The organism is Flavobacterium sp. LC2016-13 (assembly GCF_009707955.1).
In the GTDB taxonomy this organism is placed as follows: domain Bacteria; phylum Bacteroidota; class Bacteroidia; order Flavobacteriales; family Flavobacteriaceae; genus Flavobacterium.
Window position 1 is genome coordinate 115,344 of record NZ_WMDQ01000013.1, and the last position, 49,207, is coordinate 164,550.

Annotated in this window: 50 protein-coding genes (1 of these 50 running past the window's edge); 33 read left to right on the forward strand and 17 right to left on the reverse strand. The window is 33.1% G+C overall.

Going from position 1 to position 49,207, the window contains the following annotated elements:
• The 3 genes from GKZ86_RS21445 to GKZ86_RS21455 form a co-directional block, all read right to left on the reverse strand.
• Nucleotides 1–318, reverse strand: partial view of a PhzF family phenazine biosynthesis protein gene (locus GKZ86_RS21445; RefSeq protein WP_154785103.1) — the 5' end (the start) only. 585 nt of this gene lie to the left of the window's left edge; the window shows 318 of its 903 coding nt (coding positions 1–318); the start codon lies at nucleotides 316–318; its stop codon lies beyond the left edge, outside the window.
• Between the two features lie 327 nt (nucleotides 319–645).
• Nucleotides 646–1,158, reverse strand: a complete 513-nt coding sequence (locus GKZ86_RS21450; RefSeq protein WP_154785104.1) for a hypothetical protein — start codon at nucleotides 1,156–1,158, stop codon at nucleotides 646–648.
• 296 nt (nucleotides 1,159–1,454) lie between these two features.
• A complete protein-coding gene (locus GKZ86_RS21455; RefSeq protein WP_154785105.1) occupies nucleotides 1,455–1,961 on the reverse strand; it encodes a hypothetical protein in 507 nt (168 codons plus the stop codon).
• A 203-nt stretch (nucleotides 1,962–2,164) separates the two neighbouring features.
• Here GKZ86_RS21455 and GKZ86_RS25275 point away from each other — a divergent pair, with 203 nt between their 5' ends.
• The 3 genes from GKZ86_RS25275 to GKZ86_RS21465 all read left to right on the forward strand — a co-directional run bounded on the left by GKZ86_RS25275 (nucleotide 2,165) and on the right by GKZ86_RS21465 (nucleotide 4,779).
• Nucleotides 2,165–2,335 (forward strand): hypothetical protein, encoded by a 171-nt coding sequence (locus tag GKZ86_RS25275; protein WP_194632511.1) that lies wholly within the window; start codon nucleotides 2,165–2,167, stop codon nucleotides 2,333–2,335.
• A gap of 68 nt (nucleotides 2,336–2,403) precedes the next feature.
• Nucleotides 2,404–2,946, forward strand: a complete 543-nt coding sequence (locus GKZ86_RS21460) for a DUF4375 domain-containing protein (RefSeq protein ID WP_154785106.1) — start codon at nucleotides 2,404–2,406, stop codon at nucleotides 2,944–2,946.
• Between the two features lie 288 nt (nucleotides 2,947–3,234).
• Entirely contained in the window at nucleotides 3,235–4,779 is a 1,545-nt protein-coding gene (locus tag GKZ86_RS21465; protein WP_154785107.1) for a patatin-like phospholipase family protein, read from the forward strand.
• A gap of 1 nt (nucleotide 4,780) precedes the next feature.
• On the opposite strand, the gene GKZ86_RS21470 is transcribed toward GKZ86_RS21465, so the two are convergent.
• Together GKZ86_RS21470 and GKZ86_RS21475 are read right to left on the reverse strand one after the other, a co-directional pair.
• Nucleotides 4,781–5,335, reverse strand: a complete 555-nt coding sequence (locus GKZ86_RS21470; protein ID WP_154785108.1) for a cysteine hydrolase family protein — start codon at nucleotides 5,333–5,335, stop codon at nucleotides 4,781–4,783.
• Between the two features lie 50 nt (nucleotides 5,336–5,385).
• The gene (locus GKZ86_RS21475) at nucleotides 5,386–5,991 is read right to left on the reverse strand and encodes a DapH/DapD/GlmU-related protein (RefSeq protein ID WP_154785109.1); all 606 of its coding nucleotides are present in this window, start codon (nucleotides 5,989–5,991) and stop codon (nucleotides 5,386–5,388) included.
• 323 nt (nucleotides 5,992–6,314) lie between these two features.
• Between GKZ86_RS21475 and serS the strand changes: the two genes are divergently transcribed.
• From serS to proC, 7 genes are all read left to right on the forward strand, one after another.
• The gene (gene serS / locus GKZ86_RS21480; RefSeq protein WP_154785110.1) at nucleotides 6,315–7,586 is read left to right on the forward strand and encodes a serine--tRNA ligase; all 1,272 of its coding nucleotides are present in this window, start codon (nucleotides 6,315–6,317) and stop codon (nucleotides 7,584–7,586) included.
• A gap of 82 nt (nucleotides 7,587–7,668) precedes the next feature.
• Nucleotides 7,669–9,450, forward strand: coding sequence for a tetratricopeptide repeat protein (locus GKZ86_RS21485; protein WP_154785111.1), 1,782 nt, complete (start codon nucleotides 7,669–7,671; stop codon nucleotides 9,448–9,450).
• A 144-nt stretch (nucleotides 9,451–9,594) separates the two neighbouring features.
• A complete protein-coding gene (locus GKZ86_RS21490; RefSeq protein WP_154785112.1) occupies nucleotides 9,595–9,906 on the forward strand; it encodes a DUF4286 family protein in 312 nt (103 codons plus the stop codon).
• 53 nt (nucleotides 9,907–9,959) lie between these two features.
• Complete coding sequence (locus tag GKZ86_RS21495) at nucleotides 9,960–10,280, forward strand: hypothetical protein (RefSeq protein WP_154785113.1); 321 nt, start codon at nucleotides 9,960–9,962, stop codon at nucleotides 10,278–10,280.
• Between the two features lie 53 nt (nucleotides 10,281–10,333).
• Nucleotides 10,334–11,119 carry a 16S rRNA (adenine(1518)-N(6)/adenine(1519)-N(6))-dimethyltransferase RsmA gene (rsmA, locus tag GKZ86_RS21500; RefSeq protein ID WP_154785114.1) on the forward strand — a complete coding sequence of 262 codons (786 nt, stop codon included), beginning with the start codon at nucleotides 10,334–10,336 and terminating at the stop codon, nucleotides 11,117–11,119.
• Nucleotides 11,103–12,452, forward strand: coding sequence for a magnesium transporter (mgtE, locus tag GKZ86_RS21505; protein ID WP_154785115.1), 1,350 nt, complete (start codon nucleotides 11,103–11,105; stop codon nucleotides 12,450–12,452). Before rsmA ends, mgtE begins: the two co-directional genes overlap by 17 nt.
• A 99-nt stretch (nucleotides 12,453–12,551) precedes the next feature.
• On the forward strand, nucleotides 12,552–13,328 hold the full coding sequence (proC, locus tag GKZ86_RS21510) for a pyrroline-5-carboxylate reductase (protein WP_154785116.1): 777 nt from the start codon (nucleotides 12,552–12,554) through the stop codon (nucleotides 13,326–13,328).
• A gap of 240 nt (nucleotides 13,329–13,568) precedes the next feature.
• Here the strand turns inward: proC and GKZ86_RS21515 are convergent, their stop codons facing one another.
• Genes GKZ86_RS21515 through GKZ86_RS21535 form a run of 5 tightly spaced genes read right to left on the reverse strand, consistent with a single transcriptional unit; the run spans nucleotide 13,569 to nucleotide 16,714 of the window.
• Nucleotides 13,569–13,868 (reverse strand): antibiotic biosynthesis monooxygenase, encoded by a 300-nt coding sequence (locus GKZ86_RS21515; protein WP_154785117.1) that lies wholly within the window; start codon nucleotides 13,866–13,868, stop codon nucleotides 13,569–13,571.
• Nucleotides 13,869–13,886: 18 nt separating this feature from the next.
• Complete coding sequence (locus tag GKZ86_RS21520) at nucleotides 13,887–14,294, reverse strand: cytochrome c (RefSeq protein ID WP_194632512.1); 408 nt, start codon at nucleotides 14,292–14,294, stop codon at nucleotides 13,887–13,889.
• Nucleotides 14,295–14,320: 26 nt separating this feature from the next.
• Nucleotides 14,321–14,860 (reverse strand): hypothetical protein, encoded by a 540-nt coding sequence (locus GKZ86_RS21525; RefSeq protein WP_154785119.1) that lies wholly within the window; start codon nucleotides 14,858–14,860, stop codon nucleotides 14,321–14,323.
• Between the two features lie 4 nt (nucleotides 14,861–14,864).
• The gene (gene nhaA / locus GKZ86_RS21530; RefSeq protein ID WP_154785120.1) at nucleotides 14,865–16,007 is read right to left on the reverse strand and encodes a Na+/H+ antiporter NhaA; all 1,143 of its coding nucleotides are present in this window, start codon (nucleotides 16,005–16,007) and stop codon (nucleotides 14,865–14,867) included.
• 14 nt (nucleotides 16,008–16,021) lie between these two features.
• On the reverse strand, nucleotides 16,022–16,714 hold the full coding sequence (locus GKZ86_RS21535) for an aspartate/glutamate racemase family protein (RefSeq protein WP_154785121.1): 693 nt from the start codon (nucleotides 16,712–16,714) through the stop codon (nucleotides 16,022–16,024).
• Nucleotides 16,715–16,822: 108 nt separating this feature from the next.
• Here GKZ86_RS21535 and GKZ86_RS21540 point away from each other — a divergent pair, with 108 nt between their 5' ends.
• From GKZ86_RS21540 to GKZ86_RS21555, 4 genes are all read left to right on the forward strand, one after another.
• Nucleotides 16,823–17,785 carry a 2-hydroxyacid dehydrogenase gene (locus GKZ86_RS21540; RefSeq protein ID WP_154785122.1) on the forward strand — a complete coding sequence of 321 codons (963 nt, stop codon included), beginning with the start codon at nucleotides 16,823–16,825 and terminating at the stop codon, nucleotides 17,783–17,785.
• A gap of 197 nt (nucleotides 17,786–17,982) precedes the next feature.
• A complete protein-coding gene (locus tag GKZ86_RS21545) occupies nucleotides 17,983–18,366 on the forward strand; it encodes a DUF4234 domain-containing protein (protein WP_154785123.1) in 384 nt (127 codons plus the stop codon).
• A 127-nt stretch (nucleotides 18,367–18,493) separates the two neighbouring features.
• Nucleotides 18,494–18,805 (forward strand): DUF2752 domain-containing protein, encoded by a 312-nt coding sequence (locus GKZ86_RS21550; RefSeq protein WP_228526586.1) that lies wholly within the window; start codon nucleotides 18,494–18,496, stop codon nucleotides 18,803–18,805.
• 84 nt (nucleotides 18,806–18,889) lie between these two features.
• Nucleotides 18,890–19,150, forward strand: a complete 261-nt coding sequence (locus GKZ86_RS21555) for a TM2 domain-containing protein (protein ID WP_154785124.1) — start codon at nucleotides 18,890–18,892, stop codon at nucleotides 19,148–19,150.
• A 146-nt stretch (nucleotides 19,151–19,296) separates the two neighbouring features.
• On the opposite strand, the gene GKZ86_RS21560 is transcribed toward GKZ86_RS21555, so the two are convergent.
• Nucleotides 19,297–21,099 (reverse strand): lysophospholipid acyltransferase family protein, encoded by a 1,803-nt coding sequence (locus GKZ86_RS21560; RefSeq protein ID WP_154785125.1) that lies wholly within the window; start codon nucleotides 21,097–21,099, stop codon nucleotides 19,297–19,299.
• Nucleotides 21,100–21,217: 118 nt separating this feature from the next.
• Here GKZ86_RS21560 and GKZ86_RS21565 point away from each other — a divergent pair, with 118 nt between their 5' ends.
• The 5 genes from GKZ86_RS21565 (at nucleotide 21,218) to GKZ86_RS21585 (ending at nucleotide 25,067) form a co-directional block, all read left to right on the forward strand.
• Nucleotides 21,218–21,979, forward strand: a complete 762-nt coding sequence (locus GKZ86_RS21565; RefSeq protein ID WP_154785126.1) for an exodeoxyribonuclease III — start codon at nucleotides 21,218–21,220, stop codon at nucleotides 21,977–21,979.
• Nucleotides 21,980–22,123: 144 nt separating this feature from the next.
• The gene (locus GKZ86_RS21570) at nucleotides 22,124–23,068 is read left to right on the forward strand and encodes an OmpA family protein (protein ID WP_154785127.1); all 945 of its coding nucleotides are present in this window, start codon (nucleotides 22,124–22,126) and stop codon (nucleotides 23,066–23,068) included.
• 206 nt (nucleotides 23,069–23,274) lie between these two features.
• Complete coding sequence (locus GKZ86_RS21575; RefSeq protein WP_154785128.1) at nucleotides 23,275–23,526, forward strand: hypothetical protein; 252 nt, start codon at nucleotides 23,275–23,277, stop codon at nucleotides 23,524–23,526.
• Nucleotides 23,519–23,818: a type II toxin-antitoxin system RelE/ParE family toxin gene (locus GKZ86_RS21580; protein WP_154785129.1), complete on the forward strand. Its 300-nt coding sequence runs from the start codon at nucleotides 23,519–23,521 to the stop codon at nucleotides 23,816–23,818. The genes GKZ86_RS21575 and GKZ86_RS21580 overlap by 8 nt, the downstream gene beginning before the upstream one ends.
• 211 nt (nucleotides 23,819–24,029) lie before the next feature.
• Entirely contained in the window at nucleotides 24,030–25,067 is a 1,038-nt protein-coding gene (locus tag GKZ86_RS21585; protein ID WP_154785130.1) for an NADP(H)-dependent aldo-keto reductase, read from the forward strand.
• A 109-nt stretch (nucleotides 25,068–25,176) separates the two neighbouring features.
• On the opposite strand, the gene GKZ86_RS21590 is transcribed toward GKZ86_RS21585, so the two are convergent.
• On the reverse strand, nucleotides 25,177–27,141 hold the full coding sequence (locus GKZ86_RS21590) for a transglycosylase domain-containing protein (protein WP_154785131.1): 1,965 nt from the start codon (nucleotides 27,139–27,141) through the stop codon (nucleotides 25,177–25,179).
• Between the two features lie 272 nt (nucleotides 27,142–27,413).
• Between GKZ86_RS21590 and GKZ86_RS21595 the strand changes: the two genes are divergently transcribed.
• Nucleotides 27,414–27,905 (forward strand): hypothetical protein, encoded by a 492-nt coding sequence (locus tag GKZ86_RS21595; protein ID WP_154785132.1) that lies wholly within the window; start codon nucleotides 27,414–27,416, stop codon nucleotides 27,903–27,905.
• Between the two features lie 77 nt (nucleotides 27,906–27,982).
• Here GKZ86_RS21595 and radA read toward each other — a convergent pair whose 3' ends face one another.
• The 4 genes from radA to panC all read right to left on the reverse strand — a co-directional run bounded on the left by radA (nucleotide 27,983) and on the right by panC (nucleotide 31,942).
• Complete coding sequence (gene radA / locus GKZ86_RS21600) at nucleotides 27,983–29,344, reverse strand: DNA repair protein RadA (RefSeq protein WP_154785133.1); 1,362 nt, start codon at nucleotides 29,342–29,344, stop codon at nucleotides 27,983–27,985.
• Nucleotides 29,344–30,498 carry an alpha/beta hydrolase gene (locus GKZ86_RS21605; protein WP_154785134.1) on the reverse strand — a complete coding sequence of 385 codons (1,155 nt, stop codon included), beginning with the start codon at nucleotides 30,496–30,498 and terminating at the stop codon, nucleotides 29,344–29,346. The genes radA and GKZ86_RS21605 overlap by 1 nt, the downstream gene beginning before the upstream one ends.
• Before the next feature lie 200 nt (nucleotides 30,499–30,698).
• Nucleotides 30,699–31,049 carry an aspartate 1-decarboxylase gene (panD, locus tag GKZ86_RS21610; RefSeq protein ID WP_017495920.1) on the reverse strand — a complete coding sequence of 117 codons (351 nt, stop codon included), beginning with the start codon at nucleotides 31,047–31,049 and terminating at the stop codon, nucleotides 30,699–30,701.
• 14 nt (nucleotides 31,050–31,063) lie between these two features.
• A complete protein-coding gene (gene panC / locus GKZ86_RS21615) occupies nucleotides 31,064–31,942 on the reverse strand; it encodes a pantoate--beta-alanine ligase (protein ID WP_154785135.1) in 879 nt (292 codons plus the stop codon).
• Nucleotides 31,943–32,020: 78 nt separating this feature from the next.
• Between panC and GKZ86_RS21620 the strand changes: the two genes are divergently transcribed.
• The 13 genes from GKZ86_RS21620 to GKZ86_RS21680 all read left to right on the forward strand — a co-directional run bounded on the left by GKZ86_RS21620 (nucleotide 32,021) and on the right by GKZ86_RS21680 (nucleotide 48,777).
• Nucleotides 32,021–32,827, forward strand: coding sequence for a glycogen/starch synthase (locus GKZ86_RS21620; protein WP_042563509.1), 807 nt, complete (start codon nucleotides 32,021–32,023; stop codon nucleotides 32,825–32,827).
• A gap of 22 nt (nucleotides 32,828–32,849) precedes the next feature.
• Nucleotides 32,850–34,478: a DUF4270 domain-containing protein gene (locus GKZ86_RS21625; RefSeq protein WP_154785136.1), complete on the forward strand. Its 1,629-nt coding sequence runs from the start codon at nucleotides 32,850–32,852 to the stop codon at nucleotides 34,476–34,478.
• Nucleotides 34,479–34,488: 10 nt separating this feature from the next.
• The gene (gene glmS / locus GKZ86_RS21630; protein ID WP_154785137.1) at nucleotides 34,489–36,339 is read left to right on the forward strand and encodes a glutamine--fructose-6-phosphate transaminase (isomerizing); all 1,851 of its coding nucleotides are present in this window, start codon (nucleotides 34,489–34,491) and stop codon (nucleotides 36,337–36,339) included.
• Between the two features lie 302 nt (nucleotides 36,340–36,641).
• A complete protein-coding gene (locus GKZ86_RS21635; RefSeq protein ID WP_154785138.1) occupies nucleotides 36,642–39,452 on the forward strand; it encodes a carboxypeptidase-like regulatory domain-containing protein in 2,811 nt (936 codons plus the stop codon).
• 76 nt (nucleotides 39,453–39,528) lie between these two features.
• Nucleotides 39,529–41,073 carry a G-D-S-L family lipolytic protein gene (locus tag GKZ86_RS21640; protein ID WP_154785139.1) on the forward strand — a complete coding sequence of 515 codons (1,545 nt, stop codon included), beginning with the start codon at nucleotides 39,529–39,531 and terminating at the stop codon, nucleotides 41,071–41,073.
• Nucleotides 41,074–41,305: 232 nt separating this feature from the next.
• Nucleotides 41,306–42,817 (forward strand): F0F1 ATP synthase subunit beta, encoded by a 1,512-nt coding sequence (gene atpD, locus GKZ86_RS21645; protein ID WP_154785140.1) that lies wholly within the window; start codon nucleotides 41,306–41,308, stop codon nucleotides 42,815–42,817.
• A 50-nt stretch (nucleotides 42,818–42,867) separates the two neighbouring features.
• The gene (locus GKZ86_RS21650; RefSeq protein WP_154785141.1) at nucleotides 42,868–43,149 is read left to right on the forward strand and encodes a F0F1 ATP synthase subunit epsilon; all 282 of its coding nucleotides are present in this window, start codon (nucleotides 42,868–42,870) and stop codon (nucleotides 43,147–43,149) included.
• Between the two features lie 200 nt (nucleotides 43,150–43,349).
• The gene (locus GKZ86_RS21655; RefSeq protein ID WP_154785142.1) at nucleotides 43,350–43,988 is read left to right on the forward strand and encodes an NAD(P)-dependent oxidoreductase; all 639 of its coding nucleotides are present in this window, start codon (nucleotides 43,350–43,352) and stop codon (nucleotides 43,986–43,988) included.
• A gap of 77 nt (nucleotides 43,989–44,065) precedes the next feature.
• Nucleotides 44,066–45,202 carry a pyridoxal phosphate-dependent aminotransferase family protein gene (locus GKZ86_RS21660; protein ID WP_154785143.1) on the forward strand — a complete coding sequence of 379 codons (1,137 nt, stop codon included), beginning with the start codon at nucleotides 44,066–44,068 and terminating at the stop codon, nucleotides 45,200–45,202.
• 1 nt (nucleotide 45,203) lies between these two features.
• Nucleotides 45,204–45,611, forward strand: coding sequence for a putative signal transducing protein (locus GKZ86_RS21665; RefSeq protein ID WP_154785144.1), 408 nt, complete (start codon nucleotides 45,204–45,206; stop codon nucleotides 45,609–45,611).
• Nucleotides 45,612–46,244: a dethiobiotin synthase gene (gene bioD, locus GKZ86_RS21670; protein WP_154785145.1), complete on the forward strand. Its 633-nt coding sequence runs from the start codon at nucleotides 45,612–45,614 to the stop codon at nucleotides 46,242–46,244.
• A gap of 26 nt (nucleotides 46,245–46,270) precedes the next feature.
• Nucleotides 46,271–47,542: an adenosylmethionine--8-amino-7-oxononanoate transaminase gene (gene bioA, locus GKZ86_RS21675; protein WP_154785146.1), complete on the forward strand. Its 1,272-nt coding sequence runs from the start codon at nucleotides 46,271–46,273 to the stop codon at nucleotides 47,540–47,542.
• A gap of 65 nt (nucleotides 47,543–47,607) precedes the next feature.
• The gene (locus GKZ86_RS21680; protein ID WP_154785147.1) at nucleotides 47,608–48,777 is read left to right on the forward strand and encodes a beta-ketoacyl synthase N-terminal-like domain-containing protein; all 1,170 of its coding nucleotides are present in this window, start codon (nucleotides 47,608–47,610) and stop codon (nucleotides 48,775–48,777) included.
• A gap of 82 nt (nucleotides 48,778–48,859) precedes the next feature.
• Here the strand turns inward: GKZ86_RS21680 and GKZ86_RS21685 are convergent.
• The coding region (locus tag GKZ86_RS21685; protein ID WP_154785148.1) for a T9SS sorting signal type C domain-containing protein at nucleotides 48,860–49,207 on the reverse strand (348 nt) is incomplete at its 5' end.

Genomic DNA, 49,207 nt, shown 5'->3' on the forward strand with positions numbered 1-49,207 from the left:
AAAAGGCTCACTTTCATTTTGCTCGTCAAAAATTGGAATTCCTTTTAGCAACGCGCCGCAGACCGCTCCTAATAGATTATGTCCTGCTCCGTCGATTTCGATTCCGGTTGGGGTAAACGAACGAACCATTAGTGCTTTTTCTCTTGTGGAATAATAAACAAAAGAGGTTTCAGAATAGCCAAATTCTTTAGAAATGTCCTGATAGATTTCTAGTTTTAGATTTCCATCGGTGAAAACCACAGAAAGCGGATTTCCTTTGTAGCTTTTAGTTGAAAACACATCTAAAACGTAATACTCTAATGCTGTTCTTCCTTCCATTGTTGATCTTTTTTTAAATGATTATTTCTAAAAATAAGTCTATTACTTTTGGTTAAAGTTACAGATACAATCTTTAAGTGATTGCTTTGTGTTGATTAACAATATTTTAAATTTGATATAATTTCAGAATCAATTTATTGCTGACTTTATAAAGCATAAAAGTACTACAAAAATAACGAAGAAAAAATGAACTTTATTTTACTTTTTGGTTAGTAAATTTGTGAAGTAGTAAACGATTAATTAATATTATAAAAATTGAATTAAACCAAACAAAATATAAATAGACGTTAAGTGTTCTTGCTATGAAGTTATTGTTATAATGGAGAGTCATTCTTTTCTTAAAGATGGAGGAGGAGGAGGTGGAAGAATATAAGTTAAATCACCAAAGTTAATAATTTGTTTTGTTGGAGAAAACTTTAAATTCTTTTTAAAAGTACCTAATGAGTCAACAAAGTTGTAAAGTTCTTCAGGGGCGATATGCCCGTATATGAAAATTAATTTGTTTTTTCCGTTATTTGAAACATTTATCAAGTAGCTTTCTCCATCACATAAATTTTCTTGTGCATACACAGACTTAAACTTTTTAAGGTTCAAACTTTGAAGATATTTATTTAGTTTAATTTTTTCATCATTTTGAATTATAGCATAGAAATTTTCGGTAGGTTCGGGAAATCTTCTTTGAAGAAATACAGTGTCACTGTTGGTGAATTTAACTGAATTGTCGTGATGTAAACCAGCATAAGAAAAAATTAAGCTATTAAATGGGAACTCATTCACTTCGTCTTTTTTGCATCCAAAAAGAGCAAATACGAGTATAAATAATAAAATTGTTTTCTTCATGATTTAAATTTACAAATTTGTAATCGCTCTAATAATCCATAAAAGAATAATAAATAAGACAATAGAGAATTCAACTTTATTGACTTTTATATTTCCAAATTTTTTAACGAAATATATGTCAATAAATACAACTACTACAACAGGAATTAATCCCATTAAAATATAAATTCCGACTAGTCGGTCTTGAACAGAATTGCTTGCAAAGAGAGTTAAGGAAAAAATGAGACCGGAAAGAATTGATAGAATTCCTAAAAAGGAAAATAGAGTTAGGTTTTTTAGGAGATTCATTTAGCTTTTTAATTATTAATTATCATATTATTTATCATAAAATGAAGAAGATTTGTGTCTTCCGTTGAAATTGGTGTTTCTTTGTTGATCGATATTATTACCTGTTGTTTTTTACTTACAATTCCCCACCAAACCCAATTTGCATTTTCGTCTGAGATTTTTGATTCTACTAAAACGTCGAATTTAGTTTTATAACTGTTCCAGTTTTCTCTTTTAATTTCTTTTTTGAACTGATCTTTAAGAAATCCGCTGAGTTGATTAATTAATTCCTCATCGTTTAATTCTTGATTTTGTGTGTATGAACTAATTGTGATGTTTAATTCAGAAGTTGGATCTGTTATGTTTACAATACCTTCATCGTCTTCTTTTAAAGAAAAACTTTTAGGGTAATAAATGTCATAAGCTTTAGACTTAGGTACAAATGAAGTCATTACCTTATTGTTTTCATTTTGTCCAAAGGCACTCATGCTTAACATTGTAATTAGTATTGTTACATAGATAGAAAATACTTTCATGGATAAAAAGTGGTTTGGGTTAAATTAAACTTGATTTGCATCAAATGTATTTATTTTTAGTTACACATTATCATCTTGGTTTTTTAGTTTTTATGAAATTTCATTCTTTTTTAAAAGCATTAGAATCAATAATCGATTGGCTGGTGATATGTCTTTGATATTGGTTTCTTATATTTGCAATGTAATTTAATGAAGAGCAAACCATGGCAAAAGGACCCGAAAAAAACACCAAAAACAAGGCTTTGCATACCAAATTGCTAAATCGGAAAAAGGCCAAACTTCAGGAAGAAAAAAAAGAACGTGCATTACGTTTGAAAGCCTTAGTTGCAAAAATGAATGAAAAGAAGAGTAGTGACGAATCTGATGTTATTTAAATCAGATTGTATTTCTTTTCTGTTTTAATTTAACTGAAATTTGCAAAACAATCTCAAAACAAAACAAAATGGAGGAATTCGGTAGAATATTAGTTTCTGAAACAGCAATGAATAGTGAAAATCTTCAGGATGTTATTCACTCAAATATTTCGGTAATCAATTTAATGCGCGAAGAAGGTGTCGATGATGAATTTATTCATGAAGATGCTTTGTTGAGTTATTATCTTGATTATTACTGGTCGCAATATACCGAAGGAAATTTTGCGCAATTTGTTCATAAATCTGGTTGGAATAAAGAACTAAACGAATTAATCGAAGAAGGTTTGGCTCTAATTGGTGCCGAAAAACATGTAGAGTTATTTCAACAACAAAGCAAAAAAGTGAGATTAATGAGCAGCGTAAAGCTCAATAAATTCTTAACAGGAAAATTAGAAGGCGTAAACCCAACTAGGGATTTGCTGAACAACGATACTTTCTACGAATTAGAAGAAAACCTAATTACGCTAAATGCTAATTTCCTAAAAAATCATCCTGATTTCGAAGTACTTTCTGTAGATGATATGTTTGCGACTTTAGAGGAATTTGTTGGTCATGAAATTAAGAGAGCTTAGTTTTTTAAGGCTCTGAGTGGCTAAGTTGCTGAGGTTCTAAGTTATATTTGGAACGTATGTCAGGCTGAGGCGGAATCGAAGCCTGCAAAAGCTTTTTATCGCTGAGGTTCGCAAAGTTTTTCACAGAGATTCACAAAGGTTTATTTTTCTTTGTGACTCCGAGTCTTTGGGCGATTAATTTAAATTTCTTTAAAAAACTTAGGGAATCTTTATGAGGCCTTCGTATCCGTTTGTGAAATAACTTTATTATTTTCGTTATTAATGATTTAGCGATTAAAAAAGCGACAAATGAGATATAAATACTGCCATATATTGCTTTTTCTTATTCTCCAAACAGGATTTTCCCAAAATAAAATCAACCTGTTTTCAGAAATCAATTATAATTCCATTCCGTCTGTATCCTTAAGTGATTACAAGTCTGTTCAGGAACGCGATTCGAGATATCAAAATCCTAATATTGCATTGGGAATAGGCATTTCGGGCGGCGGTTCAAGAGCACAGTTTTTTAGCATGGGCGTTCTTTTAGGATTAGAAGAAATTCAGGAAAACAATTCGCAGCGTAATTTTCTCAATGAAATCGATTATTTCTCAACGGTTTCCGGAGGCTGTTATTCTGCCGGATATTATTTAACGATCCTGAAAAACAAACTCCATTATGATAACTGCACCTTCAACGAGTTTTATTTTTCTAAAGCCGACGCTTATAAAGATTACGTAGATAAATCGGCCAACATTTTGTCGCTTCTTAATAATAGCCGAAACGAAAAAGGAGATAAAATATCGATGACACAACGACTCGATTCTGAGGTTTTGCAATATGATATTCTGAATCCTGAAAATCCTGATAAATTTAAAACCCAAATGCTTTTATCTGATTTTTTTATTCCCAAAGAAAGTAAAAGCGAACCATATCTTCCCATAATGGTTGCCAACGGAACCGCATACAACAACGGGGAGCGAATTCCGTTTATGCCGCATATTATAAAAAGCCTGAATTTAAATTCATCCTTGGCGCCCAATAAAGCTCCTATTTCATTAAATGAAAATCAAATAAACGATGGTTATAATTTTCCGCTTACTTATGCCATTACCGCAAGTTCTGCTTTTCCGGGAGTGCTTCCTAAAGTGAAATTCGGAGTTAAAAACCAGAGTAAAATATTGTGTATTATCGACGGAGGCGCTTCAGACAATACTGGCTATAAAACTTTAATAGAATTACTGTCTAATGATTCGAAAGTTGAGAATAAAAACAAAAAAGCACTTTTTATCGATTGTTTGGGACAGGGAAAAAAGGAACCTTACATCAACGATGAAAAAATTAGATTGATCACATTGTTGGAAACCGCGTCTTTGTACACCGTTCAAACCCGATATATGACTTTTGAAAGAGATGTAGAAAATTTACTGGATCGGTACAAAATACCGACCTCAAATTATAAGGTTATTGGTTTTACTACTTTACGTGATTATTTGCTTAAAATGAAAAAAGACGAAACCTATGAAAATGCAGTAACCGAACTAAAAAACTCAGATGATGATTATGATGGCTGGTTGAAAATCTTCAATAAATTTAAGCTTGAATTAATAGATAAATTTGGAGAACCGAGTTTTAAAAAAGATAAAGATGGCGAGATCATTTTAGCCACATTATCAAGAGATAAATTCAATGCATTAACAGCTTCGCAAATCTTAATTCTATATGAATTTACCTCTCACGTTGAAACCAGACTTCGAATAAACCCTGATGAAAGAGAAATGTTGTTGCTGTCCGGGCGCGTCGCTTCATTTTTAAAAACCAATGAATTGAAGGAATTATTGTTAGAATATAAATGATTTAAGAATTCTCCCATTCATCAATAGTCAATACATCGGCAGAACGAAGAAAAACTTTTGTGGTTAATACACGATGCACTTCTTCATCACGATCTGCACAGCCATCAGACAAAATAGTGATTTTATAATCTTTATCAGCGGCTTCGGTTGTAGTTGATAAAACAATTCCGCTTGTGGCATAACCCGTAAGAACAAGATGTTTAATATCTTTCGATCTTAAAACGACTTCTAACTCACTTCCTGTAAAAGCACTTATGCGACGTTTAATAACATGCACGTCATTTTCTTGTGGCTTTAATGCCGGATGAACTTTGGTAAATTCCTCAAAATTAATATTGTCAATATGTTCTCTAGTTGCTGCAAAAGTTTTGTTGTTTGTGCTAATCTCTGATGCTCCGTTTTTGAAACCAAGAGTTGCATAAATAATTGGGATGTTTTTACTTCTGGCAACGGTTATTGCTTTCGCTACATTTTCTACAAGAGCCGCCGAATCCGGAAGGTTGGCCAATATTGCCGGTTGCATGTCCATTACTAATAAAGCTGTATTTTGATTCATTTTGATGAATTTTAAATGATATAGTTTTTTGGGAATGTTTTAGAAAAGGTTTAAACGACTTGTTCGATCAATTCTAATCTTTTTACAATAGAATTTTTGGCTAATATTGTTCCTGGCGATAATACGGCATTTGCCCCAATTCGGGAGTTATCTCCAATTAATGACCCAAACTTATCTGAATTTGTTTCTATAATTTCCGAATTATAAAGTACAGAGATTTTCTTGATAGCTCTTTCATTATAATGATTTGCGGCTATTGAACCTGCTTCAAAATTGATGTTTCTGCCAATAATACTGTTTCCAATATAATTAAAATGAGCAACTGCAGTGTTAGAACAAATAATACTGCTTTTGATTTCGCAACCCGGACCAATTTTTACAGATTCGTCTAAATAAACGCCTTCTCTAAAATAAGCATTTGCGCCGATATAGCAATTTTTGCCAATTATGGCGGGTTGTTTTATAGTAACGTTATTTTCAATAATAGCCGATTTATGAATCGCAACCTGATCTTTAATGACAAAATCATCACCAAGCGTTAGAATTATTTTTTCGATTATATGCTTGAGATCATTCGTAATAAGCCAAGGTTCTGATTGTGGAAGACCTTTGAAAGTTGCTGAAAAATCTTCAATAAAATGGTCAATAGGAATCATATTTCAATTTTAATTGCAATTTAGTTATTTCTTTTTGTTTTGAAGATGTTAAATATTTCACAGAGATACACAAAGTTTTTCACAAAGCTTCGCGAAGTATTATTTTTAAATAAAAACTTTGTGTATCTCTGTGCAATCTTTGCGAAATAACGCCAACGTCGATAGAAATACGAAAAAACTTTGTGGATCTCTATGTAATCTTTGCACATCTCTGTAGAATAACAGAGAATTAACTTTTCCTGCCAAACTTTGTCGTATTCTTAGCAAACATTTCCTTAAATTTGCTTCCTTTATATAAAAATACTAGTTATAAAAACCAAGCTATGTTACAAATCGCATTTATTAGAGAGAATCAGGAGAAAGTAATCAAGGCTTTAGCAAAACGAAATATCGATGCTAAAAGCGTTGTTGAAGAAGTGGTGCAATTAGATGAAAACCGTCGCGCTGCGCAAGTAGAATTAGACAATACTTTATCTGAATCTAATAAATTGTCCAAAGATATAGGGGAACTGATGAAAGCCGGAGAGAAATCAAAAGCTGCAATCTTAAAAGAAAAAACAGTTTCACTAAAAGAAAAAAGCAAAGAATTAGCTGAAAAAGCAGAAGCTCTTGCAACCGAATTGACAAACAAATTATACACGTTACCAAATCTTCCGGCTGATATTGTTCCTGAAGGAAAAACTCCGGATGATAATTTGAATGTTTTTCAGGAAGGTGATATTCCGGTTTTGCATGAAGGTGCACAACCTCACTGGGAATTGGTAAAGAAATACGACATCATCGATTTTGAATTAGGTGTGAAAATCACAGGTGCAGGATTTCCTGTTTATAAAGGAAAAGGAGCTCGTTTGCAACGCGCTTTAATCAACTATTTTTTAGATAAAAATACTGCTGCAGGATATAATGAAGTTCAGGTGCCGCATTTGGTAAACGAAGCTTCAGGTTACGGAACAGGACAATTGCCGGATAAAGAAGGACAAATGTACCATTCTACAATTGATGATTTATATTTGATTCCAACCGCTGAGGTTCCTGTTACGAATTTATTCCGTGATGTACTTTTAAGCGAAAGCGAATTACCGGTTTTACATACCGCATATACACCATGTTTCCGTCGTGAAGCAGGTTCTTACGGAGCGCACGTTCGTGGATTAAATCGTTTGCACCAATTCGATAAAGTAGAAATCGTACGTATCGAACATCCTGATAAGTCTTATGAAGCACTTGACGGAATGGTAGAACACGTAAAAGATATTTTAAAAGAATTGAAATTGCCATACAGAGTTTTACGCTTATGCGGAGGTGATATGGGTTTCACATCGGCTTTGACTTATGATTTTGAAGTATTTTCTACAGCGCAGGATCGTTGGTTAGAAATTAGTTCAGTTTCTAACTTCGAAACTTTTCAGGCAAATCGTTTGAAATTACGTTTTAAAGATAAAGACGGAAAAAACCAATTGGCACATACTTTGAACGGAAGTTCATTGGCTTTGCCAAGAGTTTTGGCAGGAATATTAGAAAATTACCAAACGCCGGAAGGAATCGTAATTCCAGAAGTTTTACGCCCGTACTGCGGATTTGATATTATAAACTAAATTTTAGTAATTTAGAGTTAAACCTAACAGGTTTTAAAACCTGTTAGGTTTGTTAATTAAGTACCACACTAAAAACTGAAATATGAAAAACATCTTTATCTATATCGTTTTGTTGTGGTCTACTTTTGCGCTGGCACAAAATGAGCAACTTGCTCAATATTACTACGATAAAGGCGATTTTGAAAAAGCAAAAATCAGTTACGAACAGCTTTTAAACAGTTCACCGTCTAACACCCAATTTTTTTTAAGAACAGTCGATTGTTATCAGCAATTGCAACAATTTGAAGTTGCCCAAAAAGCAATTCAGGAACGCTATAACCGATACAAACAAGGTGTTTTTTTAGTAGAACTTGGGTATAATTTTCAATTGCAGAAAAACGATTCCAAAGCTAAAAGCTATTATGAGCAGGCTCTCGAAAAAATCAAAACAAACCCGAACGATGTTTACGGAATTGCAAGTTCATTCGAGAAAAAGGTTTTGCTGGAGTATGCTTTAAAAGCCTATCAAACCGCAATGCAGATTCAGCCGAATTTCAATTTCAATTTTCAAATAGGAATGTTATACGGTCAGTTAGGAAAGACAGATTTGATGATCGATCTTTTATTGACAGAATCATTTCAGAATCCACAAAATTCAAATTTAATTCAGACCCAATTAGCGCGTTTCATGAACGGTGAAACCGATAATACCGCTTTTAAAGATGCAATGCGAAAAGCATTAATCCTGAAAACGCAAAAAGATCAGGATGTGTTTTGGAACCATTATTTGAGTTGGTTTTATGTACAGCAAAAAGAATTCGGTAAAGCTTTTATTCAGGAAAAAGCAATTTACAAACGCGAACCTGAATCGTTAATGAGCATAGTTAATCTAAGTCAGTTTGCGATGAATGAAGATGACACCGAAACTGCATCGGAGATTTTGAATTTTATTCTTCTAAATACCAAAGATTTAGATCTGTTAATTCAGACGAATGCCAATTTAATGGAAATTAAAATTGATAAAGCACAGGAAAAAGATTATCCCGCAATTAGTACAGAATTACAACAATTGCTGACAACCTATGAAATAAGTCCTAATACCTTATCTTTGCAAATAATTCAGGCGCATTTCCTGGCTTTTAATTTAAAAAAGACAGAAGAAGCCAAAACAATTTTAAAGAAAGCCTTAACGCTTAATTTAAATGATTATCAGCAAGCAGATGCTAAAATGGAATTGGCGGATATTTTGCTTTTAGAAGAAAAGTTCAATCAGGCACTAATTTATTATTCGCAAATTCAATTGGATTTAAAGAATGATGTCATGTCGCATGAAGCAAGTTTAAAAGCCGCAAAAACTAGTTATTTTAAAACTGATTTTGAATGGGCTTTAAAACAATTTAAAGAATTAAAATCGGCCAGCACACAATTGATAGCCAACGATGCTCTTGAATATTTTTTATTGATAAATGATAACACCGTTGCTGATTCGACACAAACAGCTTTAAAGCAATTTGCAAAAGGTGATTTTTTAATTTATCAAAATAAAAAACCAGAAGCAATTGCACAGTTTCAAAACATATTGAAAAGCTTTAAAGGGCAGGAAATAGAAGCTGTAACAATGTTGCGTTTAGGTAAAATTTATGAAAGTCAAAAAGATTTCACTTCGGCGTTAAGCCAGTACCAGCAAATCATTGACCATCATAGCGACGGGATTTATGTAGATGAAGCGCTGTTTTTTTCGGCAGAAATTTACAACGACGAATTGAAAGATACAGAAAAGGCAAAACCCTTGTATGAAAAGGTAATTTTTAATCATCAGGATAGTATTTACTTTGTTGATGCAAGAAAAAAATACAGGGAATTGAGAGGAGACAAGAATTTATAGTTTGGTTTAATTGGTTATTTGTTTAACCGGTTAACCGAAAAACGATTAAAGAAGAAGAATTAGTAATATGATGATTTGCATAAGATTTTAAGATTCAAAAACCTCAGAATCTTAGAACCTCAGAATCTCAGAAACTTTAAAAAAATGATTATTTACAACGTTACTACCAATATACACGAAAGCGTTCACGACCGATGGTTAAAATGGATGCAGGAAAAACACATACCGGAAATTCTGGCAACACAAAAATTTTCTTCAGCAAGAATTGTTAGGGTTTTAATCGAAGAAGAAATGGGCGGAATTACCTATTCTGTTCAATATGTTACCGATAGTAAAGAAACCTTGGAACAATATTACATAGAAGACGAACCGAAATTTCACAAAGAAGCTTTAGGATTATTTGCAGATAAAATGCTTTCCTTCAGAACGGAGTTGGAAGTTATTTCGGAACATTAAATTTAGTTTTCAGTGTCAGTTTTAAGTTTTTTTAAAATAGAATTTCAAATTATATGAAATATAAAAAATTATCTGATTACGATATTTTTTTAAGAGGACAGCTGATAGTTAATTTGCCGGTTATATTTATTATACTAATAATTGGCTTTGGGCTAAGTATGTATGTTGATCTGCGTTTTAAAACAGCTATGATTATTGGGGTTGTTTTAGGATGGATTTATTGGAGTTTTTCTGTGAAGAAATGGATTCAATGGGCAGTTGCAAATGATGTAGATGAGGAGAGATTAGTGAGAATTGGAAAAAGAGGATTGTTAGTTTGGAGCAAAAGTACTGTCGAAACTGTTACCAAACATAATAGAACACCTTTCATATAAATAAAGACTTTGCGTCTTAGTGCCTTTATGGCAAGGCAAAACATAAATAAAAAATGGAAAAAGTAAAAGCCAAAAAACATTTAGGACAACATTTCCTGAAAGACGAAAGTATCGCTAAAGCAATTGCCGATACTTTGAGCTTAAAAGGATACGATGAGGTTTTAGAAATAGGACCGGGGATGGGTGTGTTGACTAAGTATTTGCTTGAAAAACCTGTAAATACACACGTAATTGAGATTGACACAGAATCTGTGGTGTATTTAGGTGAAAATTATCCAAAATTAAAAGATCAGATTATCTCTCAGGATTTTCTGAAATACAATATTAATGAAGTTTACAAAGACAAACAGTTTGCTATAATTGGAAACTTTCCATACAATATTTCGACTCAGATCGTTTTCAGGACTTTAGAGTTCAGAGATCAGATCCCTGAGTTTTCAGGAATGTTTCAGAAAGAAGTAGCAGAACGAATTTGCGAGAAAAAAGGCTCTAAAGCGTACGGAATCTTATCTGTATTAGCACAGGCTTTCTATATTACAGAGTACTTGTTTACTGTTGACGAAAATGTTTTTATTCCTCCGCCCAAGGTCAAGTCGGGTGTGATGAAAATGACCCGAAAGGAAGATTACAGTCTTCCGTGTGGTGAAAAGTTGTTCTTTACTGTGGTGAAAACTGCTTTTCAGCAAAGACGAAAAACATTACGTAACAGTTTGAAAACATTAAATTTAACTGATGATTTGCGATTAGACACTATCTTTGATAAACGTCCCGAGCAACTTAGTGTAGAAGAATTTATTGAACTGACTCAAAAAATAGAAGCCGATGGAGTTCAAAGTTAGCAAAGAATTAATACAACAACTAGAAGAGCACATTGTTAAGAAAAACGACAAAGAACTTGAAGTTTTACTTAACGATTTGCACCACGCTGATATTGCCGAAATCCTGGATGAACTGGATTTCGACGAAGCAACCTATATTTTTAAGGTTTTAGATAGTGATAAAACCGCCGAGATTCTTCTTGAACTAGAAGATGATTTGCGTGAGAACATCTTAAGCCGACTTTCGCCTAAGGAAATTGCAGAAGAGCTTGATGAGCTTGAAACGAATGATGCGGCAGATATTATCGCTGAACTTTCTCAGGAAATCAAAGCCGAAGTAATCTCTGAAATGATTGACGTTGAGCACGCAAAAGACATTGTCGATTTGTTGCGTTACGACGAAAATTCTGCTGGAGGTTTGATGGGGAAAGAGTTGGTAAAAGTCAACGAAAATTGGAATGTACTTACTTGTGTGAAAGAAATGCGTATTCAGGCAGAAAACGTTTCGCGCGTACATTCGATTTATGTTGTTGATGATGAAAACCGCCTAAAAGGAAGGTTATCACTTAAAGATTTATTGACAACTTCAACAAAAACACAAATCGGAGATATTTATATTCGAAAATTAAATTTCGTAAATGTAGATACTGAAGATGTTGAGGTTGCGCGTATCATGCAGAAATACGACTTAGAAGCAATTCCTGTAGTTGATGAACTCGGTCGTTTAGTGGGAAGAATTACCATTGATGATATCGTAGATGTAATCAAGGACGAAGCCGATAAAGATTACCAGTTAGCGGCGGGTATTACACAAGACGTTGAATCTAATGACAGCGTTCTCGAATTGACCAAAGCGCGTTTGCCGTGGCTTTTAATTGGTATGGTGATTGAGATTGTAGCTTCGTTTGTATTGAAAGGAAATGAAGAAGTTTTTAAACTCCATTCCACTTTAATTATTTTTGTGCCTTTGCTTTCGGCAACTGCAGGAAATATTGGAGTTCAGGCATCAGCAATTGTGGTGCAGGGATTAGCAAACGGAACATTAAAAGAATTTAGCCGCGGATATTTTAGCAAAGAAATTACCGTTTCTATGATTTCGGGAACCATTATCTCATTGCTTTTACTGGGATATCATTCGATTATGTATCAACAATATTTAGTGGGATTTGCGATTTCAATTTCGATGATTGTAGTTATTTTATTTGCTGCAACATTAGGAACTTTAGTACCGCTTTTTTTACATAAAAACAAAATAGATCCCGCAATTGCAACAGGTCCGTTTATTACAACAACCAATGACGTTTTTGGAATTATGCTCTACTTTGGAGTAGCCAAACTGATTCTTGGGGTTTAAGTTTTGCAACAAATTAATAGATTAGAGTGATTTAAAATCTATAAAATCTGCGTAATTTGTGGCTGAAAAATAAGCTATTAACCAGCCAACAAACAAGTAATGAAAGTACACATCATAGGAGGAGGAAATCTTGGGGTTTCTATTGCCTTGGGAATTGCTAAATTCTCAAAAAGCAATCAGGTTACAGTAACAAGAAGAAACATTGCTGCTATTCAGTATTTAACAGAATATGGCATTACGGTTTCATCAGATAACAAACATAATATTCAGGAAGCAGATGTCGTTGTTTTAACTATAAAACCTTATCAGGTTGATACTGTTTTGGCTGAGATTTTACCCGTTATAAAAGGCAAAACCATTGCTTCGGCAGTAAGTGGATTATCTTTAGACGTACTTCAGTCAAAAACCAATAACGAATATCCTGTAATTCGAATTATGCCAAATATCGCGGCACAGTTTGGAGAATCGGCAACTTGTATTTCTTTCCCTGAAAAAGATAGAGAAAAAGCTTTGCCAATTGTTGATTTATTTCAGGATTTAGGAACAGCTCCGGTTATCGATGAAAAATTGATGGATGCTGCAACGGTTTTAGGCGCGTGCGGAACAGCTTATGCGTTAAGATATATTCGTGCTTCTATGCAAGCCGGAATCGAAATTGGTTTCGATTCGCAAACGGCGTTGGCAATTGCAGCGCAAACCGTAAAAGGAGCCGCAAAAATGTTGTTAGAGGAGAAAGTGCATCCGGAACAACTAATCGATCGTGTAACGACGCCTCAGGGCTGTACAATCGTTGGTTTAAACGAAATGGAACATAATGGCTTTAGTTCATCTTTAATTAAAGGAATTAAAACTTCGTTGAAACAGATTAAAGGATAGATTTTTACTAAAATTCCAATATTAAAAATTCCAAATTCCAAAAACTATAAAGTTGGAGTTTGGAATTTTGTTTTTAAACGAATTGGTGTTTTTGTGTCATTTCGACGGAGTAGAAATCACATAAAGAAACTCGACAAGATTGAAGATTTTCTTTGCGAAATAACTAGTGTCATTCAGAGAAACGAGGAATGACAAATATTCTGGATTATTGAGATTTGAAATTTCTAAATTAGAATTTAATCATGCAAAAACCTCAAAATGTTCTACTTTCTCTTCAAACTCTAAAAGAAAATTACGGTCTTCCGGATAATATTTTGCTTTTTCAAAGTCTTCGCCTGCAAAGTTTTTAATGACTTCCAGGTTTTCCCAATAGGTAATAAGCGTATAATGAGCTTCATTATTTTTGATGTTTCTTAGAAAAGATAATTTTATAAAGCCAGGTGTTTTTGAATAATCGGGAATAGCCGTTTTTATTGTAAAAGCAGTATAAGTCTCGTAATCTTCAATTCGTGTTTTTCCGTGCCAGATTCTTGCAATCATGATAATTAAGTTTTAAAGTTAATTGTTGCAGTACTCAATTAAGCCAGCAATTTCATTTTCGTTTAAAGTTTTTGAGAATGTCATTTTATGATAATCAATTCCATATAATTCAATTTTGCTGCTGTCAATTTTATTTTCTCTGTTAGTTAACCATTTTACGAAAACCAAAGAATCTATCTCTCTAAGTGCAGGTCCGGTATATCTTGCATATTTTTTATGACAAGCAGCGCAATTGGCATTAAATATATTTTTGCCTTGCAACCCGTTTTCTGTGAATTTATGTGTTCCGCAAAAATCAAATGGAACAGGCATTTTGCAAACAAAAGCTGTAGAAGGCTTATATGTTTTTATTTGATATAAAATAACTCCAACAAGTATAATAATAAGTATTATTGAAGGAAGGAGTATTTGTTTGATTCTATTCATTTTATAATATTTGAATTTAAAAAACATCACTTCCTAATCAACTGAATATACTTTCTTCCACATTCTGAGATCTTAGTGTAAGAATTCATTGAGTTTCCATAATTCTGAATTGTCAGCGTATCTTTCACATAACTTGCATCAATTCCAACGGGAATTTCTAATTCTTTTGGAGCTGTTTTAGAATCAGAGATTGAATCAGTTTCTTCTTCATCGCTTATTTCACCTTTGTATTCATCCCATTTTATTCCTTCTAAAACCAAATATTTTTCTCCGGATTCATTTGTAGAAAAACGCACTTTACCACTTATGTTTCTTGATTTTGTTTGTAAAATATAAAAATAGCCGGTTTTAAGTTCCATTATTGAAATAGAAACAGAACAATCATTATTATTATCAGTTATTGTTTCGTAATATCCTCCAATAAATTCTTCATTTTTCTTATATTTAGAAATACCATAATCTTTAGAATTATGTTTTTTAATAATTTGATCCGATTTTTTATTGTTGCAGGATGAAATGATTAAAAATGAAAAGATTACAAGCCAAATTTTATTAATTGAATTCATATTGCTATACTGTTTTTTTAGACAAGATATATTTCAAATAAACAAAACCAAAGACTCCGGAAAGTAAGGAAGCAATTAGAATGGCAATTTTAGAAAAAACAATAACTTCAGGATCTTTAAAAGCTAAAATAGTAATGAAAATAGACATCGTAAAACCAATTCCACCCAACATTCCGGCGCCTAAAATATGAGTCCATTTCAGTTTTTTCGGTAATGCACAATAGCCTGCACTAACTCCCATAAAAGAGAAAAGCAAGATTCCTAAAGGTTTTCCAATTACTAATCCCAAAATAATTCCCAGAGCATTTGGGTGATTTAATCCCTGATGCCAATTTGTTTCAATGGCGATACACGTATTTGCTACAGCAAATAAGGGCAATATAAAAAACGCAACGGGTTTGTGTAAAAAATGCTGCAATTTATACGAAGCAGATTTTTCTCCACCATCTCCAAACGGAATTACAAAAGCTAATATAACGCCCGTAATTGTAGCATGAACCCCGGAATTCAGCATAAAATACCACATCGCAACACCACCAATTAAATACGGAATAAGATTATAGACTTTCAATCGGTTTAAACCGAACAAAAATGCCCAGATTCCTAAAGCAACAGCAAGATTTGCAAAAGATATTGAAGTAGTATAAAAAACAGCAATTACTATAATGGCGCCCAAATCATCAATAACCGCCAATGCGGTTAAAAACACTTTTAACGATGCAGGAACTTTATTTCCTAAAAGAGATAAAATTCCAATTGCGAAAGCAATATCCGTCGCCATCGGAATTCCCGCTCCATTTTGAGTAGTTGTTCCGTAATTTAAGGCTAAAAATATAGCAGCCGGAACCAACATTCCGCCAAAAGCAGCCATGATTGGTAAAGATGCGTTTTTGATGCTAGATAATTCTCCATGATAAATTTCACGTTCCAGTTCAAGACCAATTAACAAAAAGAAAATAGTCATTAAACCATCATTAATCCAATGCGTGATCGAATGTCCGCCCAAATCTTTTTCCCAAAGCGAAATATATTCGATCTGAAATGGAGAGTTGGCGAGATAAAGCGAAAGAATAGTCACAAAAAGCAACAACAGTCCGCCTGATTTTTCGTTTTCAAAAAAAGATTTAAAAGTTTTGGTTAATTTCATTTTGACTTTGATATTTATTTCAGCGCAAATTCAACTGCTTTTTTCGCATGAATTTCTGCTGTCTTAAACAATTTAGCGTTTGTAAATTCATTTGTAACCAGTAATTCAATTTCGGTACAGCCCAGAATAATTCCTTCGGCTCCTTGATCAACTAAATCAGTTATTATTTCTAAAAAGATGTTTCTTGAATCATTGCTTATTATTCCTTTTACCAATTCGCCATATATAATTTGATGAATATTGGCTCTTTGTTTTTCATTCGGAATTATGGTTTCTATTTTATGATTGTGAAGTAAACGATCTTTAAAAAAAGCCTGTTCCATTGTAAATGACGTACCTAATAAACCTATTTTTTTAATACCGTCTTTTACAATTTCTTCAGCTGCCGTATCAACAATATGAAGCAATGGTATCGAAACATTTTTTTCTATTTCATCAGATAATTTATGCATCGTATTGGTACATAAAACAATAAAATCAGCTCCGGCTTTTTCGAGTTTTTGAGCAGCTTCAACCATTAATTCTCCTAGTTTATCCCATTTCTCTTCTTTTTGCAAAATTGCAATTTCATCGAAATCGACAGAATACAATAAAGATTTAGCAGAATGAACCCCTCCAAGTTTTTCCTGAATGCCGCGGTTTATTATTTGATAGTACAAAGCAGAACTTTCCCAAGACATTCCGCCAATTAAACCAATTGTTTTCATAAAATACCCTTTTATGCGAATTTACGCATTTCTTGCCGAATTGATTTTGATAAAATAATAAACAGCTATTTTTTTGTTACTTTGTTTCTTCAATTAAAGTTTCAATTTATGAGCATCAAAATTCTACATATCGACAGCAATCATCCTATTCTTTGGGCACAATTAGAAGAAGCGGGTTTTGAAAATCACGCTGATTTTAAATCATCAAAAGAAGAAATCGAGGCTAAAATTCAGGATTATAACGGAATCGTAATTCGAAGCCGTTTTAAAATTGATAAAACCTTTTTAGACAAAGCCACCAATCTTCAGTTTATTGCCAGAGTGGGCGCGGGTTTAGAAAGTATTGATTGTGAGTATGCTGAAGCAAAAGGAATTCATTTGATTGCGGCTCCTGAAGGTAATCGCAACGCTGTTGCAGAACATTCATTGGGTGTAATTTTGTCATTATTCAATAATTTAAATCAGGCTGATGCCGAGATAAAATCAGGCCAATGGAATCGCGAAAGTAATCGCGGTCACGAACTTGACGGAAAAACGGTTGGAATTATCGGTTATGGAAACATGGGAAAAGCCTTTGCTAAAAAACTGCGCGGTTTTGATGTTGATGTTTTGTTTCATGATATTTTAGAAAATGTGGGAGATGAAAATGCCAAACAGGTTTCGTTAAAAGAATTGCAGCAAAAAGCAGATGTTTTGAGTTTACATCTTCCGTGGACTCCGGAAACAGATAAAATGGTCGATACTAATTTTATAAATGCGTTTTCTAAGCCATTTTGGATTATAAATACTTCGCGCGGTAAAAACATCGTTACGGCAGATTTAGTTAGCGCCATGAAGTCAAAAAAGGTTCTGGGAGCAGGTTTGGATGTTTTGGAGTATGAGAAATTATCTTTTGAAACACTTTTTCAGGATAAAAACACTCCGGAAGCATTTCAGTATTTATTAGAAGCTAAAAATGTTTTGTTGACGCCTCATATTGCGGGTTGGACTTTTGAAAGTCACGAACGTCTGGCACAGGTTATTGTAAATAAAATTAAAACGCTTTATGGCGATGAAGCCAATGAGCGCTAAGAATTAATAAGTTATGTTTTTCATCATTTATCCTTTGGTTTTTAATAACAAGTTTTTTCTCTACAAAGTAGCATTGATAATTAGTTTTTAAGATTATTTTTTTTTAATATTGTTTTCGAATTTTAACAAAATTTTTAAAAAGGAGAAGCCGAAAATCCAAAATAGAGTAGGATAAATAATTATTTTAACGAACAAAAATGGAAAACAATTTACAAGAAACATCTAATAATTTTAATGAGCCAATTCCAGTATTCAAAGTAGATCCTATTATGGTATTAGTGCTTGGTTTTTTGACTTGCGGTTTATATTTAATTTATTGGAATATTAAAGTATCTGAAGTTTTTAATGCTGTAGCAGAGAGAGAAGTAATTTCTCAGCCAATAGCAATATTTGCTGGATGCTGTATGCCGGTAAATATTTATTTTTACTATTTAGCAGGAAAAGAAGCTTTGCCAAAAGTATATGAAAGAACAGGTGAACTTCAAAAAGACCAATCTACTTTATTAATTGTATTAGGTTTCTTTTTTCCTATTGCAGCAGCAATGATCGTACAAGGTGATATCAACAGATTATACAAATAATAGCAGAGTAAAGCGTAAAATTTATGCAATTATTGGTGCATCAATAACGTTGATAGTTCCATTTTTTTTAATGCTTCACAATCACAATAACCATTTAGAATCTGATCAGTCTTTTTGTCCTTTTAAAATGTTAACTGGTTTTCCTTGTCCGGGTTGTGGTATCACTAAATCATTAGTGTATTTCTATCAGGGCGATATTTATAAATCTCTTAGTTATCATATTTTGGGGCCTTTTGTTATCTTATTTTGTTGGCTTACGATCATCGTATTGACAACAGAGATTATAACTAAAAAAGAATATTTTACAGGGCTTCTGTATAATAGAAAACTAGCCTATAATATGGCTTATTTTTTAGCTTTTTATCATTTAATAAGACTTGTTCTTTTTATTAAAAATAATTCTTTTGATGATATATTACATCAGTCAATCTGGTTCTGAAAACATAATTAAATCCCATTTGCAGCAGCGAATGGGTTTTTTTGAATTGAAATGATTTACACTTAAAATTTAAAAAATTAGAATATGGGAAATTCACAATCAGAGTTTGGAAACGCCGGACAAGAGAATAAAAAAGTTGTTGCCGGAATTTTGGCAATCTTAATAGGATCATTAGGGATTCATAAATTTTATTTAGGATATACTAAAGAAGGACTTATTCAGCTAATTTTAGGACTTATTGGTATTGGAGGTCTTATTGGTTTAATTGAAGGGATTATTTACCTGACAAAAACTGATGAAGATTTTTACCAGACCTATCAGGTAGGTCAAAAGGGTTGGTTCTAAAAATATAATAAACCATCTCAAAAATTATGAGATGCGTTTTTCTTTTATATTTTGAAGATTTCACGCTAGTTTATAAATAAAAATTGTAACAAAAAATCCCATTTGCCTAGGCAAATGGGATTTTTGAATTTTATAATGATTTACAATTAATCTTCTTTCTCAGATAATTTACGTTCCAATTCTATTTGAAACTCTTCAATAACCGGTTTCATAGTGCTTTCAGGAATATCTGCGATTCTAATATACATTAAACCGTCAATAGCGTTGTTAAATAAAGGATCGACGTTAAACGCAACAACACGTGCATTTTGTTTGATGTATTTTTTAATCAGAACAGGCAAACGTAAATTTCCTGGTTCTAATTCGTCAATAATTTTATCAAATTTATTTAAGTCTGATTCTGCTTCATCGAAGATAAAGTCTTTATCGGCATCCTTTAATTTTACTTTATAAGCTTTTTTCGGATGAATATATTGTGCGATATAAGGATCGTAATAATTCGATTTCATAAACTCAATCATCAACGATTTAGAAAAGTCTGAAAATTGATTACTGATACTTACTCCGCCTAATAAATATTTGTGTTCAGGATAACGTAATGTTGTGTGAATAATACCTTTCCATAACAAGAATAAAGGCATTGGTTTTTGCTGATATTCTTTTACGATAAAAGCACGTCCCATTTCGATAGATTTATGCATCATATCGTGCAATTCAGGTTCAAATCTAAAAAGATCATTTAAGTAGAAACCTTCAATTCCGAATTTCGGGTAAATTTCAGAACCTAATCCCATTCGGTAAGCACCTGCAATTCTTTTAGTTTCATCATCCCACAAAAACATGTGGTGATAATATTGGTCAAATTTATCTAAATCGATAGATTCATTGGTTCCTTCTCCAACTTCACGGAAAGTAATTTCACGTAAACGGCCAATTTCATGTAAAATATTCGGAATAGATTTCGCCGTTGCAAAAAATACTTCATAGTTTTTACTTTGCAATAAACGACAATCGCTGCCTCTTAAAGCATTTACTTCGTCAAGCATTTTAGATTCACTTGCCGGCGTAACAATTTTTTTAGGCGCTTTTGGTATTTTAAGACTTGTTGTATCAATTAATTTGGTATCCTTTTCAAAAGGATTTGCCAACATGTAGGTTTTCTTTCTTAAGAATTCACAATATTCTTCAAACGATTCGATTTCGTTTTGTTCGTTTACCGAAATTGGCTTACCAATACGAACTTTAATGACACGATCTTTTTGAGTTAACAATTCCGATGGCAATTTTGCAGTACGCAAAGTATCATCTATTTTAGAAAGCCAGTAAAATAATTTGCTGTTTTTAGCATGGAAGTAAATAGGAACTACAGGAACTTTTGCTTTTCTGATTAATTTTAAAGCACCTTCTTCCCAAGGTTTATCAACCATTAATTTTCCGTCTTTGTAAGTCGAAACTTCTCCGGCAGGAAAAATACCCAAAGGTTTTCCATCGCTTAAGTGGCGTAAAGTTTCTTTGATTCCAACAACGCTCGATTTAGCATCCTTATGATTTTCAAAAGGATTAACCGGCATGATGTATTTCTTTAATGGTACAATACGATGTAATAAAAAGTTGGCAATAATTTTGAAATTTGGTTCTCTTTCAAGCATTAATTTCAAAAGTAAAATACCATCAATTCCTCCAAGTGGATGATTTGAAATAGTAATATAAGCGCCATCTTTAGGTAAACGTTTTAAATCTTCTTCCGGAATCTCAAATTTAATTTGCAATTCATCCAATATTCCGTTTAAAAAAGCAACGTCTTCTAAATGTTTATTATGATCGTATATTTTATTCAGGGTCGATATCTTAAGAACCTTCATAAGAATCCAGCCAGAAAAAGTACCAAAAACTCCGTACTTCTCAACATTTATTGCTTTTGCAACTTCTTTCGCGGTAACTAAACCCATGTACTATTTTTAATTTATTAGAGCAGCGAACAAAGATAACAAAAAACTCTACTTTTCGTTGATTCAAACACAAACTTTCCACTTTTTTATTACATTTGGATTCCTAAAAAAAACTTGAATGAAAATTATTTCTTATAACGTAAACGGAATCAGAGCCGCAATTTCAAAAGGATTTATCGAATGGTTACGACAAGCAAATCCAGATGTTATTTGTCTTCAGGAAATCAAAGCAACACAAGAGCAAATTCCCGTAGATGCTATTACTGATGCCGGTTATCCATATCAATATTATTATCCTGCAACAAAAAAAGGATATAGTGGAGTAGCAATTTTATCTAAAATAAAACCTAATAATGTGGTTTTCGGAACCGGAATTCATCACATGGATTTTGAAGGTCGTAATCTTCGTGCTGATTTTGACGATTGTTCTGTAATGAGTTTATATCTTCCGTCAGGAACAAATATTGAAAGATTAGACCATAAATTTATGTTTATGGATGATTTTCAGAATTATGTTAACGAGCTTAAACTAACAATTCCAAATTTGATTATTTGTGGCGATTACAACATTTGCCATGAAGCGATAGATATTCATGATCCGGTTCGTAATAAAACGGTTTCAGGATTTTTACCTGCAGAACGTGCCTGGCTTGATGGTTTTATGAAATCTGGTTTTGTTGATAGTTTCCGTCATTTCAATAAAGATCCGCATCATTATTCATGGTGGAGTTACCGTGCAGGAGCGAGAGGAAATAATAAAGGATGGCGTATTGATTATAATCTGGTAAGTGATTCTTTGCAGCATAAATTAAAACGTGCAGTAATTTTGCCAGATGCAGTACATTCAGATCATTGTCCGGTTTTGGTAGAAATTGAATAAGTTTGGTATTGTTCTTGTTAGGTGAATAGTGATTTATGAGGGATCGCAGTTTAAGAGTTGTTTTTTGAAATTTTAAAAAAACACTCTCGCTAAAACAAGATATTTTGAATTATTAATATACCCCAAATAAAAACCAAAATTAAAATGATTAAAAAAACTTCCATCGGATTACTGGTTTTAGCTTTGTCTATGACTTCGTGCGTGTCCAAGAAAATTTACAATGATCTTGAATCAAAATATTCAGATCTGAAAAAAGAAAATCGTTCTATTGCTGATCAGAATGCTGATTTGCAAAAATCCAAAAATGAATTAGAACTAGATCGTGATAAACTAACCAAGGATTTGGCTAGTACGAAAGATGATCTTGCAAAACAAAAAGCAGATCTTGCTGCTGAGCAAAGAAAATACAAAGTATTGCAGGATTCATACAATGCATTAGAGAAAAACAGCAACGATGCATTAGAAAGCAATATGGCTAAAAACCGTGAATTGTTAGCACAATTAGAAGCAAAATCTAAAAAATTAGCTGAAGAACAAGCACGTTTAGATAAAACAGCAAGTCGTTTGAACGAACTTGAAGCGATGATTGCTGCGAAAGAAGCTGCAATGAAAAAACTAAAAGAAACTTTATCTAAAGCGTTAAACGGTTTTGAAGGAAAAGGTTTGACAGTTGAACAGAAAAATGGAAAAGTTTATGTTTCTATGGAAAATAAATTACTTTTCAATTCAGGAAGCTGGGCAGTTGGTACCGAAGGTAGAAGAGCAGTTGTAGAATTAGGAAAAGTTTTAGGAGATAATCCGGATCTTTCGGTTCTTATTGAAGGACATACAGATGATGATCCGTATGCGGGTTCAGGTCCAATTGCAAACAACTGGGATTTATCAACTAAAAGAGCTACTGCAATTGTGGGAATCTTAAGTGAAAACACTAAAATCAATAAACAAAAATTAACAGCTGCAGGTCGTAGCGAATTTTCTCCGTTGGCAAGTAATGCTACTCCGGAAGGAAAAGCTAAAAACCGTAGAATCGAAATCATCTTAACACCAAGATTAGATGAAATCGCTGAAATGTTAAATAGTATAAATTAAGGTGCTAAGGTTCTGAGGAACTAAGGTGCTAAGATATAAGGCTCAGAGTTTTTAACTTTGAGCCTTTTTTGTTCTTGCAAAGTTTTCAAAAACTCGCACTAGTAAAAGAATAAAGCCAATCTGTATGGTTTTAGAATTTGGATTTTTTTAAATTGAAATTTTCTATCTTATTATTTTTGTAACTTTGAATTATAAAAAGGCTAATTATGGGACTTCCGGAATTAAAAGATAAAATACGAAATCAATTAGATTTAGCAGACGAAAGAGTATTAAGAATTGTTTCTTCAGTTTTTGATAATTATTTAAATGAAGTAGTATCTTACGATGTTGGTGGGAATCCTTTAACATTATCTGAATATCAAAATAAAGTAGAAGAAGGATTGAATGATGTAAAATATAATCGGATAATTTCGAAAGAAGATTTAGCTAAAGAAATGCAAGATTGGGATAATGAGTAATAATAAATTTGAAATTTTTTGGACACTTAATGCAAAAGAAGATTTAAAAGAAATTTATGTTTCATTAAAGAAAAGTACTTCTAAAGAAACGGCGCTTAAAATTCGAGATGAATTATTTAATAGTACAGAAGATATTGTTTTTGTAGAGCAATTTCAATTTGATGAATACAGATTTGATTGCCGAAGAATGATAATAAGAAATTATAAGATTCTGTATCAATTTAAAGAAAATTCGATTTTTGTGATTAGGATTTTTAATTCATTTCAAAACCCTATGAAAAGTTTAAAATAAGAAAAGGTTCAAGGTAAAACTTTGAACCTTTTCTAGTTATAGCTTAGCTTCTTAGAACCTTAGGGACTCAGAAAGTTAAAAAAATCTTGTAATTTTTTTAACTTTTGTCGAATTTTCATTTGAAAAATACAGTTGTACCTTTGAAGCTTTATTATTCAAAAGAGAAACTTAGAACCTTAGTAACTCAGCATCTTAGCACCTTAGAAAAAAAATGAAATACACTACAATTCCAAACACCGATATAAAAGTTAGTAAAATATGTCTCGGGACAATGACATTCGGACGACAAAACACAGAATCTGATGGTCATGCTCAAATGGATTACGCGCTTGAAAGAGGTGTGAACTTTTTTGATACTGCCGAAATGTATTCAGTTCCGGCAAGCGAAGCCACTTACGGAAACACAGAAAAAATCATTGGGACCTGGTTTAAAAAATCAGGAAATCGCGATAAAGTTGTTTTAGCATCTAAAATTGCCGGACCAAACGCAAGTTTTGGCTATATGCGTGAAAAAATCGATTTCTCGCCTGCAAGTATTAAATATGCTTTAGAAAATAGCTTAAAACGTCTTCAAACAGATTATATTGATATTTATCAGATGCATTGGCCGGAACGAAAAACCAATTATTTCGGACAACGTGCTTTTAAAGTTCAGGATGATGCCTGGGAAGATAATTTTAGAGAGGTTCTTGAAACTTTTGACGGATTAATTAAAGAAGGGAAAATTAAACATATTGGTGTTTCAAATGAAAATGCCTGGGGAATGATGCGTTTTCTTGAGGAAAGTAAATATCAAAACCTTCCGAGAATCAAAACAGTTCAAAATCCTTATAATTTACTGAATCGCCTTTTTGAAGTTGGTTCTGCCGAAGTTTCGATGCATGAAAATGTTGGTTTATTGGCGTATTCTCCATTAGGTTTCGGAACTTTAACCGGTAAATTTTTAACTGGAGAAGAACATCCAAACGCCAGAGTTAAACTTTTTCCGCAATATACACGATACGCCAGCGAGCAATGTACGCAGGCAACACGTCTATATCAGGAAATCGCTCACAAACACGGATTAACGTTGACACAACTTGCGCTAGGTTTTGTATTACAACAGCCTTTTGTAACAAGTGCTATTATTGGAGCAACAACATTAGAACAATTAAAAGAAAATATCGATACAATTGATGTTGTTCTTTCTAAAGAAATTTTAGCAGAAATTGATAAAGTTCAGGCTATTATTCCTGATCCCGCACCATAATTAGAGATTTTTAAATAAACACAAATTCCACAAATTATCACGGACTGATCTGTGTTAATTTGTGGAATTTTTTTATGAATGAATTAAATTTAATTCGTGAAATCTGTGTTTATAAATCAAATTCCTCTTCCATAGATAAAGAATCATTTTTAACTGCGGTTGAATCCGGCGCTTTGATTCGTATTAAAGAACGCGCGTTTCCTGAGATATAAACAGGCAATTGGCCAAGTGTATCTTCAGGAACTAATAATCCACGGCGGAACATTAAATTCTTTAAGAATTTTTGATTTTTTATAGCATAATCTTTCAGATTTCCTTCGTCATTAAATTGATACATGAATTTTCGAGGTTTCGGAATAATAGTAGCCAAATACAAACATTCATCAACATTTAAAGCTGAAGGGCTTTTTTGAAAGTAAAAATGACTCGCTTCACCAATTCCGTATACATTTGGTCCCCATTCAATAATATTGAAATAAACTTCAAGCATTCTTTCTTTGCTTACAACGCGATTGTTTTCAAGAATATAAACCAACAGAATTTCTTCCAGTTTACGTGAAAGTGTTTTTTCCCGGGTTAAAAAAACGTTTTTAATCAATTGCATACTGATTGTACTGGCGCCGCGAGAGAATTTTTTCGTTCTGATATTCTTTAAAATCGATTGTTTAAAAGCTTCATTAATAAATCCGCGATGCGAAAAGAAAGACGGATCTTCTGTCGTCAAAACAGATTTACGTAAATAAGGCGACATTTGATCTAAAGGAGTATAATTTGGATTTGCACTTCCAACCAAAACCGGTCGCTGCAAAACGTTCTGGATTATCGCGCGATACACGAATTCTCCGTTTAACTTATTTAAATCGGCTTCTCCGTATTTAGTGATTTTCAGATCTTCTTTATTCAGTTTACTGTCAAAAACTAAAGTATTTGGTTTGTTTTTATTGAATTTGAAATCGAGTTTATAATCGAAATTTCCAGTCGCTTCCATTCCCTGAAAGTGCGTAAATAATCCGTCAGGCAACGAAACAATAAAATCCTGCGCCTTCATTTTCGGAATATCCACTTTCAAAGTATAAACCGTATCTTTTTCTGTGTTATAAGATATATATGGCTTTACTTTTATTTTGTTTAATTGCATTGTTGAAGTACTGTCTATCGAAATAAAATCATCGCCAAGTAAAAAACGATAATCAAAACGCGCATTTTTAATGACAACATCTTTGCTGGCAATTTTAGGATGATTGATTTTTAAATTTGTGATAGAAGTGTAGCCATCGATATGCAATTCGCTTCCGTCTTTATCAATATTTTCAACATTCAATCGAATAGAATCAAAACTTGCTTTCAAATTATAACGTTCGTCAAGATACGGAACGCGAATCGCTCCGGTATCAAGATTAAAAAAGCGAATATCAGCTTTTTTATTTCTCGGGTCAGCAAAGCCTTTGATATTCCATTTTTGATCAAAATCTTTACTTTGAACATGAAGATTGGTTTCGAGTTGTTTGTTGTTTAAAACAAGTTTATTAATCGCAATAGACGCTTTTTTGCCATTATCATCAATTTTAAAATTCAGGTTTTCCAATTTCATGTCTGTTGGAACCAAATTCAATAACTTTGAAATAATTCGATAGGCGAAAGTGGCATATTTTCGTTTTTCATTTTTATCAGAATCTGATTTATCTCTTTTTAAAAAGGCATCAAAATTCCTGATTTTTCCTTTTTTGACTAATTGAATATAACCGTTATCGATTTTTAAAGTTCCAACCTGAACATCGCCTATTAATAAATTAGACAAACTAATGCTTGTTTCTATTTTTTGAATATGACAAAGAGTGTCAGCATTATTAGGAACCAAAATGACATCGGTTAATTTAATCCCGGATAAACCATCAAAAGAAGCTGATTTTACAGAAAATTTACTGTTATATTCTGTATTCATTTTAAGGGTTACTTTTGCAATAGCCTGTTTTAAAAGGGAATCACGAAAAAAGTAAAAACCTAAAAAAAGCACTCCCAATACCAGTGCAAGTATTAGAAGTGCTTTAATTATTTTTTGTTTTGGAAATCTCATAAATATAATTTGAGGTGGAATTTATTCAGTTGTCAAATCTAGGGTAAATTTAAATTTAAAATTATCAGCGTATAAAGATTTTCTTCTAAATTTTAATATCAGTTTTAAAAAATGGATTTAATAACTTTAAAGTAAAGTAAATTTTTTCTTTATAATTAACATTTGCATTGAATTTTATGTTTCTTTATAGGGGTAATTACTGAAATTATAATAGCTTATAAATGGTTAACGTTTATATTTGCTTGATTAATCATATTTAAAAACCCAATTTAATGAAAAACCTACAAAAATTTATGTTTTTAGCTGTTGCTTTTTTTGCATTAGCTTTATCATCTTCATGCAGTAGTGACGATGCACCAGATACACCTAAGGAGGAAGAGACAGTAATTACAGGAGACTTTATCAAGTTTAAGTATAAAGGAACAGAATATAAATTCGATCCTGTTATTTCTGTGTCAGGCGCTTTAAATATTTATGGAAGCACAGGAATTGATGATACTTATAAAAAAGTTTCTTTATGGATGCCTACCGCTTTTACTGTTGGAAGTCATCCGGTAGTGTATGATTTGTCAAGCCTTGGGACTACTTATCAGGCAAGTTTTACTTTTGCGCCGGGTATAAATAATGCCAGCGCAACATCAGGAACGATAAACATTACTGCTAAAACTGATACTAAAATTGAAGGAACATTTACACTTAACGGAACTTCAGGACAAGAAACATTTGCAGTAACAGAAGGAAGCTTCAGAATTACAACAGACTAAACCTTTATATAAAATTAAAAAAGGCTCATGAACACGTTAGTGCGCATGAGCCTTTTTTTTGCAAAATTTATATTGTTTTAACCAAATAAAATACTGGCTACATCTTCAATTTTAGCCACGAGTTCAATTTTGATTCCTGTATTTTTTACGGCAATTTTATTGTATTTTGATACAAAAATAGTGTTGAAACCCAGTTTTTCGGCTTCCTGAATACGTTGGTCTACACGATTTACAGGTCTGATTTCGCCCGAAAGTCCAACTTCACCAGCAAAACAAAATCCTTTCGTTACCGGAATATCTTCGTTTGATGATAAAATGGCTGCAACAACAGCTAAATCAATTGCAGGATCGTCTACCGAAATTCCTCCGGTTATATTCAGGAATACATCTTTTGCTCCTAAACGAAATCCGGCTCTTTTTTCTAAAACAGCCAAAATCATGTTTAGCCTTTTGGCGTTGTAACCAGTTGTACTGCGTTGTGGTGTTCCGTAAACTGCTGTACTTACCAAAGATTGTATTTCAATCATTAGCGGACGCATGCCTTCCATGGTTGTAGCAATTGCAGTTCCCGACATTTCTTCGTCTTTGTGCGAAATTAATATTTCAGACGGATTGCTGACTTCTCGTAAACCGCTTCCCAACATTTCATAAATTCCCAATTCGGCAGTAGAACCAAAACGATTTTTAAGCGAACGTAAAATTCTATAAACGTGATTTCGGTCGCCTTCAAATTGTAAAACAGTATCAACCATGTGTTCTAAAATTTTTGGTCCGGCGATATTTCCGTCTTTAGTAATGTGTCCAATTAAAATAACCGGAATATTGGTTTCTTTGGCAAACTTGATTAGTTCGGCCGTAGTTTCTCTAATTTGAGAAATACTTCCGGCAGTCGATTCAATATAATCCGTATGCAAAGTCTGAATCGAATCGATGATTACAATTTCCGGTTCAATAGCTTCAATTTGTTTGAATATATTTTGCGTTTTAGTTTCCGTCAAAATATAACAATTGTCACTATTTGGCGTGATTCTTTCAGCACGCATTTTTATTTGCTTCTGACTTTCCTCACCAGAAACATAAAGTGTTTTATAAGGTAATTTTAAAGAAATTTGAAGTAAAAGCGTACTTTTTCCAATTCCGGGTTCTCCGCCCAAAAGCGTTAAAGATCCGGGAACTAAACCTCCGCCTAAAACACGATTCAATTCGCCATCAGTTGTGTCCATTCGGATTTCCTGAGCTGAATCAATTTCATTAATTTTTAATGGGCGCGGCGCTTTACTTGTCGAAGTTGGTTCACTTTTCCACGCTACTTTTTCCTGCTTCTGAATAATTTCTTCGGCAATAGTATTCCATTCTTTACAAGCATTGCATTGCCCTTGCCATTTGGCATATTGAGTTCCGCAATTTTGACAGAAGAATGAAGTTTTAACTTTAGACATTATTTAGTTTTTTTGGCAAGTGTATTCATCTCGTCGATTTTCTCATACATTACATCTTTGTTCAAATCCCCAATTGGTTCCATTTGCGAAGCATTTTGGTATTTTTTTGAGGCTCTTTTCGGGTCACCCATTTTTTCGTACATCAAACCTAATTCATATTCGCCTAACATCGCTTTTGGGTAATTTACGTTTCCAATTTCGGCCATTTTACCTAATTCGTCGTAAGCATTCTTTTTCAAAATAAGCGTTTCAATTATTTTGAAGTCACTCATTCTAACCGGAATCTGAACTCCCAAAACTTTCGACATTACATTGTATTTGTTTTCCAGATAATCGGCATAACCGGTTTCAAGAACAGCAATTTTATCATTGTATTCGGCAGAATTTATAGGTCTGTAAACTTCGAAAATTTGATATAAAGCGCTCGGAATTGCATGTAAAACCTGCGTGTAATGTGTTGTGCCTTTAAACAAATCGTATTTATAATTTACCAACGGATTATTAGCAAGTTTAATGTTGCTGTCTAACTTTTCAATTGGTTCTTTTATTTTTTTATTATCTCCGTCTGCTGCAGATAAATAATAAAATAATGGCTCCGTTACTTTTGCAAATTTTTCAGGAATTCGAACTTCCATTTTAGGAGCAAGTTCAGGACTAAAAGATATGTATGCGTTAAAAAGCGGTTGTTCTTTATACAAATAAAAATTAATAAAACTTGCTGTTACATCATGACCTGCAATAATTCTGAAAGGCGATGTGCGATATTTTTTTTCGATATACGGAACCAATTCTCCGCCAATGAATTCAAAAAATTCTGCTCCTTTTTCAAATGGAAGTCCGGTATTTTGATCAATTGTTGAATCATCTTCGCGTTCGTCATTTTTATTTTGATGAATTCCAATAATAATCACTTCCGGTAAATCTCCCCAATATGATCCATAACTTAAAGCTCCAGAAAAAGGATCAAATAAATAATCTCCATCTAATAAATATAAAACAGGATATTTTTTTTCAGGATTAGCTTCATAAGACTCAGGAAGTCCGATAGTTATTCTTCTTTCTTCTCCGAGTTTTTCAGATTTAATATTGTCAAATTTTTTCTGTGCAAATGCAGACATAGAGATTAAAGCAAATAGTAGGTAAACTTTCTTCATGATTTGTGGTATTTCAGTGAATTAAAAAGTATCGAAATAGTGTAGCAATATAACACTTTATTTGCTGTTTTATTATTTTGGGATTTTAAAAATAGCAATAAAGCCCTTACTGAAATTTTATTTTGAGTTGAGGCAAAAGAAAATATTATCTGACAAATAATTCTGCCAAATAGAAAGGAAAATAAGTGTAAAAGAAAAGCTTAGGTTAGCGAATTATCGTTTTCATTTGGGAAAATGATCCAGGGTTTGAAGGTTTTTGCTTCTTCAAATTCCAGGGTTGCATATGAAATAATGATAATAATATCGTCTTTTTGAACTTTTCTTGCTGCAGGACCATTCAGGGTAATTTCGCCCGAATTTTTTTCTCCTTTAATAGCATAGGTTTCAAAACGTTCGCCATTATTGATGTTTACAATAGCTACTTTTTCGCCTTCAATAATGTTTGAAGCCTCTAGTAATGTTTCGTCAATAGTAATACTGCCAATATAATTTAAATCAGCTCCAGTTACTTTTACACGATGAATTTTTGATTTTATAACTTGAATTTGCATGTTGCAAAGGTAATTTAATTTAATGATATGGTATCAATCAGTCTTATAGAATTAACAAATACCGCTATAAATGCACGGTAATTTTTGTCTTTACTTTTATGATCGATAGGTAATAATGTAGATTCATCAGCAATAACAAAATATTCAAGATCAAATCTTTCATTATCTTTAAAAGAATTTTCTACAAATTCAATAGTTTCCTGAGGAGTTTTTGTTTTAAATATTTCTTTTGCTTCGGTTAAAGTTTTATAAATAATTGAAGCTTCTTTGCGTTCTTCAGGCGTTAATCGCTCATTTCTTGAACTCATTGCCAATTGATTGTCTTCTCTAAAAATAGGACATCCAACTACATTTACAGGCAAATGATTTTTTTCGACCATTTTTTTAACGATCTGCAATTGCTGAAAATCTTTTTCTCCAAAATAAGCATTTGTGGGAGTAACGATTTCAAATAGCCTTTTTACGATAGTACCAACACCATTAAAATGTCCAGGTCTGAATTTTCCTTCCATTTGATTTTCTAATCCGTCAAAATCAAAATCCTGCGAAACGGTGTTACCTTCGTAAATATCTTCTACAGATGGTGCGTACAATATGATTTTGTCATTTAAAACACGCATTTTCTTGACATCCTCTTCCAGAGTTCTCGGATATTTTGCAAGATCTTCGGGATTGTTAAACTGTGTTGGATTTACGAAAATACTAACTACAGTATCGTCGTTTTCTTTAAGAGATCTTTGCATTAAAGCCAGATGCCCCTGATGTAAAGCGCCCATTGTTGGTACAAACCCGATCGTCGAATTTGCGGTTTTGATAGTTTTTAAATAAGCTATCAAAGCTACTTTACCGTAGAAAATATGCATGTTGGTATTATTAAAATTTAGTGCAAACATAATATATTAGTTATAAACTGCATAAAATTTTGTAATTTTGCAACGTTTTTATTACCAAAAATTAAGTAAAATACTATTATGAAAGATAAGAGGATATTATATGTATCATCTGAAGTCGTGCCTTATTTGGCTGAAAATGAGGTTTCTTTAATGTCTTATGACGTTCCGAAAATGATTAATGATCAAGGTGGTCAGATAAGAATTTTCATGCCAAGATATGGAAATATCAACGAAAGAAGACATCAGTTACACGAAGTAATAAGACTTTCAGGAATGAATTTGGTAGTGAATGATTTAGATATGCCGTTGATTATCAAGGTAGCTTCAATTCCGAAAGAAAGAATCCAGGTTTATTTTATTGATAATGATGAATATTTCAAACGTAAAGCAACTTTTGCCGACGAAGAAGGAGCATTGTACCCTGATAACGACGAACGTGCTATATTTTTTGCTAAAGGCGTTGTAGAAACAGTAAAAAAGCTAAACTGGGTTCCGGATATAATTCACGTGCACGGTTGGTTGGCTGCAATGTTGCCAATTTACATGAAACATTACTATAAAAATGAAGCTTTATTTTCTGAAACTAAAATTGTAACCTCAGTTTATGGACAATCTTTTGATGAAAATTTAGATTTAGAAATGATAAACAAGGTGAAATTTGACGGTGTTCCTCATGAAGCAATTGCTGATTTGGAAACCCCAAATTATGAAAATGTTCTAAAAGCCAGTATATTACATTCTGATGCTGTAATTATAGCATCTGAAAACGTATCTCCAAGTTTAACAAAATTTATAGAATCTTCAGGAAAACCTTTTTTACCTTTCGCCACGAAAGATGCATTCGCAGAGGCGTATACAAATTTCTATAAAACGATGGGTCTTTAAAATTTTAACTTTATTATTAAACATGTACAATACTTCTTTTATTAAGAAAATTCTATTAGCTGCTACAGTTGTTCTTTTATATTCTTGCGATAAAGATTTTAACGCCATCGGTGATAATTTAATCGGAGATGACCATTTTGGGTTGGAAGCAGAAAACTATGATGTTGTTGCTTATAATCAGGAAATAACTCCAATTCAATCAAATGGGTTAATAGTTAATGCTTTAGGTATTTATGATAATCCTGTATTAGGAACTACTACCGGAAATTTTGCTACACAAGTTACTCTTGCAAGTTATGCGCCAACTATTGGTGATGAACCAGAAATTGTGAGTGTAGTATTAAGTATACCTTATTTTAGTCACGCAACAAGTGTAACTACAAATACTGATGGTACTACTACTACGGCTTATGCATTAGATTCCATTTATGGCGCACCTGAAGGAAAGATTAAGTTAAGTGTTTATGAATCTGGTGTTCAAATGCGTGCGACTTCTGTTGAGAACGGTACACAGGTAGGGCAATTATATAATACTGATATGGATACAAATCTTGATGGAAATTATATAAATTTTGACGCAAAGAAGGTTGGAAATAGATTAAACGACAGGAATATTGCTTTTGAAAATGATGAATTCTTTTTTAATTCAAATGAAATCACTGATGTAACAACAGGAACTGATGGTAAAGATGTAACTACGAAAGTGGCGCCTGAAATGCGTTTAAATTTAAATAAAACTTTTTTCTTTGACAGAATTTTAAAAGCTCCTGCTGCAAAATTGGCGACTGCTGATGTTTTTCAGGAGTATTTTAGAGGTTTATACTTTAAAGTAGAAAAATCAGGAAGTCTTCCAAGCAATATGGCTTTGCTTAATTTTGCTCAAGGTAAAATTACCATTAAATATAAGGCTTTAACTGATATTACAACTGATGATCCAAAATTAAAAGACGATAGAACTTTAGTGATTAATTTAACAGGAAGCACTGCTAGTTTGCTTAATGATGTTAAAGATCCAACTTATCTTAGTACAATACAGAACGCAAAACAAACTGGAGATGACAGGCTTTATTTGAAAGGCGGACAAGGATCTTTAGCGGTTTTAGAACTTAAAGATTTTGCTGCTAAATTAGAAACTATTAGAGCGAATAAATGGATGGTGAATGAAGCTAATTTGGTTTTTCATATTGATGCTGATCAAATGGCTGTAAAAGGTGCAGATAATTTACAGGCGAAGGAAGCAAAAAGAGTTTATTTGTACGATTTAGATAATAATATTCCTATTGTTGATTATACTGCAGATGGAACATCAAGTATAACATCTGATCCAAGAATGACTAAAGTTATTTATGGAGGAATAATAAATGTAGATGCAACTACTAAAAGAGGTACTACTTATAAAATTAGACTAACAAGTCATATTCGAAATCTTATTAAAGATGCGACTGCAAAAAATGTAAGATTAGGGTTGGTAGTTGTTGATGATATAAATGTTGTAGCTTCTAATAAATTAAAATTAAAAAATAGCGTTATTTCAGAAGCGCCTAGAGCGACAGTTTTGAATCCGTTAGGAACAGTATTGTTTGGAGGGACAAGTACAGTTACGGATGCTAATAGACTTAAGCTTGAGATTTACTACACGAAACCAAATTAATAAATAATATATGTGTGGAATTGTTGGATATATTGGTCATAGAGAGGCGTATCCTATTGTTATAAAAGGATTAAAACGACTCGAATACAGAGGATATGATAGTGCCGGTGTTATGCTATATGATACCGAAGCAGGAGTGAAGCTTTGTAAAACAAAAGGGAAGGTTTCAGATCTTGAAGCCAAAGCAAAAGATAATTTTACAACAAACGGAACGATAGGAATAGGTCACACACGTTGGGCTACTCATGGGGTTCCAAATGATGTAAATTCGCATCCGCATCTTTCTAATTCGGGAGAATTGGTGATTATTCACAATGGTATTATTGAGAATTATGCTCCATTAAAAGAAGAATTAAAAAAAAGAGGATATGTTTTTAAATCGGATACAGATACTGAAGTTTTAGTTAATCTGATTGAAGAAGTTCAAAAGAATGAAAATATAAAACTTGGAAAAGCAGTTCAGATTGCTTTAAATCAAGTTGTAGGAGCTTATGCAATTGCGGTTTTTGATAAAAAAAATCCAGAAGAAATTGTTGCTGCAAGATTAGGAAGTCCTTTAGCAATTGGTGTTGGAGAAGGGGAGTACTTCATTGCTTCTGATGCTTCACCGTTTATTGAATATACATCAAATGCAATTTACCTTGAAGATGGTGAAATGGCAAACATAAGATTGCACAAGCCTCTTAAAGTTAGAAAAATAAAAGATGACTCTTTGGTTGATCCTTATATTCAGGAACTTCAAATGAATTTGGAGCAAATTGAAAAAGGAGGTTATGATCATTTCATGTTGAAAGAGATCTATGAGCAACCAAGTGTTATAAAAGATACTTACAGAGGAAGACTTCATGCTAATGAAGGAATTGTTCAGATGGCTGGTGTTGAGGATAATATTGAGAAATTCCTCAATGCAAAAAGAATTCTAATCGTAGCTTGCGGTACCTCATGGCATGCAGGTTTAGTGGCAGAATATATTTTTGAAGAATTTACCCGTATTCCGGTTGAAGTAGAATATGCTTCTGAATTTAGATACAGAAACCCAATTATAAATAAAGATGACGTTGTTATCGCTATTTCTCAATCTGGGGAAACAGCAGATACAATGGCGGCTATAAAATTGGCTAAAGAAAACGGAGCTTTCGTTTTTGGAGTTTGTAATGTTGTAGGTTCATCTATTTCAAGAGAAAGTCATGCTGGAGCTTATACGCACGCCGGACCTGAAATTGGAGTAGCTTCAACAAAAGCATTTACAACTCAAATTACAGTTTTAACTATGATCGCTTTGAGATTAGGTAAGGCTAAAGGAACTTTGTCAAACAGTGATTTCCATGCTTATTTGCAAGAATTAGAAATAATTCCTGAAAAAGTAGCAGAAGCGTTAGAAACAAATGACAGAGCAAAAGAAATCGCTGCAATTTTTAAAGATGCGCCAAATTGTTTGTACCTGGGTCGCGGATATAATTTTCCGGTTGCATTAGAAGGTGCTTTAAAACTTAAAGAGATCTCTTATATTCATGCCGAAGGTTATCCTGCAGCAGAAATGAAACACGGTCCAATAGCTTTAATTGATGAGCATATGCCTGTTATTGTAATTGCACCTAAACAAGGTCATTATGATAAAATTGTAAGTAACATTCAGGAAATTAAATCCAGAAGTGGTAAAATTATCGCTGTAGTTACTAAAGGTGATACGCAAGTTCGTGAATTGGCAGATTATGTAATCGAAATTCCGGAAACTTCAGATGCTTTATCTCCATTAATTACAACAATACCTTTACAATTGCTTTCTTATTATATTGCAGTTATGAGAGGTTGTAATGTTGACCAGCCACGTAACTTAGCAAAGTCTGTTACAGTAGAATAAACATACAAAACATAATAATGTTAAAAAAGCGAGATTTAGATCTCGCTTTTTTTATTTATCAAATATTTTTCTACAACGTTGTATTTTTATCAAATCCTCATTTTTTCTCTTAAATTTTATATGTATGCATACTATTTAAGAATTGAAAAGCTTTGTTCTTGCTGTTAATTTAACAAAAGAGAATGTGGAAAAGTTAAAATTGTGGCAAAAAAGATGTGTTATATTAATTTTTTTTAACGTTTTTTTATTAATACTAAAATTATTTGTATTTTGGCTAGATAAACTAACCAAAAACAGACCAAATGAGAGTGTATTTGCTAATTATGTTGTTTTTGTGCGGAGTTTCTTTCGCGCAAAATACAGTTACCGGTACCGTTACCGATAGTAACAAACAATCTATTCCCGGTGCCAATATTAATGTAGTAGGAAGTTCGACAGGAACTTCTACTGATTTTGATGGTTCCTTTAAATTAAATACTTCTGCTAAACCACCTTTTACGATTAAAGTATCGGCAGTAGGATTTGAATCTAAAATTATTAATGTTACATCTCTAAGTCAAAGAGTAGATGTAGTATTAAAAGATGAAGAGACAAAACTAGACGAAATCGTAGTTTCGGCTTCAAGAACTCCGGAAAGAGTTATTGAGTCTCCCGTTACAATTGAAAGAATGGGAATTCAGGAAATTAAAAATACAACTGCAGCAACTTTTTATGATGGTTTAGAAAATTTAAAAGAAGTAAATTTTAATACAAGCAGTATTTCTTTTAAATCTATAAATACAAGAGGTTTTGCTACAATTGCGAATACACGTTTTATGCAATTGGTAGATGGTATGGATAATTCATCACCTGCCTTAAACTTTGTATTGGGTAACCTGATAGGTATTTCTGATATTGATGTAGCAAATGTTGAACTTTTGCCGGGTGCGTCTTCTGCACTTTATGGAGCAAATGCTTTTAATGGTATTATGTTTATGAATAGTAAAAGCCCGTTTACAAACGAGGGTATTAGTGTTTATTACAAATACGGACAGACAAGTCAGGATGTAGCAGGAACAAATGACTATAATGATTTTGGAATCAGAGCTGCAAAAGCGTTTACAAAACATTTTGCAATGAAAGCAAACTTCACGTATATGGAAGCATCAGAATGGATTGCTGCAGATACAAGAAGTATGACTGGAGGTTCTATAGGACATGCAATGAATCAAAATTATGATGGATTAAATATTTACGGTGACGAGGTTACTACTTCTATTCCAAATGTTGGACAAGTAAGTAGAACCGGATATCGCGAACAAGATTTAACAGATAATAAAGTTAAAAGTATGAAAGCTGATTTTGGTTTGCATTTCAAACCTTGGGCAGATGATACAGAAATTATATTACAATATAAAATTGGTACAGGAAGTACTATTTATCAGGGAGCAAACAGATATGCATTGAAAGATTTTCTTATGCAACAGGGTAAATTCGAAGTAAAAGGGAAAAACTTTTTTGCCAGAGTTTATTTTACAAGCGAAGATGCAGGAAACTCTTATGATATGAGATTTGCAGGATGGAATGTTAACAGATTAGCTAAATCAGATAAAAACTGGTTTACAGATTACGGAACAGCTTTTCAGTTATCTTCTGCATTGCTTGGTCTTAATGCAAATGATGCGGCTGTATATGCCAGAAATTTTGCTGATTATAATGTTTCGCCAAACTTGCCATTAGTACCAAATATTGATCCGCTAAATCCAGGCGCACCTAGATCAGCAAGATTCGAACCGGGTTCTGATCAATTTAAGGGCGCTCTTAAAACGGTCGTTTCAAATCCTGATTTAACACAAGGAGCTAAGTTTATAGATCACTCAAAATTATATCATTCAGATGTAAATTATAATTTCAGAGACTTGATAAAATTTGCTGAGATTCAGGTTGGTGGTTCATGGAGAAAATATGTAATGGATTCTGAAGGAACAATCTTTACAGATTATGACGGTCCAATTGAATATAAAGAATATGGAGCTTATACACAATTGCAAAAAAAATGGCTAGATGACAGATTGAAATTTACAGGGTCAATACGTTATGATAAGAGTCAGAATTTTGATGGAAAGCTTTCACCGAGAATTTCATTTGTATATTCTGCAGGAGCTTCTAAAAGACATAATTTCAGAGTTTCTTATCAAACAGGTTTCCGTAACCCAACTACACAAGATCAATACATTGGTTTAGATTTAGGACCATTCGCATTAATTGGTTCAGCAGCAGATAACTTAGATCGTTTTCAGGAAACAGTGAGCGTTAGTGCTTCAGGTCAGGCTTTGGCTGGACAACCTGGAACAATTGGAATGTCTGGTCGCAATGCATATGAAAATGCATATACATTAGCTTCTGTTCAGGCATTCGCGGCATCTTCAAACCCTGGAGATCTTAAAGTAGCAAATGTTGCATTAGTAAAACCAGAACAAGTACAGGCTTTTGAAGCTGGATATCGTACAGTTGTTCAAAATGATTTATCAATCGACATCAACGGTTATTATAATATTTATAATGATTTTATGAATACTTCAAGAGTAATTTCACCTTATTACGGTACTGCGGGTACTAACTCTGCAGATGCAAGTGTTCAGTTGAGTTATGCTGCTTTGGCTTTCGGAGACAGAAGAGTGTATCAGGTTTATACCAATACAACTGCTCAAATTACATCATTAGGTTTTGGAGTTGGTTTGTCTAAAAAAGTATATAAAGACTTTGAAGTTGGAGTAAACTATAATTATGCTCAATTTAATTTTGATCAAACAGAAGATCCGAGTTTTGTGGCAGGATTTAATACACCAAAACACAGAATTAAAGCTTCACTTGGTAATTCTAAGCTGACTAAAAATTTAGGGTTTAATGTAAACGTAAGATGGAATACAGAATATTTATGGCAATCTTCTTTTGGAGACGGTATGATTCCTGAAAATACAGTTCTTGATGCTCAGGTTAATTACGGTATACCAAAACTAAAATCAGTTATTAAAGTTGGAGCAACAAACCTTTTCGGAAAAGATTATCTTCAGGTAGTTGGTGCAGGTATGATTGGTCAGATGTGGTTTGCTTCGTGGATCATTAATCCTTAATGAAAGAGAATATTTAAATGTAAAGGATTTGCTTTCTTTTAAGTAAGAAAGAGCTAATAATTTAAAAGTTAATAACATGAAAAAAAATATAAAATGGCTGTTGATGGTTTCTTTAACCTTTATGGCATGTAATAATGATGATGATAATACAACACCTGCAGAAGTTCCTGTAACGCCTGGTTCGGCAATTTTTACAAAATATGTAGCACTTGGTGATTCATTTGCTGCAGGATATAGTGATAATGCACTTTTCAAAAAAGGACAAGAAAACGGATATCCTAATATATTAGCGCAGCAGTTTGCAGCAGCAGGAGGAGGTACTTTTACAATACCTTATATGAATGATAATAAGGGAGGTTTGCTGTTAGGTGGTAATATCATTGCGGGAACACGTTTGTATTTTACACCACAGAGAACAGCAGTTCCTGTAACAGGCCCACCAACTACAGAAGTTACAGCGCATCTTACTGGATCGTTTAATAATATGGGAGTTCCGGGAGCAAAAAGTTTTCATTTAGTTGCAGCCAATTATGGTAATGTAGCTGGTGTGGCATCGGGTGCTGCTAATCCTTATTTTGCAAGATTTGCAAGTACGCCATCTGCAACGGTTTTGGCAGATGCATTAGCTCAGTCACCTACATTTTTCTCTTTGTTTATTGGTGGAAATGATGTTTTAAGTTATGCTCTTTCTGGTGGAACAGGAAAAGATCAAATCGGTAATATGAATCCTGCAACTTATGGAGGAAATGATATTACTGATCCAACTGTTTTTGCAAGCGTATATTCTTCTTTATTGACAGCTTTAACAGCAAACGGAGCAAAAGGAGTAGTGGCAAATTTACCATATATTACAACATTGCCTCATTTTACAACTGTTCCATATAATCCTCTTACACCTCAATTGTTAGGAGATAAACTTCAACTTCTTAATACGCAATTATATGGCCCGTTAAAGCAAGTATTAACTGCTCTTGGAGCTGCCGATAGAATAAATTTATTGTCTGCGACTTCTTCAAATCCTTTGTTGATAAAAGATGAAAGCCTGACTAATTTATCTGCTCAATTGACTGCAGCATTTACCCCTTCAGTTGGAGCGCAAACTGCAGCTTTTTACGGTGCCGTGTTCGGACAGGCAAGACAAGCGAAGTCAACAGATCTTATTCTTTTAACGACACAATCTGCAATTAATACAGCTCCTACAGCTGCTGATTCAGGAATAGGTATTGCTCCGCCTGCGCCATTAAATTCATTTGGAATATCATATCCGCTACAAGACAAACATGTTATTATTCCAACAGAAGCAGCAGAAATTAAAAAAGCTACAGATGCATATAATATTACAATTGAAGCCTTAGCAAAAGAAAAAGGTTTAGCATTTGTTGATACAAGAGCTATATTGACACAATTGTCTACTGTGGGTGTTAAATTTGGCAATTTTACCATGACATCTTCATTTGCTGTTGGTGGTGCTTTTTCATTAGACGGAGTTCACCCTAGTCCAAGAGGATATGGCTTAATTGCAAATATTTTTGTAGACGCCATAAATGCAAAATACGGTTCAACGCTGCGTCATGTTGATTTGGCTACGTATCAAATTCAATATCCTATGACACTTCCATAAATTAAAAAAAACATCAAAAAAGCCACTCATCTTCAAAGTGTAGTGGCTTTTTTAATTATATAAAAAAATTGCCGTTTTAAGTATTTAAGGCAGTTCTTTTATGAATGAAACAAAATCGTAGTATTTTTTATAAAAAAAATATTGATTTTATATTTTAAAAAATTATCTTTGCGCTCTGAAAAAAGAGGTATTTTCGATAAACCTAAATAGCTATTTAATAAACACATAAGTAATGTCAAAAGTAATAGGAAAAGTTGCTCAAATCATTGGACCAGTAGTTGACGTAGTTTTCAACGGTAAAGATGTTGAACTTCCAAAAATTTATGATTCATTAGAAATCACAAAAAAAGACGGAACATTATTAGTTCTAGAAGTACAATCTCACATTGGTGAAAACACTGTTCGTACCATTTCTATGGACTCAACAGATGGTTTGTCAAGAGGATATGAAGTAGTTGGAACGGGTAACCCAATCCAAATGCCAATCGGTCCAGATGTATATGGAAGATTATTCAATGTAATTGGAGATGCAATTGATGGTTTAGGAAACTTGCCAAAAACAGGAGAAAACGGTTTGTCTATTCACAGACAAGCTCCTAAATTTGAAGATTTATCAACTTCATCAGAAGTTTTATTCACAGGTATTAAAGTAATCGATTTGATTGAGCCTTATGCAAAAGGAGGTAAAATTGGATTGTTTGGTGGTGCTGGTGTTGGTAAAACAGTATTGATTCAGGAGTTGATCAACAATATCGCAAAAGGTCACGGTGGACTTTCAGTATTCGCAGGAGTAGGTGAAAGAACACGTGAAGGAAATGACTTGCTTCGTGAGATGTTAGAGTCAGGAATTATTAAATACGGTGATGATTTCATGCACTCTATGGAAAATGGAGGATGGGATTTATCTAAAGTAGATTTACCAGGAATGAGAGAGTCTAAAGCTACTTTCGTTTTCGGACAAATGAATGAGCCTCCTGGAGCTCGTGCTCGTGTAGCACTTTCAGGATTATCTATCGCTGAGTATTTCCGTGATGGAGCTGGAACTGATCAAGGGAAAGACGTATTGTTTTTCGTTGATAACATCTTCCGTTTTACACAAGCAGGTTCTGAGGTATCAGCACTTTTAGGTCGTATGCCTTCTGCAGTAGGATACCAACCAACTTTGGCAACAGAGATGGGAGCTATGCAAGAGCGTATTACATCTACAAACAAAGGATCTATTACATCTGTACAAGCGGTTTACGTTCCTGCGGATGACTTAACTGACCCGGCGCCGGCAACAACATTTGCTCACTTAGATGCAACAACTGTATTGTCTCGTAAAATTGCTGAGTTAGGTATTTATCCAGCGGTTGACCCGTTAGATTCTACTTCAAGAATTTTGACTCCTCAAATTTTAGGAAACGAGCATTATGACTGTGCACAAAGAGTAAAAGAAATTCTTCAAAAATACAAACAATTGCAAGATATTATCGCAATCTTAGGTATGGAAGAATTATCTGAAGAAGATAAACTTTCTGTATCAAGAGCTCGTCGTGTACAACGTTTCTTATCTCAACCTTTCCACGTAGCGGAGCAATTTACAGGTATTCCTGGAGTATTGGTTGATATTAAAGATACTATCAAAGGATTCAACATGATTATCGACGGTGAGCTAGATCATCTTCCTGAGGCAGCTTTCAACTTGAAAGGTTCTATCCAGGATGCAATCGAAGCTGGAGAAAAAATGTTGGCTGAAGCATAATCCAATTGATAATTATCAATTGACAATTATCAATTATCAATTATAAAATTATGATTTTAGAAATAGTATCACCAGAAGCAAAATTATTTTCAGGAGAAGTAACGTCAGTTACATTACCTGGAGTTGATGGAAGCTTTCAAATATTGAATCATCACGCGCCTATCGTTTCTATCCTTGAAAAAGGAACTATTAAAATTGTTGCGGCAAGTTTTAATTTTTCTAAAGAAGTAGCGGGTAAATTCACGAAAGTAAATGACCAGACTTATACATTAGAGATCACGTCAGGTACTATCGAAATGAAAGACAATAAAATTATTGTATTAGTTGACTAAGACAATTTTAAAATAAATTAAAAAGCCGAACAATAAATGTTCGGCTTTTTTTTTTTTGTAATTCATGTATCTTTGAGCTATTAAAATCTCTTTATAAAATATGGATTGTATTATAAAAGCTCAGTAAGCTTTTATTGTTTCGCTTTATCGGCATGATAAAGTGAAGAATAATTATGTCAAATTTTATAAAGAATATATATATGAAAAATATAAATAAAGTCGCTGTTTTAGGCGGCGGCGGAAGAACTGGAAATTATGTTGTAAACCAGTTATTGAAAGAAGGATTTAGTATAAAACTTTTGCTAAGAAATCCCGAAAAATTTTCCATTCAAAATAATCAAATCGAAATTGTCAAAGGCGATGCGCTTGATGTTGAATCTATAAAATTATTATTGAAGGATTGTCAAGCGATAATTAGTACCGTTGGACAACGAAAAGACGAACCGCTTGTAGCAAGTTTAGCTACAAAGAATATCTTGCGAGTAATGAATGAATACGGAATTCAGCGATATGTTTTATTAGCCGGATTAAACATCGATACTCCATTCGATAAAAAAAGCGCCAAAACCCAAATGGCTACTGAATGGATGAAAACAAATTTTCCCATTATTCAGAAAGACCGTCAAAAAGCTTATAATTTGCTGGAAGAAAGTGCTGTAAATTGGACTCAAGTTCGGGTTCCGTTTATTGAGTTTACAGATATCAGCTCAGAATTGAATATAAGTTTAGAAGATTGTTTGGGCGATAAAATTAGTGCATTTGATATCGCAAATTTTATGATACAGGAAATGATCGATCAAAAATTCAATAGCAAATCGCCATTTATAAGCGCGGTTTAAAGATTAGATTATGAACAGCGGGCGTATCAAGCCCGCTGTTTATTTAATATTAACTTCAATTTCATAACTTTGCCTTTATGAAATTACCAGAAAACCTTATTCAAAAGCTTGAAAACCGAAAGCATAATAATTCGTTGAGAAAATTACCAAGTTTTAATAATCTTGTCGATTTTTCTTCAAACGATTATATTGGATTTTCTAAATCTGAATCTGTTTTCAAACATGCCCATCATTATCTAATCGAAAATGAGATTATTCAAAATGGTGCAACGGGTTCGCGATTAATTTCCGGTAACCATTCTTTATATCAAATAGCAGAAACTTTTATAGCACAATTTCACGAGGCAGATTCGGCTTTAATTTTTAATTCGGGTTATGATGCCAATGTTGGTTTTTTTAGCGCTGTACCGCAACGAAATGATGTTATTTTGTATGATGAATTAAGTCATGCTTCTATTCGGGATGGAATCGTGATGTCGAATGCTAAATCATATAAATTTAATCATAATGATTTTGAGGATTTAGAACGTTTAATAGTGAAATTTCCCGAAACCAATATTTATATCGTAACAGAAACTGTTTTCTCTATGGATGGAGACAGTCCAAATCTGGAAGAATTGGTTCAGCTTTCTGAAAAATATAATTGTTATCTGGTTGTTGATGAAGCCCATACATTGGGCGTTTTTGGAGAAAAAGGCGAAGGAATAATGCAATATCTTCAATTGCATACTAGAATTTTTGCCCGAATCATGACTTTCGGAAAAGGTTTGGGTTGTCATGGTGCAGCAGTTTTAGGAAGTTTAGAGTTAAAAGAATACTTAGTAAACTTTGCACGAAGTTTTATTTATACTACAGGATTGTCCCCGCATTCTGTCGCCACAATTTTTACAGCGTATCAGCAATTAGAAATCGAAAAAATAACTATTGAAAAATTGCGGCAAAACATTGTGTTTTTTAATCAGCAGAAAAATTTATTAGGATTAAAGCCAATGTTTGTCCGAAGTAAATCATCAATACAATCAGCTATTATTCCTGGTAATGAAAATGCTAAACAATTAGCGCAACAGCTTCAGGATAAAGGTTTTGATGTAAAACCAATACTTTCGCCAACGGTTCCTGAAGGACAAGAACGCTTACGGTTTTGTATTCACAGTTATAATTCAGAAGAAGAAATTAGGCAGGTTTTAGAGTTATTGGGTAACTTTGTTTTTTAATATGGAAGAAAATTTTAGGTTAGTTAGAAGTTATCAGTATTCAACTGAAGCGCAAATTTTTAGTAGTAAATTAGAATCTGAAGGAATTAAAGTTTATTTACGCGACACTAATACAGTCGATTCAAATCCTATTTGGAGTAATGCAGTTGGAGGTGTTAAACTTTTTGTGGAAAATCAGGATTTTGAAAAAGCAAACAAGATATTGTCAGAAATAAGTCAATATTCATTTGATGAAAATAACAATTTAATTCAATGCCCTAATTGTGGAGCTCAAGAAGCAGAAATGGTAACATCGATAAAGGATTTAAAAACTCTTTTTGCTTTTGTTTTTTCGCTACTTTTTGTTTTAATGCCCTTTTATTCCAGATATAGATATAAATGCAATAAATGTAAATTCGAATTTAATTAAATGAAAATATTCGTAACAGGAATTTCAACGGATGTTGGTAAAACTATAGCTTCATCAATTATTGTTGAATCTTTAGAAGCTGATTATTGGAAACCTATTCAGGCTGGAGATTTAGACAATTCAGACAGTCATAAAATCAAATCTAAAATCTCGAATAATAAATCTAAAATTTTCGAGAATAGTTATAAATTAAATACCCCGGCAAGTCCACATTTAGCTGCAGAAATTGACGGAGTTACAATCGATTTAAAACAGATTAAAGAACCCAAAACAGAGAATCATTTAGTAATTGAAGGAGCAGGAGGAATTTTTGTTCCGTTAAACGATAATGATTCAATTATTGATTTAATCCAACCCGATTATAAGATCATTGTTGTTTCGAGACATTATCTGGGAAGTATCAATCATACTTTATTAACAATTGAAGCAATTCGAAATCGAGGCCTTGAAGTTGGAGGGATTATTTTCAGCGGAAGCGAAAACAAATCTACCGAAGCTTTAATTCTGAATAAGACAAATATTAAATGTATCGGAAGAATTGATGAAGAGCCATACTTTGATCAAAATGTAATTAGAGAATATGCTGATTTGTTCAGAGACAATCTTTTCGCATTGCAACAATCTAAAATCTAAAATCAGAAATCTACAATTTATTACAGATGACTTTAACAGAAAAAGACAGCCAATATTTATGGCATCCCTATACGCAACATAAAACGGCACAAACTCCAATCGCTATTTCAAGAGGCGAAGGTGCTTTACTTTGGGATGAAAATGGAAAAGAATATATCGACGCAATTGCATCTTGGTGGGTAAATCCGTTTGGTCACAGTAATAAAATTATTGCCGATGCTATTTACAAACAACTTACAACTTTAGAACATGTTTTGTTTGGAGGTTTTACACATGAACCAGCCATAAAAGTAGCAGAGAAATTAATTGAAATCCTACCTAAAAATCAACAAAAAATCTTCTTTTCAGATAATGGTTCAACAGCAGTTGAAGTAGCGATAAAAGTAGCTTTGCAGTATTTCTTTAATAAAAATGAAAAACGAACCACTATAATTGCTTTCGAAAACGCTTTTCATGGAGACACTTTTGCAGCAATGGCAGCAAGCGGAATCTCATTTTACACACAAGCTTTTCAGGGAATGTTTATTGATGTCGTAAGAATTCCAGTGCCGGTGAAAGGGCAGGAGCAAGTTAGTTTTGATGCATTAAAAGAGGTAATTCAAAATCATAATTGTGCCGGATTTATATTTGAACCTTTGGTACAAGGAGCGGCCGGAATGGTAATGTATGAGCCGGAAGCATTAGCAAAATTGATTCAGATCTGTAAAGAAAATAAAGTGTTAACTATTGCCGATGAAGTAATGACAGGTTTTGGTAAAACAGGAAAAACTTTTGCAATGGATTATGTTTCTGAAGTCCCGGATATGATTTGTTTATCGAAAGCCTTAACGGGTGGAACAATCCCAATGGCGATTACGACTTTTACTCAGGAAGTTTTTGATGCTTTTTATGACGATGATATTAATAAAGCGTTATTTCACGGACATACCTTTACGGCAAACCCGACGGGATGTGCCGCGGCTTTGGCAAGTATCGATTTATTGCAAACGCCTGAAATGCAATTAAATATTGAAAGAATAAATGAAAGCCATTTAAACTTTCAAAAGAAAATTGAAAATCATCCAAAAGTAATTACAGCCAGAACACTGGGAGTTATTTTTGCAGTTGAAATTAAATCAGATTCAGAGGAAAGTTATTACGGATCGATGCGAACAAAACTCTACAATTTTTTTATTGAAAAAGGAGTTGTTTTGAGGCCTGTCGGGAATATAGTTTACATTTTGCCTCCATATATTATGACCAATGAGCAGCTTCAAAAAGTATATTCTATTATTGAAGAAGCCATAGAAATGGTTTAATTTAAATTCTAACATTTTGCGACCTTTGCGAAACCTTCGTGAACTTCGCGGTTAAATAAAACATTTTGAATACACAAAAAATCTCTATAACGGCTTTTTCTTCTATTTCTCCTTTAGGAAATAATCCAGATGCAGTTTGGAAAAAATATCTTGATAATCAGCATTGTTTTTCAAGACAGTTTTTAGATCAACAAGAAACATCAGTAGCTGCTCTTGATGCCGAATCAAAACAAATTGTAGCCGAAGTTCGGGAATCAGATATAAAATATAAGTTTTTAGATGATTCGGTTTTGTTTGCTTTGGCAGCGTCTCGAAAAGCTGTTGAACAAGCTGGATGGAGTTCAGATGATGTTTTTGGAATTAATATTGGCTCGTCTCGCGGGGCAACTGATTTATTTGAAAAACATTATAAAGAATATATTGATACCGGAAAAGCACAAACACTAGCTTCGCCAACGACAACTTTAGGGAATATATCATCATGGATTGCACATGATTTACAAAGTGTTGGTCCGGAAATTTCACATTCGATTACTTGTTCTACCGCGCTTCATGCATTATTAAATGGTGTTGCATGGTTGAAATCAGGAATGGCAGATAAATTTTTGGTGGGAGGAAGTGAAGCACCATTGACTGATTTTACAATTGCTCAAATGAGGGCGTTAAAAATATATTCACGCATCAATCAGACAGAAGAATCCTGGCCAAATCTGGCTTTTGATTTTGAAAAGACTCAAAACACTATGATTTTGGGCGAAGGTGCTGCCGTTTGTTGTTTAGAAGCTGGAAAAAAAGAAAATGCCATCGCTTATGTAACCGGTGTTGGATATGCAACAGAAATTTTAGAACATAATATTTCTATCTCTGCTGAAGCTGACTGTTTTCAGAAATCGATGAAAATGGCTTTGAAAGATGAAAATTTAGAAGATATAGATGCTATTGTAATGCATGCGCCAGGTACAATAAAAGGAGATCTAACAGAATTACGTGCAATTCAAAAGGTGTTTGGGTCTAAAATGCCATTATTAACCACTAACAAATGGAAAATAGGACACACTTTTGGTGCATCTGGAATATTGAGTCTTGAATTGGCTCTTTTGATGATGACAAATAATACATTTATTGATGTTCCTTTTTCAGAAAAACAAAACCAAACAAAACCAATTAGAAAAATTTTAATTAACGCCGTTGGTTTTGGCGGAAATGCTGTCAGTATTTTGATTGAAAAAGCATAATATTTTAAAAAAGAAATATCTTATATAAAAAAAATCCACTCCTTTTGAGAGTGGATTTTTTTATAATAAACATTTTAACTTCTTAGTTAAATATAACTTTTTTAGTTGTTGTAAAGTTGTTTTCAAGGGTAACTTTCACCAACAATACCTGATTGGATGATTGCAGGTTTTGGATTTGAAGTTCCGTGTTGGCTACTTTCTTTTTGTTGTAAAGCAGTTTGCCTGACACGTCATAAACAGTTACTTCCTTGATCGTTTCTTTTGAAGACAATACTTTGATGGTTTTCTCCTTAACCGAAACCAATAATCCGTTTTCGATGTTCTCGAAATCACCTGTTCCAAGTGTTTTGTTGGTGTAACGCAATACCAGACGATCGGCGAAAGTTCCCACAGCGGTCGTGAATTTATAATCACTTTGGGTTAAATCATG

Excerpts from the sequence above, each read along its gene's own strand:
- GKZ86_RS21450 (WP_154785104.1), bottom strand. The coding sequence starts at position 1,158 with ATGAAGAAAACAATTTTATTATTTATACTCGTATTTGCTCTTTTTGGA.
- GKZ86_RS21455 (WP_154785105.1), bottom strand. The coding sequence starts at position 1,961 with ATGAAAGTATTTTCTATCTATGTAACAATACTAATTACAATGTTAAGC.
- GKZ86_RS25275 (WP_194632511.1), top strand. The coding sequence starts at position 2,165 with ATGGCAAAAGGACCCGAAAAAAACACCAAAAACAAGGCTTTGCATACC.
- GKZ86_RS21460 (WP_154785106.1), top strand. The coding sequence starts at position 2,404 with ATGGAGGAATTCGGTAGAATATTAGTTTCTGAAACAGCAATGAATAGT.
- GKZ86_RS21465 (WP_154785107.1), top strand. The coding sequence starts at position 3,235 with ATGAGATATAAATACTGCCATATATTGCTTTTTCTTATTCTCCAAACA.
- GKZ86_RS21470 (WP_154785108.1), bottom strand. The coding sequence starts at position 5,335 with ATGAATCAAAATACAGCTTTATTAGTAATGGACATGCAACCGGCAATA.
- GKZ86_RS21475 (WP_154785109.1), bottom strand. The coding sequence starts at position 5,991 with ATGATTCCTATTGACCATTTTATTGAAGATTTTTCAGCAACTTTCAAA.
- serS (WP_154785110.1), top strand. The coding sequence starts at position 6,315 with ATGTTACAAATCGCATTTATTAGAGAGAATCAGGAGAAAGTAATCAAG.
- GKZ86_RS21485 (WP_154785111.1), top strand. The coding sequence starts at position 7,669 with ATGAAAAACATCTTTATCTATATCGTTTTGTTGTGGTCTACTTTTGCG.
- GKZ86_RS21490 (WP_154785112.1), top strand. The coding sequence starts at position 9,595 with ATGATTATTTACAACGTTACTACCAATATACACGAAAGCGTTCACGAC.
- GKZ86_RS21495 (WP_154785113.1), top strand. The coding sequence starts at position 9,960 with ATGAAATATAAAAAATTATCTGATTACGATATTTTTTTAAGAGGACAG.
- rsmA (WP_154785114.1), top strand. The coding sequence starts at position 10,334 with ATGGAAAAAGTAAAAGCCAAAAAACATTTAGGACAACATTTCCTGAAA.
- mgtE (WP_154785115.1), top strand. The coding sequence starts at position 11,103 with ATGGAGTTCAAAGTTAGCAAAGAATTAATACAACAACTAGAAGAGCAC.
- proC (WP_154785116.1), top strand. The coding sequence starts at position 12,552 with ATGAAAGTACACATCATAGGAGGAGGAAATCTTGGGGTTTCTATTGCC.
- GKZ86_RS21515 (WP_154785117.1), bottom strand. The coding sequence starts at position 13,868 with ATGATTGCAAGAATCTGGCACGGAAAAACACGAATTGAAGATTACGAG.
- GKZ86_RS21520 (WP_194632512.1), bottom strand. The coding sequence starts at position 14,294 with ATGAATAGAATCAAACAAATACTCCTTCCTTCAATAATACTTATTATT.
- GKZ86_RS21525 (WP_154785119.1), bottom strand. The coding sequence starts at position 14,860 with ATGAATTCAATTAATAAAATTTGGCTTGTAATCTTTTCATTTTTAATC.
- nhaA (WP_154785120.1), bottom strand. The coding sequence starts at position 16,007 with ATGAAATTAACCAAAACTTTTAAATCTTTTTTTGAAAACGAAAAATCA.
- GKZ86_RS21535 (WP_154785121.1), bottom strand. The coding sequence starts at position 16,714 with ATGAAAACAATTGGTTTAATTGGCGGAATGTCTTGGGAAAGTTCTGCT.
- GKZ86_RS21540 (WP_154785122.1), top strand. The coding sequence starts at position 16,823 with ATGAGCATCAAAATTCTACATATCGACAGCAATCATCCTATTCTTTGG.
- GKZ86_RS21545 (WP_154785123.1), top strand. The coding sequence starts at position 17,983 with ATGGAAAACAATTTACAAGAAACATCTAATAATTTTAATGAGCCAATT.
- GKZ86_RS21550 (WP_228526586.1), top strand. The coding sequence starts at position 18,494 with ATGTTAACTGGTTTTCCTTGTCCGGGTTGTGGTATCACTAAATCATTA.
- GKZ86_RS21555 (WP_154785124.1), top strand. The coding sequence starts at position 18,890 with ATGGGAAATTCACAATCAGAGTTTGGAAACGCCGGACAAGAGAATAAA.
- GKZ86_RS21560 (WP_154785125.1), bottom strand. The coding sequence starts at position 21,099 with ATGGGTTTAGTTACCGCGAAAGAAGTTGCAAAAGCAATAAATGTTGAG.
- GKZ86_RS21565 (WP_154785126.1), top strand. The coding sequence starts at position 21,218 with ATGAAAATTATTTCTTATAACGTAAACGGAATCAGAGCCGCAATTTCA.
- GKZ86_RS21570 (WP_154785127.1), top strand. The coding sequence starts at position 22,124 with ATGATTAAAAAAACTTCCATCGGATTACTGGTTTTAGCTTTGTCTATG.
- GKZ86_RS21575 (WP_154785128.1), top strand. The coding sequence starts at position 23,275 with ATGGGACTTCCGGAATTAAAAGATAAAATACGAAATCAATTAGATTTA.
- GKZ86_RS21580 (WP_154785129.1), top strand. The coding sequence starts at position 23,519 with ATGAGTAATAATAAATTTGAAATTTTTTGGACACTTAATGCAAAAGAA.
- GKZ86_RS21585 (WP_154785130.1), top strand. The coding sequence starts at position 24,030 with ATGAAATACACTACAATTCCAAACACCGATATAAAAGTTAGTAAAATA.
- GKZ86_RS21590 (WP_154785131.1), bottom strand. The coding sequence starts at position 27,141 with ATGAGATTTCCAAAACAAAAAATAATTAAAGCACTTCTAATACTTGCA.
- GKZ86_RS21595 (WP_154785132.1), top strand. The coding sequence starts at position 27,414 with ATGAAAAACCTACAAAAATTTATGTTTTTAGCTGTTGCTTTTTTTGCA.
- radA (WP_154785133.1), bottom strand. The coding sequence starts at position 29,344 with ATGTCTAAAGTTAAAACTTCATTCTTCTGTCAAAATTGCGGAACTCAA.
- GKZ86_RS21605 (WP_154785134.1), bottom strand. The coding sequence starts at position 30,498 with ATGAAGAAAGTTTACCTACTATTTGCTTTAATCTCTATGTCTGCATTT.
- panD (WP_017495920.1), bottom strand. The coding sequence starts at position 31,049 with ATGCAAATTCAAGTTATAAAATCAAAAATTCATCGTGTAAAAGTAACT.
- panC (WP_154785135.1), bottom strand. The coding sequence starts at position 31,942 with ATGTTTGCACTAAATTTTAATAATACCAACATGCATATTTTCTACGGT.
- GKZ86_RS21620 (WP_042563509.1), top strand. The coding sequence starts at position 32,021 with ATGAAAGATAAGAGGATATTATATGTATCATCTGAAGTCGTGCCTTAT.
- GKZ86_RS21625 (WP_154785136.1), top strand. The coding sequence starts at position 32,850 with ATGTACAATACTTCTTTTATTAAGAAAATTCTATTAGCTGCTACAGTT.
- glmS (WP_154785137.1), top strand. The coding sequence starts at position 34,489 with ATGTGTGGAATTGTTGGATATATTGGTCATAGAGAGGCGTATCCTATT.
- GKZ86_RS21635 (WP_154785138.1), top strand. The coding sequence starts at position 36,642 with ATGAGAGTGTATTTGCTAATTATGTTGTTTTTGTGCGGAGTTTCTTTC.
- GKZ86_RS21640 (WP_154785139.1), top strand. The coding sequence starts at position 39,529 with ATGAAAAAAAATATAAAATGGCTGTTGATGGTTTCTTTAACCTTTATG.
- atpD (WP_154785140.1), top strand. The coding sequence starts at position 41,306 with ATGTCAAAAGTAATAGGAAAAGTTGCTCAAATCATTGGACCAGTAGTT.
- GKZ86_RS21650 (WP_154785141.1), top strand. The coding sequence starts at position 42,868 with ATGATTTTAGAAATAGTATCACCAGAAGCAAAATTATTTTCAGGAGAA.
- GKZ86_RS21655 (WP_154785142.1), top strand. The coding sequence starts at position 43,350 with ATGAAAAATATAAATAAAGTCGCTGTTTTAGGCGGCGGCGGAAGAACT.
- GKZ86_RS21660 (WP_154785143.1), top strand. The coding sequence starts at position 44,066 with ATGAAATTACCAGAAAACCTTATTCAAAAGCTTGAAAACCGAAAGCAT.
- GKZ86_RS21665 (WP_154785144.1), top strand. The coding sequence starts at position 45,204 with ATGGAAGAAAATTTTAGGTTAGTTAGAAGTTATCAGTATTCAACTGAA.
- bioD (WP_154785145.1), top strand. The coding sequence starts at position 45,612 with ATGAAAATATTCGTAACAGGAATTTCAACGGATGTTGGTAAAACTATA.
- bioA (WP_154785146.1), top strand. The coding sequence starts at position 46,271 with ATGACTTTAACAGAAAAAGACAGCCAATATTTATGGCATCCCTATACG.